Raw genomic sequence first — 55188 nt, 5'->3', positions numbered from 1 at the left:
CGAGCATCATGACCTTGTCCCAGGCCTTGACGAAGTCCGCCACGAAGCGGCGCTGGCCGTCGCTGCCCGCGTAGGCGTCGGCGATGGACCGGAGCTGCGCGTTCGACCCGAAGACGAGGTCGCTGCGGGTCGCCTCGAACTTCCTCTGCCCGCTCGCGCGGTCCTTGAGCGCGAAGGTCATCCCGTCCGCGTCCGCCTTCTCCCAGACCAGGTCGACGTCGGTCAGGTTGCGGAAGAAGTCGGTCGTCAGCACCCCGACCCGGTCGGTCAGGACGCCCCGGTTCGACCCGTCGTGGTTGGCGTTGAGCGCGCGCAGGCCGCCGGTCAGGACGGTCCATTCCGGGGCCGTCAGCGTCAGCAGGTTGGCCTTGTCGAGGAACATCTCCTCCGGCGACACGCTGCGCGTCATCTGCCCGAAGCCGTCGTCGACGTAGTTGCGGAACCCGTCCACCACCGGCTTCAGCCACTCGAACATCTCGAGGTCGGTGAGCGCCTGCGTCGTGTCCACCCGGCCCGGCGTGAACGGGACCGGCGTCTCGACCCCGGCGTCGCGGGCCGCCCTCTCCACGGCGACGCAGCCGCCCAGCACGATCAGGTCCGCCAGCGAGATCTTCTTCCCGTCGCTGCGCCCGTCGTTGAAAGTCGCCATCACGCCGCGCAGGGCCTCGACCACGGGCGCGGCCCGCCGGTTGACGGCCCAGTCCTTCTGCGGCGCGAGCGCGAGGCGGCCGCCGTTGGCGCCGCCGCGCTTGTCGCTGTCGCGGTAGGTCGAGGCCGCCGAGAAGGCCGTGAAGGCGAGATCGGAGACCGACAGGCCGGTCGCGGCGATCGCCTGCTTCAGCGCGGCGATCTCGGCCTCGCCGACGAGCGCGTAGTCCCGCTCGGGCAGCGGGTCCTGCCACAGGAGCCCGTCCTCGATCACCGCCTCCGGGCCGAGGTAGCGGTGCTTCGGACCCATGTCGCGGTGGGTCAGCTTGTACCACGCCTTGGAGAAGGCCTGGGTGAAGGCGTCGAAGTCGTTGAGGAACTTCTCGCAGACCTTCCGGTAGTCGGGGTCGACCTTCAGGGCGATGTCGGAGGTCATCATCATCAGCGGGTGCATCTGGCCCGCGACGTGGGCGTCCGGCGTCTTCGGCGCGTCGGGATCCTTGGGCGTCCACTGGAGGGCGCCCGCCGGGCTCCTGGTCTGCTCCCACTCGAACCTGAAGAGGTTCTCCAGGTAGGCGTTGTCCCACTTGGTCGGATCGGGCGTCCAGCTGCCCTCGATGCCGTTGGTCATCGTGTCCTTGCCGGCGCCGGACCCCTTCGGATTGTGCCAGCCGAGGCCCATCGCCTCCATCGGCGCCATCTCGGGGGGCGGACCGATCTCCTTGGCGGGGGTCATGCCGTGGCTCTTGCCGAAGGCGTGCCCGCCCGCGATCAGCGCCACCGTCTCCTCGTCGTTCATCGCCATGCGGGTGAAGGTGATCCGGATGTCGCGCGCGGAGGCCAGGGGGTCGCCGCTCGCGTAGGGGCCCTCCGGGTTCACGTAGATCAGCGCCTGGTGGGAGGCGGCCAGCGGGTTCTCCAGGTCGTAATCGGCGTCGCCGTTCTTGCCCCGCCAGCGCTTGTCGCGGTTCACCATGTCGTCGAAGCTCGAGACCGAGCCCATCTCGACCACCTCCGGACCCCAGTAGGTGGCGTTGTCCGCCTCCCAGGCGTCGAGGCGGCCGGCGGCGAAGCCGTAGGTCGGCAGGCCCATGATCTCGAGGGCGCAGTTGCCGGTGAGCACCATCAGGTCGGCCCACGACAGGGCGTTGCCGTACTTGTGCTTGATCGGCTGCAGGAGGCGCCGCGACTTGTCGGTGTTGCCGTTGTCCCACCAGCTGGAGATCGGGGCGAAGCGCTGCAGGCCGGTGCCGGCGCCGCCGCGCCCGTCGGCGATCCGGTAGGTGCCGGCCGAGTGCCAGGCCATCCGGATCATCTGCGGGCCGTAATTGCCGTAGTCGGACGGCCACCAGTCCACCGACGAGGTCAGGAACTGCTTGATGTCGCGCTTGAGCGCCTCGAAGTCGATCTTGGCGAACTCGGCCGCGTAGTCGAAATCCGGGCCGAGGGGATCGGCCGCCAGCCCGTTCTGGTGGAGCACCTCCACCCGCAGGCGATGGGGATACCAGTTCTCCAGCGTCGGCCGGTTGCCGAGGGCGCCGCCGATCCGGTCGCCGCCGAACGGGCATTTGCCTTCCATGTGAAACGTCGTCGTGTCCGTCTTGTCGATCGTCTCGCTCATCGAGTGGTCCCCCTTGGGTGTTGCGCGACGACCGGGCGCGCGGGGCTCGGACGTCGACGGCGTTGGGCGGTGCAGGCGGTCCGAACCCTCAGGCGCTTCCCGTCGCGCTCGAGCCTCGTGACGAAATGAGGCGGTTCCCGGCGGGATCAAGTTCGGGTCGCCGAAGTCTTGCCCGGGTGCCCGGTCGACGACCGCGCAATGATCGCGATGACGTTGTCGCGATCAGCCCTGTCGCCGGCATCGCCGAGCGACGGCGTCGACTCGACGTCGACGCGGGCCCGCGCCCGGGCATTACCCTTCGTCTTGGGGGCGTCGTCGAGCGTCATGAGGGACGTCTCGGCTCCCCTCGAAGGCCGGGCGAGGCCGCCGGTGCCCGTCGTCGTGGGTCAGGGCGCGGACCGCGGGCCGGACGGCGCGGCGCCCGCGCCGCTCCCGGAGCCGGTGACGGCCGTGCGGGCGGCGGCCTGGCTCTGGCTGGCGTAATCGGGCGGCGCGGTCTCACCCTGCCAGATCATCAGCCCGGCCAGGGCGGCGATCATGAGCCCCACGCTGACGAGCAGCACGACCAGCACCGGCCTGCCGCGCCGGCCCTGTCGGCTCTCCTGGGCCGTGTGACGTTCGACCATCCGCGCCTCGCTGGAGGTTGGTTCCGGGAAATCCCGGCGAGAACCCGCGACCCCGCGGATAGGTCCAGTCCTGCGACGCTGTGGACCGGCCCCTCGGGCACGCCGACACCGCTGTGCCACCCATTGGCGTCCGCCGGCGTTGGTCATACAGTCATACACATGACCGCAACGTCCGCGCCGCAGCCCGATCTCCGTCTGCCGCTCTATCAGCGCCTGCGGGACGAGATCGCCTTCCAGATCGCCCGCAACGTCTGGCGCTCGGGCGAGCCGATCCCCACGGAGGCGGAGCTGGCGGCGACCCACCGGGTCGCCATCGGCACCGTGCGCAAGGCGATCGACGTCCTCGTCGCCGACGGCCTCGTCGAGCGTCAGCAGGGCCGCGGCACCTTCGTGCGGCGGCCGCGCTTCGACCGGTCCCTGTTCCGGTTCTTCCGGCATCTCGGGCCGGACGGCACGCAGGCGGTGCCGGAGGGGCGGATCCTGTCGCGCGAGGCCCGTCCGGCCCCCGCGGCCGCACGCGAGGCCCTCGGTCTCGACGCGCGCGGCGCGGCGATCCGCCTGATCCGGACGCGCCACCTGCAGGGCCGCCCGATCCTGTCCGAGGCGATCTGGCTGCCGGCCGCACGGTTCGCACCGATCCTGACGGCCCCGCTGACGGAGATCGGCGACCTCCTCTACCCCGCCTACGAGCGCCTCTGCGGCGAGATCGTCGCCCGCGCCGAGGAGACCCTGACCGTCGGCATCGCCGACGCGACCGACGCCGAGCGCCTCGAGATCGCGGACGGAGACCCGGTCGTGGTCATCGAGCGCCTCGCCTTCGGCTTCGACGCCCGCCCGATCGAGTGGCGCGTGACCCGCGGTGCGGCCAAGGACTTCCGGTATCACGTCGACATCCGCTGAGAGGCCGGCGCCTTGACGCGCCGGCGCGCGCGTGCTCATTTATTCATATAAATGACTAGTCCTCTTCGGAGGGCGGAGGAAAGCCCGTGTTCCGCTGGTACCGCGACGTCGGTCCGGCCGAGCGTCGCACCTTCTGGGCCTGTCTGGGCGGGTGGTCGCTCGACGCCCTAGACGTGCAGATGTTCAGCCTCGCCATCCCCGCGCTGGTCGCGAGCTTCGGGCTCAGCCGCTCGGAGGCCGGCCTGATCGGCGCGGTCACGCTCGTCGCGGCGGCGCTCGGCGGCTGGCTCGGCGGCCTCGCGGCGGACCGGATCGGCCGCGTCCGGGCCCTTCAGATCACGGTGCTGTGGTTCGCGGTCGCGACCTTCCTGGCGGCCTTCGCGCAGAGCTTCGCCCAGCTGCTGACCCTGAAGGCGCTGCAGGGGATCGGCTTCGGCGCCGAGTGGGCGGCCGGCGCCGCGCTGATGGCGGAGGCGATCGGGCCCGAGCACCGCGGCCGGGCGCTGGGCGCCGTGCAGGGGGGCTGGGCCCTCGGCTGGGGGGCGGCCGTGCTCCTGGCCACCGCGGCCTTCTCGGTGCTGGATCAGGAGACCGCCTGGCGGGCCCTGTTCGCCTGCGGCCTCGCGCCCGCGCTCCTCCTGATCTACCTGCGCCGCTCGGTCCCGGAGCCGGCGCGGCCGGTCGGAAGGCCGGCCCGGCCGCCGGCCGGATCGCTCGCGATCTTCGCGCCCGGCCTGCGCCGGGTCACGGTGCTCGCGACGCTGCTCGGCCTGGGCGCCCACGGGGGCTTCCACGCCCTGTTCACGTGGCTGCCCACCTACCTGAGCGTCGAGCGCGGCGCCTCGGTCCTCGGCACCGGGCTCTACCTCGCGATCATCATCGCGGCCTTCGGCCTCGGCTGCCTCGTCGCCGGCGGGCTCGTGGACCGGCTCGGGCGGCGCCGGACGGTGGCGCTCTACGCGGCCGGCTGCATGGCGCTGGTCGTCCTCTACCTGCTGCTGCCGGTCGGCGGCACGGGCCTGCTCCTCCTCGGGGCCCCCCTCGGCTTCTGCACCGCCGGCATCCCCGCGAGCCTCGCGGCCCTGTTCAGCGAGCTCTTCCCGGACGGCCTGCGCGGGACCGGGATGGGCTTCTGCTACAACGCCGGCCGCCTCGCCTCCGGCCTGCTGCCCCTCGGCGTCGGCCTGCTCAGCGAGATCTGCGGGCTCGGCCCGGCGATCGGCCTGTCGGCCCTCGGTGCCTACGGGCTCGTCCTCCTCGCCGTCGCGCTCCTGCCGGATCGGCAGTCCGGCGGCGCGCTGATCCCCCAGACCGTGAGATGATCCGATGAACCGGCGCCGCTTCTGCCGCACCCTGCTCGCGGGCGGCGTCACGCTCGCGCTTCCGGCCCGCGGCCGCGCGGCCGGGCCCGGCTCCGCCGCCGACGGCGTGGCGGCGGTCGACACCCACGCCCACGTCTTCACCCGGTCCCTCACCCTCACGGGGGACCGCCGCTACGCCCCCGACTACGACGCGAGCATCGCCGACTACCGCGCCATGCTGGACCGGAACGGCATGGCCCGCGGCGTGCTGATCCAGCCGAGCTTCCTCGGTACCGACAACGGCTACATGGTCTCGGCCCTGCGGTCCGCGCCGGAGCGGCTGCGCGGCATCGCCGTGCTGGCCCCGGAGGCCGAGACCGCCGCGCTGCGCGACCTCGCCGGGCAGGGCGTCGTCGGCCTGCGCCTGAACCTGATCGGGCGGCCGGACCCGGACTTCGCCGGCCCGGTCTGGCGCGCCCACCTCGCGCGCGTGGCGGATCTCGGCTGGCAGATCGAGGTCCAGGCCGAGGCGCGGCGCCTCGCGCGGCTGCTGCCGCCGCTGGTCGAGGCGGGCGTCCCCGTCGTGGTCGACCATTTCGGCCGGATCGACCCGGCCCTCGGCATCGCCGATCCGGGCTTCGCCGACCTGCTCGGCTTCGGCCGCGGCGGCCGCGTCTGGGTCAAGCTGTCGGGCGCCTACCGCATCGGCAGCGGCGAGGCCGGCCGGCAGACGGCGCTGCAGGCCGCCGAGCGCCTGCGCGGCGCCTTCGGGGCGCGGCGCCTGCTCTGGGGCAGCGACTGGCCGCACACGCAGTTCGAGACCCAGGCCAGCCCCGCCGAGGCCCGGCGCGACCTCGACGCCTGGGTGCCGGACCCGGCCGAGCGCCGGATCGTCCTGGCCGAGACGCCCGCCGAACTCTTCCGCTTCGACCGCTAGGCCGGGGCGCGCCCGCCCGAATTCCAGCGAGGACAGGACCATGGCAACACCGACCACGCCACACGCGGCGGACGCGGCCGCCTTCGAGAGCCGAACGATGCGGAAGGTCGGCCTGCGCCTGATCCCCTTCCTCGTGCTCTGCTACTTCATCGCCTACGTCGACCGGGTCAATGTCGGCTTCGCGGCGCTGACCATGAACCACGATCTGGGCCTCTCCGCCGCGGCCTTCGGCCTGGGCGGCGGCCTGTTCTTCGTCGCCTACGTCCTGTTCGAGGTGCCGAGCAACCTCGCGATGGAGCGCGTCGGCGCGCGGATCTGGATCGCGCGGATCATGATCACCTGGGGGCTCGTCGGCATCGGCTCGGCCTTCGTCACCGGTCCGGTCAGCTTCGCCACCGCCCGCTTCCTGCTGGGCGCGGCCGAGGCCGGGTTCTTCCCGGGCGTGATCCTGTACCTGACCTACTGGTTCCCCAAGGCCTACCGGGCGCGGATCGTGGCGATGTTCATGGTCGCGATCCCGCTCTCCAGCTTCTTCGGCTCGCCGCTCTCGGCGGCGCTGCTCACCCTCGACGGCGCCGCGTCCCTGCGCGGCTGGCAGTGGCTGCTGATCATGGAGGCGGTCCCAGCCGTCATCCTCGGCGTCGCCGCCCTCGCGCTGCTGCCGAGCCGGCCGGCCGAGGCGACCTTCCTGAGCCCGGCGGAGCGCGGCTGGCTGACGGACCGGCTGGAGGCCGAGCGGCGCGCCGCCGAGGCGGGCGCCGGGCACCACGCCCACGGCCTCGCGGCGGTCTGGGCGGTGCTCGCGAGCCGGCAGGTCTGGCTGCTGGCCGTGATCTACGCGGGCAGCTCGGCCACCAGCAACACGCTGTCGCTGTGGATGCCGCAGATCCTCAAGGGGTTCGGCCTCAGCAACCTGCAGACCGGCCTGCTGAACATGATCCCGTTCGGCATCGCCTCGGTCTTCATGATCGTCTGGGGCCTGCGGGCGGACCGCAGCGGCGAGCGGATCTGGAGCACGGCCCTGCCGCTGGCGCTGACCTCGGTGAGCTTCGCCCTGACGCTGCTGACCGGCTCGCTCTGGATGACGCTGGTCCTGCTCTCGCTGGTCCTGCTCGGCAACTACGCGATCAAGGGCCCGTTCTTCGCCCTGGCGACCGAGACGCTGCCGCCGGCCCAGACGGCCGCCGGCATCGCGGCGATCAACACCCTGGCGCATCTCGGCACCGGGGCGATCACCTCGCTGATCGGGGTGCTGCGCGAGCAGACCGGCAGCTTCCCCGTCGCCCTGCTCCCGCTCTGCGCCCTCACCGGCGCCGGCTGCGCCCTGGTCTTCTGGATCGGCCGGCACCGGCCGCGGGCAGCGGCCGTCGGGGCGGCCCCGTCGGCGGCGCGGGGCTGACGCGGCGGCGACGCTCAGGCCGGCTGGCCGAGGATTCCCAGGATCTCCCGGCGCAGCCGCACGATCTCGGGATCGTCGCGGTGGCGCGGATAGGGCACCGCGACCGGCAGCGCGGCCCGGATCGCGGCCGGGCGGTCGGAGAGCACGATCACGCGCTCGGCCAGGACCAGCGCCTCCTCGACGTCGTGGGTGACGAGGAGCGCGGTGAAGCGCTTCTCCTGCCAGAGCCGCAGGATCTCGGCCTGCATGGCCAGCCGCGTCAGGGCGTCGAGCTTGCCGAGCGGCTCGTCGAGGAGCAGCAGGCGCGGCTCGTTGACGAGCGCCCGGGCGAGGGCCGCCCGCTGCGCCATGCCGCCGGAGAGCTGGTGCGGGTAGACATCCGCGAAGCCGGACAGGCCGACGAGCCCCAGCGCCCGGTCGACCCGGGCCGCCCGCGACCGCCCGACGCCGCGGGCCTCGAGCCCGAGGGCGACGTTGCCGCGCACGGTCCGCCACGGGTAGAGGGTCGGGTCCTGGAAGACGAGGAGCCGGGACGGGTCCGGGCCCTCGACCGGGTCGCCGTCGACCCGGATCGCGCCCTGGTCAGGCGGCTCCAGGCCGGCGACGAGCCGCAGCAGGGTGGACTTGCCGCAGCCCGAGGGGCCGAGCAGCGCGACGAAGCCGCCGGGCTCCACGTCGAGGCTCACCCGGTCGAGGACCAACAGGGGCGCGCCGCGGATCGCGAAGGCGTGGCTGACGGACTCGACCGTCAGGCGGGCGCCGGCCGCGCCGGCTTCGGGGCATTCGAGGGTCGCGGCGGCTACCATTGCACCAGCCCCTTCTGCCAGGCGAGCAGGCGGTCGCGCAGGCGGAACAGCAGCGTGATCAGGGACGAGCACATCAGCGCCATCACGATCAGCGCCGCGTACATGTTGGCGTAGGCGGCCCAGCCCTGCGCCCACTGGAGGTACCAGCCGAGGCCGGACTTCACGCCGAGCATCTCGGCGACGACCAGCACCGCGAAGGAGCCGCCGAGCCCCATGAACAGCCCGACGAAGACGTGCGGGAGCGCCGCCGGGATCGCGACCCGCAGGATCAGGAAGCCGCGCGAGGCGCCGAGCGTCCGCGCCACGTCGAAATAGGCCTTGTTGACGCCCGCCACCCCCGACCAGGTCAGCACCGTGACCGGGAAGCCGGTGGCCAGAGCCACCAGGAAGGTGCTGGCCGACCACGAGGACGGGAAGACGAAGAAGGCGAGGGGCAGCCACGCCGTGGCCGGCAGCGGCCCGACGAAGCGCAGCACCGGATGGGCCCAGTAGCCCACCGCCCGGAAGGTGCCGATGGCGACGCCCAGGACGAAGCCGGTCGCCGCCCCGATGGCGTAGCCGCCGGAGAGCAGGATCAGGGAGTTGAGGATGCTGCCGCCGAGCTTCGGCCAGTCATCGAGGAAGACCTCCAGGATCGCCTGGGGCGAGGGGAAGAACGGCATCGGCAGCAGGGCGAGCTTCGCCGTCACCGCCTCCCAGGCGATCAGCGCCAGGGCCAGCACCGCGAACCAGGGGCTCCCGTGCCGCAGCCGCACCCCGAGGGTGCCGAGGCGGCCGGCCGCGGGCGCGAAGACCAGGAGGGCGAGGCCGAGCGCCGCCGCCCCGGAGCCGAGGGCCGCGGTCTCGGGCAGGTCGTCCGCCTCGGGCAGGCCGAGGGTCACCCCGGCCAGGGCGAGCCAGGCGGCACCCGCGAGGACGATCCGCCAGGGCGGCCGCGGCAGCCTTCGGGACGGGGCGGCGGCCCGCGGGGCGACGCCGGCGGCGATGCTTCCGGACATGGCGCGCCTCAGCTCAGCACGTCGGCGTAGATCCGCTCGGCGAACTTCGCCGTGTCGGTGGACCGCCGCAGGACGTTCACCTGCTTCAACTCGTCCCCGTAGAGCGCGAGCTGCTGCTTGAGATCCCCGCCGACCGGGCTGTCGCCGTGCTGCTGGCTGCGCAGCATCGCGGCGAGATCCGCGATCGAGCCCTTGCCGCCGTAGCCGGAGAACGCCCGGGCCGCGGCCTCGGGATCCCGGTGGACGGCGTGGCCGCCCTCCAGGATCGCCCGGGTCAGCGCGCGCGCCACCGCGCGGTCGTTCCGGATCAGGCTGCCGCGGGCCGCCACGACGCAGCAGGTCCGGCTGGCGTATTCTCCGGACAGGTTGGTGGCGACCTCGGTGAAGCGCGGGTCCTTCAGCCAGATCCAGGTCCGCGGGTCGGAATCGGCCAGCGCCTGCGCCTCGCCCTTCTCCACCGCGAGGTTCAGCAGGTCGGCCGGGTACTGCCGCCACTCGACCCCGCTCTCCGGGTCGATCCCCGCCTTGGCGAGCAGCAGGCCGAAGAAGTTCTTGGCCGGGCTCGCCTGGTCGCTGATCGCGATGGTCTTGCCCTTCAGCCCGGCGATGTCGGCGATGCCGGAGGATTTGGCGCTGAGCAGCCGCAGGCAGCCGCCGTGCAGCCCCGCGGTGATCTTCACGTCGAAGCCCTGCTCCAGGGGCTTGAGCCAGCGCAGGGCCATGCCGATCCCGGCATCGGCCTTGCCCGTGGCGATCGCCTCCAGCAGGGCCTCGGTCGAGCCGCCGAAATTGACGAACTCCACGTCGAGGCCGTGCCGGGCGAAGATCCCCTGCTCCTTGGCGAGCGGCGCGGCCGCCGTGCAGATGGCCGTGGCGTTCCAGGCCAGCTTCACGGTCCGGAGCGGGCCCGCGGGCGCCTCCGCGGCGGCGGGCCGGCAGAGCGGGCCGGGATCGAACGGTGCCCCCGGTCCGGGCGCCCAGGCGCGGCCGGTGCCCATGCCGAGGCCGAGCGGCAGGGCCGCGGCCGCGGCGCCGACCTGCAGCAGGCGCCGACCTGCAGCAGGCGCCGCCGGGAGGGCGCGGGATCGGAGGAGGGGCTGCCCGGTCGGGAGGGCGCGTCGGTCATCTCGGGTCTCCGGGCCGCGCGACCGCGCGGCGGGAACGGCGCGCGTCACCGCCCCGGTCGCGCGACCGGGCGGATCTGGCGTCCTCGTCTTCGGGAATGATCCGTCGAGGGATCAGGGTGCCGAGTATTCGATCGCTGCGAGACCGAGTCAACGAAAGCGTTTCCTCTATTTTCGCGCGATCGGGTAAGATCATTCACGGATCGGCGCCGTCGCGCGGCGCTCGGGCGGCTCGGCTCATCGGCGCGAGGCATCGTTCGTCTGTCTCTCGATGATGGGATGCCGAACGATGACGGGAGAAGGTTCGATGCCGGCCCCCTGTGGGCGGAACCACGTTCTCCTTCGCCGTCCGACGACGCGGCAACATCCTCCTGCCGATCCATGAATATTGGGAACGGCATTCCGTTGACGCGAACCGGGTCCGGGCGGACCATCGCGGCTCCCGGGATGGCGCCGCGCGGCCGCCCGCCGATCACGTCGCCGAACACCCCATGACCGTCGCCGTCCCGCCCCCCGACATCGTCAGCAGCCTCGCCGGGCGGCTCGCCGCCCGCGCGGCCGACCACGACCGCGCGGGGACCTTCCCGCACGATTCCCTCGCGGCGCTCCGGGAGGCCGGGCTCCTGGCTCTCACCGTGCCGCGGCGTCTCGGCGGCGGCGGGGCGGGCCTCGCGCGGGCCGCCGCTCTGGTGCGGGCGCTCGGCGCCGCCGACCCGGCGACCGCCCTGGTCGTGGCGATGCAGTATCTCCAGCACGGGCTGATCCACCGGCCGGATACCCCGTGGCCGCGCGCGCTCGCCGACGCGGTCGGCGCGGCGGCGGTGGCGCGGGGGGCGCTGATCAACGCCCTGCGGGTCGAGCCCGAACTCGGCACGCCCGCGCGGGGCGGCCTGCCGGCCACGGTCGCCCGCCGCGACGGCGCGGGCTGGCGGATCTCCGGGCACAAGATCTACGCGACCGGCGCGCCGGGGCTCGCCTACGGCCTCGTCTTCGTCCGCACCGACGAGGCGGAGCCGCGCACCGGCAACGTCCTGGTGCCGTTCGACGCGCCGGGCATCCGCATCGCGGAGACCTGGGACCATCTCGGCCTGCGCGCCTCCGGCAGCCACGACGTCCACTTCACGGACGTGCCGATCCCCGGGGACCACGCCGTCGACCTGCGGCCGCCGGGCGGCTGGTCGGGGCCCGATCCCTGGCAGCAGGCCTGGAGCTGCACCCTGCTCGCCGCCCTCTACGACGGCGTGGCCCGGGCGGCGCAGGACTGGTTCACCGGCTTCCTGCGGGCGCGCCGGCCCGGCAGCCTCGGTGCGCCGCTGGCGAGCCTGCCGCGCTTCCACGAGGCGGTCGGCGAGAACGAGCGGCTGCTCGCCGTCAACGCGCGCCTCGTCGCCGGGCTCGCCGCCGAGGTCGACGCGGGACATCCCCCGCCGCCGCGCGAGTCCGGATTCGTGAAGCTCACGGCAACGGAGAACGCCGTCGCGGCGGTCCAGCGCGCCGCGGAGCTGTGCGGCAACGCCGCCCTGTCCCGGGTGAACCCGCTGGAGCGGCACCTGCGCGACGTCCTGTGCGCGCGCATCCACTGGCCGCAAGGGGACGCCGTCCGCGCCGCCGCCGGCAGGGCCGCCCTCGGCGCCTGAACCCGCCCTCGACCCGGAGATCGCCCCATGAGCCTGCTTCCCCCCGACGCCGTCGAGTTCATCGGCTTCGTCGCCCCCCGCCACACCTCCGAGATCCACCCGGCCGCGGGGCCGGCCATCGACCGCGACTACCTGAAGCTCCTGGCGCAGGCCCACGAATGGGGCGGGTTCGACCGGGTGCTGGTGGCCTTCCACGCGACCACGCCGGACGCGCTCCTGCTCGCAGGACAGGTCGCCGCCGTGACCGAGCGGCTGGGGCTGATGATCGCCCACCGCACCGGATTCACGGCACCGACCGTGGCGGCGCGGCAGTTCGCGACCCTCGACCAGCTCACCGGCGGCCGGGTCGCGATCCACGTGATCAGCGGCGGCGACGACCGGGAACTCGCCCAGGACGGCGACCACCTCACCAAGGACGCGCGCTACGCCCGCACCCGGGAGTTCCTCGACATCGTCCGGCAGAGCTGGACCGCCGCGGAGCCATTCGACTACGCGGGCGATCACTACCGGGTGGAGCGCGGCTTCTCCGAGGTGAAGCCGGTCAACGCGATCCCGGTCTATTTCGGCGGCGCCTCGCCGGCGGCGCTGGCGGTGGCCGGCCGCCACGCCGACACCTACGCCCTCTGGGGCGAGACGCACGCGCAGGTCGCCGAGCTGATCGGCCGGGTGCGGGCGGCGGCCGCGCCCCACGGGCGGGCGCCGCGCTTCAGCCTGTCGGTCCGGCCGATCCTGGCCGAGACGGAGGCGCGCGCCTGGGAGCGCGCCGAGGACATCCTGGCCCGGACGCGGGCGGTCCGGGCCGCCAGGGGGCTCGGCCCGGCCGCGACGCCGCAGAACGAGGGCTCCCGGCGGCTCCTCGCGGCCGCCGCCGCGGGGCCGCGCCACGACAAGCGCCTGTTCACCGCCATCGCGGCCGAGACCGGGGCGGCGGGCAACTCGACCGCCCTGGTCGGCACCCCCGAGCAGGTCGCCGACGCCCTGCTCGACTATCACGACCTGGGCGTGCGGACCTTCCTGATCCGCGGCTTCGACCCGCTGGAGGACGCGCTCCAGTACGGCCGGGCGCTGCTGCCCGCCTTCCGGGACGCCCTCGGGCGCCGCGGCGCCGCCGAGGCCGCCTGATGCGCGCCGTCATCCTCGCCCTGCTGGCGCTCCTGGCGGTCCGGCCGGCGCAGGCCCAGGACGTGCTGCGGGTCGGCGACCAGCGCGGCAATGCCCGCGCGCTGATGGAGGCGGCCGGCGTGCTCGACGGGCTGCCCTACCGGCTCGACTGGAGCGAGTTCCCGGCGGCCGCGCCCCTGCTCGAGGCGCTGAACGCCGGCGCGATCGACGCGGGCGGCGTCGGCGACGCGCCCTTCACGTTCGCGGCCGCCGCCGGGGTGCCGGTGAAGGCCTTCCTGGCCTTCCGCAACCGGCAGGACGGGTTGGCGATCCTGGTCCTGAAGGAATCGCCCCTCCGCACCGTGGCCGACCTGAAGGGCAAGCGCGTCGCGACGAACCGCGGCTCGATCGGCCATCAGGTGGTCCTGGCGGCGCTGGAGGAGGCGGGGCTGCCCGCCGACAGCGTGACCTTCAGCTTCCTGCCGCCGGCCGACGCCAAGATCGCGCTGGCTTCCGGGGCGGTCGACGCCTGGTCGACCTGGGAGCCCTACACCTCCACGGCGGAGCTCGCCGGCCTCGTCCGGGTGATCCGCGACGGCAACGGCATCACCCCGGGCCTGACCTTCGCGGTGGCGAGCGACGACGCGATCCGGACCAAGCGGGCGCTGCTCGCCGATTTCGGGGCGCGCCTCGCCCGCGCCCGGGCCTGGGCCCTGACGGATCCGAAGCCCTACGCGTCCGTCTGGTCGAAGCTCATCGGCCTGCCGGAGGCGGTGCCGCTGCGCTGGTTCGGCCGCGCCGCCTACCGGGCCGTCCCGATCGACGCGTCCGTGATCGCCGACGAGCAGCGCAGCATCGATCTCTACGTCCGCGCCGGGCTGATCCCGAAGGCCCGCGCGCCGCGGGCCGAGGCGATCCTCGACACGAGCGTCTCGCAAACCGCCGCCGCCGTGCAATGATGGCGCGGGAGGATCCGACATGCACGACAGCGGCGACGACCACGGCCACGCGCACGAACATGGCCACGCGCAGGACCACGCCCACGCCCACGACCACGGGGCGTCCGAGCGCTGGAAGCACGACGGCGTGCGGGTGATCCCCGGCGACCGGCTCGACGCCAACACCGCGCAGACGCCCGGCATGTACCGGCAGGCGGCGATCAACGCCGCCCGGGTCGGCGCCCAGAAGATCTGGGCCGGCACGGTGGCGATCCAGCCCGACGCCAAGACCGGCGTGCACCACCACGGCGAACTGGAGAGCGTGATCTACGTGGTCTCGGGCCGCGCCCGGATGCGCTGGGGCGACAGGCTCGAATACGTCGCCGAGGCCGGGCCGGGCGACTTCATCTTCGTGCCGCCCTTCGTGCCGCACCAGGAGATCAACGCCTCGACCGACGAGCCCCTGCACTGCGTGCTGGTGCGCTCCGACAACGAGGCGGTGGTGGTCAACCTGCCCGACGTCGAGGCCGCCGAGGCGCCCGAGACCGTGTACTGGGTCGACCCGATCCACAAGCATCCGTGAGAGACCGGAGCGGAGAGCGATGAGCCGGGACCGCCAGCTGCATCTCGGCGCCTTCATGCGCCCGGTCGGCATCCACACCGCGTGGTGGCGCTATCCGGGCGGCTATCCGGACGCGAACTTCAACTTCGGGCACCTGGCGCACTTCGCCCGGCGGCTGGAGGCCGCGAAGTTCGACGCGTTCTTCATGGCCGACCATCTGGCGGTGATGAACATGCCGGTGGCGGCGCTCCGCCGCTCGGCCACCGTGACGTCGTTCGACCCGCTGACCCTGCTGCCGGCGCTCGCCGTGCTCACCGAGCGGATCGGCCTGATCGCCACCGCGTCGACCACCTACAACGAGCCCTACCACGTGGCCCGCAAGTTCGCCTCCCTCGACCACATCTCGAAGGGGCGGGCCGGCTGGAACCTCGTCACCTCCGGCAACCCGGACGAGGCCCTGAACTTCGGCCGCGACGCGCATCTGGAGCACGCCACCCGCTACGCCCGCGCCCGCGAGTTCTTCGACGTGGTGACCGGCCTGTGGGATTCCTTCGCCGACGACGCCTTCACGATGGATCCGGAGAGCGGCCTGTTCCTCGATCCGGCGAAGATGCACGTCCTCGACCACCGCGGCGACTTCCTGAAGGTGAAGGGTCCGCTCAACGTCGCCCGGCCGGTGCAGGGCTGGCCGGTGATCGTCCAGGCCGGCGCCTCCGAGGCCGGCAAGCAGATCGCCGCCGAGACCGCCGAGATGGTGTTCGGCGCGGGCTCGACCCTGGAGGCGGCGCAAGCCTTCTACGCCGACGTGAAGGGTCGGATGCCGGCGGCGGGGCGCGACCCGGACCAGCTCAAGATCCTGCCCGGCTGCTTCGTCGTCCTGGGCCAGACGGAGGACGAGGCGCGGGCCAAGAAGGCGCGCCTCGACGACCTCGTCCATCCCGACAGCGGCCTCGCCAACCTCTCGGTCCGCCTCGGCGTCGACGCGACGGGCTTCGACCTCGACGCGCCGCTGCCGGAGCTCCCCGAGAGCAACGCCAGCAAGAGCGGGCAGGCCCAGATCGTCGACTACGCCCGGCGCACCGGCGCGACCGTGCGGGCGCTCGCCCGCAAGGTCGGCGGCTACGGCGGCCTGCAGATGGTCGGCACGCCCGCGCAGGTGGCCGACCGGATGGAGGAATGGCTGGAGACGCGCGCCTGCGACGGTTTCAACGTGATGTTCCCGTTCGTGCCCGAGGGGCTCGACGACGTGGTCGACCGGCTGGTGCCGGAGTTGCAGCGGCGCGGGCTGTTCCGCCGGGACTACGCGGGAACGACGCTGCGCGACCATCTCGGCCTCGCGCGACCGGCCAACCGCTTCTTCCCGCCCGGCGCCCCGCCACCCGCATGAGCGCGGCCGGGCGCCGAACAACGCCGAGAAGCGGGGGTTGAACCACAGGTGATCCCAAGCGTCTGAAGGGAACCTGTATGCGCCTGTTCAACCTGCTTCGCGGGGCCGCGGCCCTGACCGCCCTCACCACGATCCCGGCCGCCGCCCTCGCCCAGGAGGGCGGCCCCTGCACGGACGCCATCGCCCAGCTGAGGCGGGACATGGGCAACCAAGTCGGGATGGGGGCACCCACCTCCGAGCCCGATTACGGGCAGCGCAAGGGGCCGGAGAACGCCGCGAGCCGGCAGACGGCCGGCACGACCACGGGCACGACCACGGGCACCACCACGGGTAGCGCGGCCAAGCCGGTCGGCACGCCCGACACGGACCGCGCCCAGAAGGGCGGGGCCTCCCGCGAGAGCGGCGGCACGCCCGGCACCGTGGGCGGTGTGTCGGGACCGGTCGGGGCGGCGAGCGGCAAGGGGCAGGCCGACGACGTGGCGAGTGGCCGGGTCGCGACCTCGCCGGACGATGTCCGGCGCCAGTCCGAGAACCGGCCGACGGCGGCCGCCGCGGCCGCGCAGGGCGGCGACGCCAAGGCCGCGCCGGGCCTCGCGTCGGAGGACAAGGTCTCGCAGGCCAAAACCGCCCTCCAGCGCGCCGTCGACCTCAACGCGAAGGGCGACCAGGGCTGCCGGGACGCCGTGCAAGAGGCCCGCAACCTGCTGCCGAAATCGGATCGCTGAGACTTGCGGCGCGGGATCTGACACAGGTAAGTTCGCGCCGGCGCGACCGGTGACATGCTCGATCCGCCGACGGTTCGCCGTCGGTGTGGCCCCGCCCCGACGTTCCTCCGACACAGCCGGGTGGGGCCACGCTTTCGAGCGCGCGGCCGATCCTCTGGACGGGCGAACCTCCGGTGGTTGCGCGGGATCGCGGTTGAAGGTCGCGCAAGGACGGGAGGGGTCGTGCCCGAGGCTGTTCCCCCGCTCTCGGGGTGCCGCGTCCTCGTCGTCGAGGACGAGTATCTCATCGCCAGCGAGGTCAAACGCTGGTTGCGCAGCGCCGGGGCTGAGGTGATCGGTCCGGTCTCGCGCGCCGATCTCGCGCTGGATCTGATCGCGGAGCGGAAGCCCGACGCCGCGGTGCTCGACGTGAATCTGGGGGACGGGGACACCGTCTATCCGGTCGCCGACCGGCTGGGCGTCCTCGGCGTGCCGTACCTGTTCGCCACCGGCGACGTGCGGGTCTCCGGCGCCTCGGCCGGAGCCAGCCGGCCCATCCTCGAGAAGCCGTTCGTGGCGTCGGAGCTCGTCCGGGCGCTGACCAAGCTCGTCGCGGTCCCCTGAGGTCGCCGCGGCCTCAGAGGGGGCCCGGTCCCGGATGCGGGCCCATGCGCCGGCGGTCGTGCTCGATGGCGAAGACGTGGGCGTAGAGGTTCGCGACCCAGCCCCGCCCCTCGACCGTGAGGTCGAGGAACCGGATCGCGTCCCCGATCACGGGCTCGATCTTGCCCCAGAAGAACGACGGGTAGCGCTCCGCGAGGTCGGCCGGGCTGTCGTAGCCGAGTTCGGCGTTGACGCCGATCTCGGCGAATTCGTGGAACAGGGCGTTCAATTTGCGCGGGTAGAGCGGGTCTCCGAGCTGACCGATCAGGTCGGCCGCCCGCAACAGGCCGGCCTCGGTTCCGGTCTCGCGATGGGAATCGGCTTCCGGCACCGGGAAGCGGGTCAGCTCGATCGCCCGGATGACCCGGGCCGCGTCGACGAGATCGTGCGTGCCGAAGCGCTCCTGCACGGCGAGCTTCGAGCGCTCGACGTGGTAGGGCGCCAGCGCTGCGTCCGAGGCGCCCCGGGGCAGGCTGACGGTCGTGCCCTGCGCGTCGATGACGAAGGCCTGCAGCCGGTCCCCGGCGCAGACGCCGCGCACGTAGCCGATGTCGTGGTAGAGGGCGGCCAGGATCATGTGCAGCCAGTCCTCGGGCGTGATGCCCTGCTGCAGGAAGCGGCCGCGGAGGATGTCCTGGGCGACCAGGGTGACGAGGGCCGTGTGGTCGCCGTCGTGGTAGAGGGCGTCGCTCCCGACGAGCCGCTCGATCGTCAGGCGCGCCGCGGCCTCGATGATTTCGGCGTAGCGCGGCTCCCGGCTGCCGAAGGTCCGCTGGTAGGTGAGGGCGAGGTGCTCGCCGAGGGCGTCGGCGAGCATCTTCGTCGCGTCGAACATGGTATCCTCGCGGTCAGCTGCGGTGGGCGGCGGCGCGCCCGGCCGGGTCGATGGAGATCACGCGGATCGCTCCCCGCGATCGACGAGCCGCTCTTCGAGATAGGCCGCCGCGTCCGCGTAGAGTTCGTAGCGGCGCAGCAGCACCGCGCGCTTGTCGGCCTTCGTCGCCGCGTCGAGCTTGGCGTGGGCCTTGTCGGCGCGGGCGCGCAGCTTCCCGGCGAGCTTCTCGAAGGCGGCATCGATGCGCGCGCCGACCTTCTCGCCCTCGGCGCGCGCCGGATCCGGATCGTCCCGCCGACGCTTCGGCGCGGCCCTCGTCGCTTCTCCAGCCATGACGCATCTCCGGTCGCCCTGATCGGTGGCGGAACCGTATGACGGAACGATCACCGGCGCGACACGGGAACGGCCGCCGGCGGCGCGGCGCTTTCTCAGGCGTGTCACGGAACACTGCCCTGGCTCGATCCCGCGACGCGCAGGAGAACCGGCGATGCGGCCCGACGACAGTGCCGTCCTGGACGCCACCCCGGATGCCACCCCGGATGCCACCCCGGATGCCACCTTGGAGGCGATCCGGCGCGACCTCGCCGACAGCTGCGACGAGGAGCCGGGCCTTGGGCTCGAGGAGGAGCGCCGCGACCGGCTGGCGGCGGACCACGGCGGCGCACCGCCCGGTCGCCTCGACCGCAAGGTCCATTTCCGCGAACGGCTCCGGCTGCAGCACGAGCTGGTCCCCCGGCAGGACTGGGTGCAGGATCGGAAGCTGCGCGTGGTCGTGCTGCTCGAGGGCCGCGACTCGGGCGGCAAGGGCGGGGTGATCGAGCGGATCACGCAGAGCCTCAATCCCCGCGTCTGCCGCGTGGCCGCCTTGCCCGCCCCGAGCGAGCACGAGCGGACGCGATGGTATTTCCAGCGCTACGTCTCTCATCTGCCTCTTCCACCGCGATGGTCGGGCCGAGCGCGTCCTGACCGCGGCGCAGAGAGCGGCAGGGGAGTCGTGATCCTGTCGCGGTGGCGCGGCTATAGCGCCGCCATGGCGAAGCGCCCGATGACTCTCGACCTGTTCACGACCCTGGATATCGTCGATGACGACGTCTCGGCCGTCGTCGACGCCTATCTGGCCGATCCCACGCCCGGTTCGGTGGCGTTCGGGGACGGCTTCCGCATCGACCCCGCGGCGGCGGTGGCCTCGCATCCCTTCGCCCGGACGCTGATCGATCAGCCCTGGGCCGATGCCGGGCTGCGCCGGGCCGCCATCCGCGCCGCCATCCTGCTGGCGGAGCCGGAACGGGCCTGACCCGACCGGCCGTGTGTCACGCGACGGCCGCGCGACAAGTCACGCGCCTGTCATGCGGCTGTCATGGGCAGAATGGCAGGTCGCCGCCACGGCGAACCTCCCGACCCTATGCCGCCACTTCGCCCGCCCGGTCCTGCCGCGGCGGGCTTTTGTCTGCCCGCGGGACGGCCTTCGCGACGGAGCGCGTCGGATCGGTGCGGCATCCGATCCCGGTGTCGGGCGGCAGCGCTCCGCCGGTTCCTACGCCTAAAACGGTACGTGCGCGGCCCTCCGCCTGCACGACGCTCGGTTGTAGCCTCCGGCGGATACGGGGCGGATGAACGGCGTGCCGCCACGGTGAACGGTTGGTTTACCCAAACCGCACAATTGCGCCGACCGCCCCGATCCGGGCGCGATCGGCGGGCGTTCTACGGGCAGGTCCACCGGAGACGTGCTGTCATGCTGATCCTGAACCCGATGACCGGACAGATGGTCGAGGTGCGCGTGCCCCGGCCGAAGCCGAAAACCGCCTGACCGCACGCGTCCTCCGCCCCTTTCCCGCACGCCCGCGACCCGGACGGCGTGCTCTCCCAGCCCCGCGCGACCCATGATGCCGACCGACCTCGACAGGCCCGCCGAACTGACCCTCTGGCCGGGCTACGCGCCCGCCCGGGTGGCCGTGTCACACAGCTTCCCCACGCTGCGGGCAGCCCTCGCCGCCGCGATCGCGGCGATCGACGCCGAGGATGCCAATCCCTGGATCATCACCGAGGGCGGCGACATCCTCGCTCCGGGATGGATCCGCGCGAACACGGCGGGCGCCGTCCTGCAGTAGCGGATCGTCAGCCGACGAGTTCGGGCGCGCTCCGGTTGCGCCACCGGTACTCGCTCGGTGAGATCCCGTAGCTGTCCTTGAAACGTCGGCTGAAATGGCTCTGGGTGCAGAAGCCGCAGCTATAGGCCAGTTCCCCGACGGCGAGATGGGCGAAGCCGGGATCGGCCAGACGCTGCGCGGCGATCTCCAGGCGCCGCCGCCAGATCCAGTCGGCGATGTTCCGGTCCTGCTCGCGGAACAGGGCCTGGAGGTGGCGCAGCGACACGCCCACGGCCGCCGCGAGCCGGGCGGGGTCGAGGTTCAGGTCGCCGAGATGGGCCTCGATATGTGCCAGGGCGCGCTGGAAGATCAGGACGCCCTGGATGTTCTTGGGGGTGTCGTGCGCGAGGCGCTCCGCGATGCTCGCGACGATGAGATCGACGCCGACCGACGCCATGCGGTTCGACATGTCGGGCGTCAGCCGCCCGGCATTGCGGACCAGTTCCTGGAAGAAGGTCGTGACCATCGACGTGCCGACCTGATCCGCGCCGATCGTGAGGGACGTGAAGCGGCGCGTCGAGCCGAGGGCGCGCTCCAGCGACTCGCGCGGCAGCTCGACGAACAGCGTCTGCGTGTCGACGTCGGAGGCCATCGTGGCCGGCCGCCGGTCCATCACGACGATGTCGCCGGGATTCTGGATGGCGGTGCGGTCGTCCTGCGCGCTGTACACGCGGCCCTTCAGCGTGATCGCGACGTTCAGGGTCTCGTACTTGCCGTGCCGGCGGATCGTGTCCGGGGTCGCGACGGTGGTGACGGCGCTCTGCGTCACGCGCGTGATCAGCAGCGGTCCGACCTCGGCGGCCTCCAGGGTGCCGGCGAAGGCGTGTGCCGTCGCAGGGGTCAGCTCGACCGGCACGATGCGCTCGAAGATCGTTTCACGCCAGAGGCGGAAACTGTCTTTCGGCTTGAAATCCGCCGTCGAGAACAAAGTCCTCATCGCAACTTCTTGTATTCATGCTTCGCCGCGCGCGCTCGGGAAAACGGTAGCACGCTCTCAGGCAAGCGCAACGGCGCGGGCCAACTTATGAAGGTTCTTGACCTTCCCAGGAGCCTAGACCGTGTCCGATTCGACCCTCGTCAGCCCGCAAACCAATATCGAGCTGACGGCCGGGCTCGTCGCTGCCTACGTATCGAACAATCGGGTTTCCGCCGGGGATCTCCCGGCCCTCATCGCGCAGTGTCACGACGCGATCACCGCGCTGGCCGACCGCGGCGAGCCGTCGATCGCGGCGGCGGATCTGGACGCGCTGCGCGACCGGCCCAGCGCTGCGCAGATCCGCAACTCGATCCGGCCCGACGCCATCGTGAGCTTCATCGACGGGCGCCGCTACAAGACGCTCAAGCGCCACCTCACGGCCCACGGCCTGCACCCGCAGAGCTACCGCGAGCGCTACGGTCTGCCGGCGGACTACCCGATGGTCGCGCAGGAATATGCCGAGCGTCGGTCCGCGCTGGCGCGCTCCATCGGCCTCGGCGTCCCGAGCGAGCGCGCCGCCTGAGCCGACCGGCCCCGTCAGGTCGCCGCTGATTCGCGGCCCACGCCCGGTCGCCTCCGCGCCGGCCGGCGCTCCCCGCCTCAGGCGGCCGCGTGCCGCCCGTCGGGCCGCAGGTCCCGGCTGGCCTGCTCGATCCGCCTCAGCCAGTCCTCGGCCGCCGCCGCCCGCAGGGTCGCGGCTTCGGCGCGCGCCTCCGCCTCCCGGACGCGCCGGTCGGCCTCCGTCTCGCGTTCGTGGGCATGCCGCGCCGCCTGCGCCCGCGTCTCCTCCAGAAGCGCCCTCAGGGTCTGGATCTCCTGCTGGGCGGCCTCGAGATCCGCGGCCAGGGTCTCGCAGGTGGTCGATTGCCGGCGCAGGCGCTGATCCTGCGCCTGGGCCGCGACGGTCGCGGCCGAGAGCGTGTCGAGGATCTGGCTCCAGTCCGACACCGGCCGCGACGGGCGATCCGCGGCGGGTTCGGGGGGCGCTCCGGAAGGCGCCGCCGGGCTCAGCGCGTCGGCCGTCCCGGGGCCGTCGGCGAGCGCCGGGGCCGGCTCTGCCGGCTCATCGCGGGCGCGCGCGATGCGGGCATCGAGCTCGGCCCAGAACGCCGCGTTCATCGCCGCGGCGACCCCGCCGGACCCGCGCCCGTCACGAGGCCGCCCGCGTCGCGGAGGCCCGGGTGCGGGCGTCCTGGGTGCTGCCCGCCTGCCCGGCCGCCTGCCCGGCCGCCTGCCCGCCCGGCTGCATCACGAACTCCGCGTCGATCGTCTCGGCGATGCGCTGGAGCATCTGCTCCGCCGCCGCGGCCCGCTCCTCGGCGGCCGCGGCCCGGTCCTCGGCGGCCTGGATCAGCTTGATGGCCTGCGCGTGGACCTCGTGGGTCTCCCGCTCGGCCGCCAGCACCTGGGCGCGGGCCGCGTCCATGTCGGCGCGCACCTGCCGCAGCAGCTGCTGGACGTGCGACTCCTGCTCCTGCGCCCGGTCCTCGACGTCCCGGATGTAGCGCGCCGCGCCCTGCACCCGCTCCAGCAGGTCGGGCCAGCGCTCGACCGGCGACGGGTTCTGGTTGCGCCCCTGCGCCGAGACGCGCTCGTCCGCGGCGAGCAGGACGAGGTTGCCGGTGCGGATCCGGGTCGTCGGCTCGCGGGCCTCGCGCGCGACGGCGTCGATCTGGTCCAGCGCCTCGGCCTTGGGGTGCTTCGTCTGTTCCATCACGCGTCCTGCCGACAGGGTGCAGCGCAAGCCTTCGGTGAGGCATCGGGGTCCGTCTCACACCGACGGAAAATGGTTAACAACTCCTTAATGTTCGCGCTAGGGTTGCGTTGGTGCGGCGATGCCCGCGCGGGTGCCGCGCGGGACAGTCGGGGCGCGGCCCGTTTCACGGGTAGCGGACGGGCTGCGGGTCCTCCGGCAGCGGGATGAACTCGGCGTCGTTCGGCACGGTGTCGAACCGGCCCTGGCGCCAATCCTCCTTGGCCTGCGCGATCCGCTCGGGCCGGGACGAGACGAAGTTCCACCACAGGTGGCGCGGACCGTCCATCGGCTCGCCGCCCAGCACCATGAAGCGGGCCGAGTCCAGGGCGCGCACGCTGATGCGGTCGCCGGGCCGGAACACCAGCAGCTGGCCGGGGCCGAAGCCGTCTCCGGCGATCTCGATGGCGCCCGCGACCGTGTAGATCGCCCGCTCGTCGTAGGTCGGATCGAGGGGCAGGACCGCGCCGGCCTCGAGCGCCACGTCGGCGTAGACCATCGGGCTCGAGGTCCGGACCGGCGAGCGCGCCCCGAAGGCCTCGCCGGCGATCAGCCGGACGGTCTTGCCCTCGCCGGTGAGGACCGGCAGCGCGGCGGCGTCGTAGTGCTCGAACGCGGGGGCGTTCTCCTCGTCCCGGTCCGTCAGGGCGACCCAGCTCTGGATGCCGAACAGCCGGGAGCCGGTCTGACGCAGTGTCGGGGCGGTGCGCTCCGAGTGGGTGATGCCGCGGCCGGCGGTCATCCAGTTCAGCTCGCCCGGCCGGATCGGCAGCTCCGTGCCGAGGCTGTCGCGGTGCATGATCTCGCCGTCGAACAGGTAGGTGACGGTGGAGAGGCCGATATGCGGGTGCGGCCGCACGTCCATGCCCTGCCCGAGCAGGAACTCCGAGGGGCCCATCTGGTCGAAGAAGATGAAGGGGCCGACCATCCGGCACTCGGTGGAGGGGAGCGCCCGCCGCACCGCGAAGGAGCCGAGATCGCGCGAGCGGGGCACGATCAGGGTTCGGATCGCGTCGCAGCTGAAATGGTCGCCCGGGATCGGGTCCTCGGCACTGTGCCAGCTCATCGCCTTGCTCCTTCGCGCGGGGGGAGGGCCGGGCCGACGCCGTCGCGAGCCGGCCCGCCATCCGCAGGCATCCTGGACCGGGACCGAGTGAGTTGAAACAGAAACGATCGAAACGCATCGTTTCCGAGCGACGCCTGATCGTCCCGGCCGAGGCGGCGGTCTACCAGGGAGTCGGCTTGGGGTTGCGCTCGTCGAAGCCGCGCTGGTGCCAGTACGGGTAGATCGGCGTCTCCTGGCTCGCCGCGTCGAGGCGGGCGACCTGCTCGGCCGTCAGGGTCCAGCCCAGGGCGCCGAGGTTCTGCTTCAGCTGCTCCTCGTTGCGGGCGCCGACCACGATGTTGCAGACGGTCGGCCGGGTCAGCAGCCAGTTGAGCGCCACCTGCGCCACCGTCTTGCCGGTCTCGGCCGCCACGGCGTCGAGGGCGTCGACCACGCCGAACAGGTAGTCGTCGGAGACGGGCGGCCCGCCCTCGGCGCCGCCGGCGGCGATGCGACCGCTCTGGTTGGCCTGTCCGCGGCGGATCTTGCCGGTGAGGCGGCCCCAGCCCAGGGGGCTCCAGACCATCAGGCCGACGCCCTGGTCGAGGCCGAGCGGCATCAGCTCCCACTCGTAGTGCCGGCCGATCAGCGAGTAGTAGCCCTGGTAGGCGACGTAGCGGGCGAGCCCGTGGCGCTCGGACGTGGCGAGCGCCTTCATGAGCTGCCAGCCCGAGAAGTTCGAGGCGCCGATATAGCCGATCTTGCCCGCGCGGGTGAGGTCGTCCAGCGCCCGCAGCGTCTCGTCCACGGGCGTGAGCGCGTCGAAGCCGTGCATGAAGTAGACGTCGATATGGTCGGTGCCGAGCCGCTTCAGGCTGGCCTCGCAGGCGCGGATCAGGTGGTAGCGCGAGGAGCCGACCTGGTTCAGGTCGTCGTTGAACCGGAAGGTCGCCTTGGTGGAGATCAGTGCCCGGCCGCGCTTGCCCTTCAGGGCCTGGCCCAGGATCTCCTCCGAGGCGCCGCCGGAGTAGATGTCGGCCGTGTCGAAGAAATTGACCCCGGAATCGAGGCAGAGATCGACCATGCGGGTCGCCTCGGCGACGTCCGTCTGCCCCCAGCGCTGGAAGAATTCGTTCGTGCCGCCGAAGGTGCCGGTGCCGAAGCTGAGCACCGGCACGGTGAGGCCGGAGCGTCCGAACTGCCTGTAGTCCATCGGATCCTCGTCGCGATCGCGGGCGCCGCGCGTCGGCGCGCCTGCCGGTCTAACGCGGCGAGACGCCCCGGCTTTCCCGGACGGTGCGGCCCGACGCGGGCTCTCAGCGCCGCGATTCGACGACCGGCGCCCCGTCGCAGCGCCGGCCGGCGGCCGCGCCGGTGCGCCGGTCGGGCGGCAGGGCGTCCGGCGGTCCGGCCTTCTCGGCCAGGATCGCGACGTTCGCCGTCATCCCGGCCGCCAGCACGATCGGGCAGGGCACGTCGTCGAGCTCGACCCGGATCGGCACCCGCTGCGCCAGCCGGACCCAGGTGAAGATCGGGTTGACCGTCGGCAGCCCCTGGACGCCCGGGGCGGCGTCGGCGACGCTGATCCCGCGGCCGAGGCCGGTGACGCGGCCCCGGATCGGACGGTCCGGCCACGCCATCAGCGACACGCGCGCGGCGTCGCCCTCGCCGATGCGCGGGAGCTGCGTCTCCTCGAAATAGCCCTCGATCCAGAAGCTGTCGCCGTTGACCAGGGTCAGCGCCGGCTGCCCCGTGGCGGCGAACCCGCCCTCCTGCAGCAGCAGGTTGGTGACCCAGCCGTTCACGGTGGCCCGCAGGGTCGTGCGCTCCAGGTTGAGCCGCGCCTGCGCCAGGGCGCCCTCCGCCTGGACCACGCTGGCCTGGGCGGCTTGCGCCTGCCCGCTGGTCGTCTGCTTCTGCTCCGGCGTGGTGGCGAGATCGTCGAGATCGGCGGTGCGCCGCGCGATCCCCGCGAGGTATCCGGCCTGCGCCCGTGCGCTGGCGAGGGCGCCCTCGGCCTGGGTCACGGCGTTCCTGAACGTGCCGGGGTCGATCTCGAACAGCACGTCGCCCTTGCGGACGAACTGGTTGTCGCGGACCCGGACCGCCACCACCGTGCCCGAGACCTCGGGCGCCACCTGCACGGTGTAGACGCGCACGCGCCCGTCCCGGGTCCAGGGCGTGTAGGCGTAGTAGAGGAAGGCGAGGTAGGCGAGGCCCACGGCCGCCGCGAGCGCCAGCAGAGTGGCGGCGACGTTGTAGGCGGGCGGCGGCTGCCAGTCGCGCAGGGACGATCGCGGGTTCGCGGCCATGTCACGGACCCTGGACGCGCAGGGACAGGATCAGCAGCGCCGTCACGGCGGTCAGGAGGCTGAAGTCGAGCAGGGCGCGGTTCCAGACAAGGTGGTTGATGCCGATCCGGTCCAGGATCCAGCGCAGGCCCCAGGTGATCACCAGGGCGGCGAGCAGGCAGATCACCGCGGGCTCGACGTAGAGCCCCAGCACGTCGACCGCCCGCAACCCGACCACGCCGATCACGCCCGCCCTCCCGGATCGAGGTTGGGCCAGCCCGCGCGGTCGAGATCCGACACGAGGGCGGCCAGCGCCCCGATGCGCTCCGCCTGGAGCGGCAGGGTCGCCCGGTCGGCGAGATCGCGCAAGGGATCCGGCGCCGTCTCCGGCCCCGCCGGTCTGGGCGCGGCGAGCCGCGCCCAGACCGCCCGGCCGACGCGGCGGCCCTCCCGGTCGTCCGTCTCCCGCAGGGCGAGCAGCAGGAGCCCGATGACGAGCAGGCGCTCGCCGCTCCGGGCCGCCGCGTCGTCCGCGCCGATGAGGGCCAGCCGGCCGAAGCCCCGGGCGAGGTAGCGGTCGAGGGGCGGCAGCAGGGGCGCCGGGTCGAGGGCCGCGCCGCGCACCGACCGGACCAGCCGCCGGCGGGCCCGCATCCGCAGGGTCGCGGCGCTCACGGGCGGCGGCAGGGCGGCGAACGCGATCGCCGCCACCGCCATGCCGAGCAGCTCGGCCAGCACGGTGTTGAGCGAGTCGGCGAGGTCGTAGGTCATCGGGTTCTTGGGATCGAGCACGCCGAAGACGAAGAAGCCGAAGCCGATCCCGTAGATCGCGCGCTTGTCGGCGCGGCCGACCACCGCCAGCATCGCCACCGGCAGCAGCACCGCGGCCAGGAGCGCGAAGCTCCCGGTGGTCGTCAGCAGGGTGTAGCGCAGGGTCAGCCCGACCACGCCGGCGAGCAGCGCGCCGACCAGGAAGGCGCGGGATTCCGCCCGCGGGTCGGCATGGGCGGCGAGCAGGACGCAGACGAGGCTCGCCCAGGTCGCGGCGCCGGCCCCGTGCGACCAGCCGGTGACGTACCAGAAGCCGTTGACGAGCAGGACGGCGGCGGCGGTGCGCAGGCCGTTGTCGAAGGCGTGCCAGCCGTCCCAGTCCAGGTCGTTCCACAGGAGCAGGTGCGGGCGGAACGGCACCCGCCGCCGGCCCACGCGGCCCCCGGCCCGCAGGAGCCGGGCCGAGACGCGGACGCGCCCGATCTGCCGGACGGCGATCGCCCCGCCGGCCCCGATCAGGTCGGTCGAGCGCGATCCCGGCCGGTCCGGCAGCAGCGCCCGCAGCAGGCCCGCGGCGAGCACCCGCCGCAGCCGGGGCGCGGCGTTGCGGATGCCGCGGCCGCCGGAGCGGAGGGAGGGCTGCTCGGTGAACGCGTCGGTGACCTCCTCGCCCAGGGTCATGACGGCGGCGATCGGCATCGGGCCGGGCCGCTCGCCCCGCCGCAGGGCGGCCATCCAGGCATCGCAGGCCGCGGCGGCCGCCTCGAGCCGCCCCGCCAGGGCGCGGCTGACGGCGGGGACGCCCGGCGCCACGAACACGTTCGACGCGTAGGCGCAGCCGATCCCCAGGAGGATCGTCGAGCAGCGGTCGACGCCGATCTGGAACACGGCCTCGGGGTTCTGCACGTCGGCCAGCGCGATGATCGGCACGGTGAAGCCCATCGAGGCGAAGCCGTAGGCGCGCTGGCCGCTCTCGACGCTGGAGGCCGCGGTGAGCAGGCCCATCCACAGGGCCAGCGCGAGGTCGAAGGCCAGGGTTGCCTGGGCGAAATTGGCCACCAGCACCATCGCGACGGTGACGCCCACCAGCGTGCTGCCGGCCCGCCACAGGCTCTTGCGCAGGGAGGCCGCGCGGGTGGCGAGCGTCACCGAGATGACCGTCCAGCCGGCCCAGTGCGGCAGCGCCAGCTCGAGCCACATGGCGAGCCAGACCGCCGCGATGGCGGTGAGCGCGATGCGCACGGCCTCGGCCGCCTCGCGCGGCCACCACGCGGCGGCGCGCTGCAGGAGGCCGGGCGCGTCGTCGGGGAGCGCGACCTCACCGGCCACGGCGCGGCCTCACCGGCCGGGGCGGGTCCGGGTGTCCGGTCGCGGGCTCAGTCATAATGCTCGGCGACGTCGACCTTCCCCTTGAACACCCGGTAGACCACCAGGGTGTAGATCAGGGTGATCGGCAGGACCACGACGCCTGCCCCCCAGAACATGAAGGACAGGCTCGCCTCCGGCGCCGCCGCCTCGGTCACCGTCACGCTGAACGGCACCATGTAGGGCAGGAACGAGGCGGCGAGCGTCGCGAAGGCGGCGGCGAAGATCAGCGCCACCAGCGGGAAGGGCAGGGCGTCGTTCCGGCGCCGCGCCGCGTAGAGGAGCCCGGCGCAGGCCGCGGCCCCCACGAGGGGCAGGACCAGCATCTCGGGCCGCTCGAGCCAGCGGTGCAGCACCCGCAGGTTCATCGCCAGCGCGTACGCGAAGGCCGCGCCGAGGAAGACCAGCACCCCGAGCAGGAGCCGCGGCAGCAGCCGGAAGCCGAGGTCGCGCACGTCGGTCTCGGTCTTGCCGCACAGCCACGCGGCGCCGAGCAGCGCGTAGCCGAGGCACAGGCCGAGACCGCAGAGCAGCGAGAAGGGCGTGAGCCACGTGAACGCCCCGCCGGCGTAGAGCCCGTCGCGCACCGGCAGCTCCTGCACCAGCGCCCCGACCGTCACGCCCTGCACGAAGGCCGCGCAGGCGGAGCCGCCGACGAAGCCCGCGTCCCAGACCCGCCGCAGCCGCCGGGACTTGTAGCGGAACTCGAAGGCGACGCCGCGCAGGATCAGGGCCGCGAGCATCAGGAGGAGCGGCAGGTAGAAGGCCGAGAGCAGCAGCGCGTAGACCGTGGGGAAGGCGCCGAACAGGATCGTGGCGGCGAGCACCAGCCAGGTCTCGTTGCCGTCCCAGACGGGGGCGATCGCCTGCATCATGTGCCGGCGCGCGGTCTCGTCCGGGGCGATCCCGAACAGCATGCCGACGCCGAGGTCGAACCCGTCGAGCAGCACGTAGAGCATCAGGGTGAGGGCGAGGGCGGCGGCCCAGAATTCGATCACGGCCGCTCACTCCGCCGGATTGCTGCTGGGGGTGCCGGGACTGTTGCCCGGCACGGCGAGCGGCCGCTTGGGGTTGGCGGCGCTCCCCACATGGGCCGGCGTCGGCAGGATGCCGGCCCTGAGCATGCGGTAGATGTAGACGGTGCCGGCCGCGAAGATCAGCGCGTAGACCGCGCCGAACACGGCGAGCGAGGTCGCCACCTGCGGGGAGGTCAGGAACGGCGTCGCCGCGTCGGCGGTGCGCAGCTGGCCGTAGACCGTCCAGGGCTGGCGCCCGACCTCGGCGGTGAACCAGCCGGTCAGCGTCGCGACGAAGCCCAAGGGGAACGACAGGAAGATCGCCCATTGCAGCCAGCGCGCCCGCTCCAGCCGCCCGGTGGCGTAGAAGGCGATCCCGCCCCAGGCCAGGGCCAGCATCAGCAGCCCGCAGCCGACCATGATGCGGAAGGCGAAGAACGGGATCAGCACCGGCGGCCGGTCGGCCTTGGGGATGTCCTTGATGCCGATCACCTTGCCGGTGAGGGTGCCGTCGTCGATCAGGCTGCCGGCGGGCGCCGGCAGGGCGATGACGAAGTGGTTCTTCTCCTGCGCCTCGTCGGGCCACGCGAACAGGATCTCGCCGGCCGGCGCCCGGCTCTCCCAGTGGCCCTCGATCGCGGCGATCTTCGAGGGCTGGTGCTTGACCACGTAGTCGCCGGTGAGGTGGCCGAAGAACAGCTGCAGCGGCACCAGGACCGCGGCGAGGCCGAGCCCCATCCGGACCATGGCGCGGGCCTCGGCGCGGTCCCGACCGCGCAGCATCGACCACGCGCCCGTCGCCGCCACGCAGAAGCTGGTGGTGACGTAGGCGGCCAGGACCATGTGGGGGAAGCGGACCCAGACGACCCCGTTGAAGATGATCGCCCACCAGTCGGTCGGCACGAACACGCCGTCCGGCCGGAGGGCGAAGCCGGTCGGGTACTGCATCCACGAGTTGTTCACGAGGATCCAGAACGACGACAGGCTGGTGCCGAGGCAGACCATCAGGCAGGCGAACAGGTAGAACCAGCGCGGCACCCGCCTGCGGCCGAACATCAGCACCCCGAAGAACGAGGCCTCCAGCGCGAAGGCCGTGAAGCTCTCGTAGCCGAGGAGCGGCCCCTGGATCGGGCCGGTGCGGCGGGCGAGCTCGCTCCAGTTGGTCCCGAACTGGAACGCCATGACGATGCCGGAGACGACGCCGAGCCCGAAGGCGACCGCGAAGATCTTGAGCCAGAAGTCGAACAGGCGGTCGTAGACCGGCTCGCCCGAGATCATCGCCCGCGCCTGGAGGAAGGCGAGCCAGGCCGCCAGGCCGACCGTGAAGGCCGGGAAGATGATGTGGAACGAGACCGTGAAGGCGAACTGGATGCGCGACAGCATCAGGGCGGAGATGTCCATCGGTCCTCCCTCCGGCCGAAGCTCGCCGGTCCGCCGCCCCGGAGCGGGCGCGTCGCCCCCTCAGATGTCCGCCGGCGGGGCGCGGGGAACCGCGCCTCGCGGAACTGTCAGACGTTGTCGATCCGCAGGACCGGCGCGGTCTCGGCCCGGCTGCGCCGGCAGGCCTCGGCGTCCTGCTTGAGGTCGATGCCGTAGGTCGGGATCACGGCCTTGAGGCGGGGCAGCCAGGCGTCCGGCGTCAGCCGGTCGGCGAAGCACTTCTCCAGGACCTCGACCGCGATGTAGGCCGCCGTCGAGGCGCCGGGCGAGGCGCCGAGCAGCGCGCAGATCGAGTTGTCGGCCGCGGCCACCAGCTCGGTGCCGAATTCGAGGTAGCCCTCCTCCAGCGGGTTCGACCGGCCGGTCGGCTTGATCGTCTGCACCCGCTGGCCGGCGACCGCCGACGTCCAGTCCTGCTTCAGCGCCTTGGGGAAGAACTGCTTCAGGGTCGCGAACTGGTGGTCGGAGCTCTGGAGCACCTGCCCCACGAGGTACTCGGTGAGCGCGACGTTGTCCTTGGCGACGTCGAGCAGCGGCACGACGTTGTGCGGCGTCAGCGCGGTGAACAGGTCGGTGAGCGACCCGTGCTTGAGGAACCGCGACGAGAAGCCCGCGTACGGCCCGAACAGCAGCGAGCGCTTGCCGCCGATGATGCGGGTGTCGAGGTGGGGCACCGACATCGGCGGCGAGCCGGAGGCCGCCTTGCCGTAGACCTTGGCGTGGTGGCGCGCGCTGACCGCGTCGACGTCGCAGCGCAGCCAGATGCCCGAGACCGGGAAGCCGCCGTAGCCGCGCCCCTCCGGGATCTTCGAGGCCTGCAGCAGCGGCAGCGAGCCGCCGCCCGCGCCGATGAACACGAACTTGGCCGTGACGGTCCGGCGCGTGGCGTCGTAGGTGTCCTCGACGGTCACCGCCCAGCGGCCGTCGTCGACCCGGTCGAGGGCGACGACCTTGCGGTTGTAGTGCACGGCGAAGCCCTGCTGCGCGGCGAGCTGCCCGACCAGCAGGTGCGTGAGGGCGCCGTAATCGACGTCCGTCCCGGTGACGATGCGGGTGGCGGCGATCGGCTCGCCGGGGGCGCGGCCCTCGATGATCAGCGGCGCCCAGCCGGCGATGACCTGCGGGTCCTCGCTGTACTCCATGCCGTGATAGCAGTGGTGCGACGACATCGCGGCGTAGCGCGCCTTGAGGAAGGCGACGTTCTCGGCCCCCCAGACGAAGCTCATGTGCGGGCAGGGATGGATGAAGGCGCGGGGGTCTGGGATCGCGCCCTTGCGCACGAGGTGCGCCCAGAGCTGACGCGAGATGTCGAACTCGGTGTTGACCTCCAGGGCCTTGGCGATGTCGACGCTGCCGTCGGGGCGCTGGGGCGTGTAGTTCAGCTCGCAATTGGCCGCGTGGCCGGTGCCGGCGTTGTTCCAGCCCTCCGAGCTCTCCTGCGCGCAGTCGTGCAGCGTCTCGAACATCGCGATCCTGAGCGAGGGCTCCAGCTCCTTCAGGACCGTGCCGAAGGTCGCGCTCATGATCCCGGCGCCGATCAGCACCACGTCGAGATTGTCGTCGTCGCTCGTGTCGGCCATCGGGCCCCTCCTCAGGCGGTCTTGTTCGGGACGAAGGGGAGCCGGGCCTCGGCGCCGGGGGCGAGGATCACGTAGGCCCGGCACCAGGGCTCGTCGTCGACGAGGCGCCAGGAATGGCCGGAGCCGGCCGTGTCCTCGGCGATGAGGATGTCCCCCGGCCGGATCGTGAAATGCGCCCCGGCCTTCGTCTGGAAGTCGAGGGTGCCGCGCAGGGTGATGACGAACTGCCGGGTGGGGGCCGGGTGCCACGCGTAGGTGCCGCCGGCCTGGGTCTCGCGGAAGGAGATCGAGACCACGTCGGTCGTGCCGCTGAGGATGTCGCCGCGCTCGCCGTGGGGCAGGTCGATGACACCTTCCGCGAAGTAGGAATTGTCGTCGTCACCGGTCCAGATGCGTACGCAGCGGATCATCGGGCAGAGCTCCGGCTTCGGAAGGGCGCCTCAGCGCCAGAGGTTGGTCTTGGCGAGGTCGATGATCTCGGTGCCGCGCCCGTCGATCACCGCCTTGGCGAGCCACATCCCGAAGCCCGTCGCCTGCTCGAGGCCGATCTTCGGCGGCATCGACAGTTCCTGGCGGGCCGAGACGACGTCGAGGAGCGCCGGGCCGTCGTGGTCCAGCATCGCGCGCATCGCGTCCGGCAGCGCGGCCGGATCCTCCACGCGCCGGGCGAAGATGCCGGCCCCGCTCGCCATGGCGGCGAAGTCCGGGTTCACCAGCGCGACGCCGGTCTCGAGGAAGCCCGCGGCCTTCATCTCCATCTCGACGAAGCCCAGCGTGCCGTTGTTCAGCACCACGATCTTCACCGGCAGCCTGTGCTGGTTGAGGGTCAGCAGGTCGCCCATCAGCATGGCGAAGCCGCCGTCGCCCGAGAACGAGATGATCTGCCGCCCGGGATAGGCCGCCTGCGCGCCGATCGCCTGCGGCAGGGCGTTGGCCATGGAGCCGTGGTTGAGCGAGCCGATCAGCCGGCGCTTGCCGTTCATGGCGAGGTAGCGCGCCGCCCAGATCGTCGGCGTGCCGACGTCGAAGGTGAAGACCGCGTCCTCGGAGGCCGCCTCGCTGAGCGTCCGGGCGACGTATTGCGGGTGGATCTTGCCGCCGGGCTTGCCCACCGCCAGCGCGTCGAGCCCGGCGCGGGCCTTGCGGTAATGGGCGAGGCTGTCGTCGAGATGCGCCCGATCGGTCTTCGCCTGCAGCCGCGGCAGCAGCGCCGTGATGGTCGCGCCGACGTCGCCGATCAGGCCGAGGTCGATCCGGCAGTGGCGCCCGAGGCTCCCGGCCCGCAGGTCGACCTGCGCGACCTTGGCGTCCTCCGGGTAGAACTGGCGGTAGGGGAAGCCGGTGCCGAGCAGCAGCAGGGTGTCGCAGTCGAGCATCGCCCGGTAGCCCGACGAGAATCCGATCAGGCCGGTCATGCCGACGTCGTAGGGATTGTCCCACTCGACGTGCTCCTTGCCGCCGAGCGCGTGGACGACCGGGGCCTTCAGCGCCTCGGCGAGCTGCAGCAGCTCCGCGTGGGCGCCGGCGCAGCCGCGGCCGCAGAACAGGGTCACGCGCCCGGCCGCGTTGAGCATCCCGGCGAGGGCGTCCAGCTCGGCGTCGCGCGGGCGCACCACGGGCGGGGGCGGCACCAGGGCGGCCGAGAGGTCGGGCGCCCCGCCCGGCATGGCCATGAGGCCGACATCGCCGGGGATCACCACCACGGCGACCCCGCGCTCGGCGACGGCGACGCGGATCGCGGTCTCGATCACGCCGGGCAGCTGGGCCGGCGAGGAGACCAACTCGCAGTAGTGGCTGCATTCCTGGAACAGGTTCTGCGGGTGCGTCTCCTGGAAGTAGGCGCGGCCGATCTCCGCCGAGGGGATCTGGGCCGCGATGGCCAGCACGGGCACGCGGGAGCGGTGCGCGTCGAACAGGCCGTTGATCAGGTGCAGGTTGCCGGGCCCGCAGGAACCGGCGCAGACCGCGAGCGCGCCGGTCAGGTGCGCCTCGGCGCCGGCCGCGAAGGCGGCGCTCTCCTCGTGGCGGGTGTGGATCCAGGCGATCGAGCCGTCCTGGCGCAGGGCCTCGGTCAGGCCGTTGAGGCTGTCGCCGACCACGCCGTAGATGCGCTTCACGCCGGCCTGCGCCAGCGCCCGGACGAACAGATCGGCGACCTTCGTGCTCATGGTGTCTCGCTCAGCTGAGGGGGCAGGACGGACGGTCCCGGCGGGTCAGGCGCCGGCCAGCCCGTGGCCGATCATGGTCTTGGGATCGCACACCGCGTCGAAGCGCTCGGCCGGAACGCCCTCGGCCAGAGCGGCCGCGCGCAGCGTCGTGCCCTCGTCGTTGGCGCGGTGGGCGATCTTCGAGGCGAGGTCGTAGCCGATCACCGGCGACAGGGCCGTGACCAGCATCAGGGACTGGTTCACGGTCTCGTCGATCCGCTTCCGGTTGAGCTCCGTGCCCGCGACCGAGTAGGTCCGGAACTTCTCGCAGGCATCGCCCAGCACGCGGATCGCGTGCAGCGTGTTGTTGATGATGATCGGGCGCATCGCGTTCAGCTCGAAATTGCCCTGCGCCCCCGCGAAGGCGACCGCGTTGTCCTCGCCGATCACCTGGATGCAGACCATCACCATGGCCTCGCACTGGGTCGGGTTGACCTTGCCGGGCATGATCGAGGAGCCCGGCTCGTTGGCCGGCAGCAGCAGCTCGCCGAGCCCGCAGCGCGGCCCCGAGGCGAGCCAGCGCATGTCGTTGGCGATCTTCATCAGCGCGACGGCGAGCCCGCGCACCGCCGCCATGGCGGCGACCATGGCGTCCAGCGACCCCTGCGCGGCGAACTTGTTCGGCGCCGTGACGAACGGCCTGCCGGTGAGGTCGGCGATCTTGGCGGCGATCTCGGCGCTGAAGCCCTCCGGGGCGTTGAGGCCGGTGCCGACCGCCGTGCCGCCGGCCGCGAGCTTGTACAGCCCGGCGCGCGACGCCTCGACCAGGGCCAGCGCGTCGCGCATCTGCTCCACGTAGCCCGACCATTCCTGGCCGACCGTGAGGGGCGTCGCGTCCTGGAGGTGGGTCCTTCCGGTCTTGACCACGTCCATCCAGGCCCGCGCCTTGGCGTCGATCGCGTCGGCCAGCGCCCGCGCCTGCGGGAGCAGGACCTCGTCGAGTTCGAGCACCGTGGCGATGTGCATCGCCGTCGGGAAGGTGTCGTTCGACGACTGGCCCATGTTGACGTGGTCGTTCGGATGGACCGGGCTCTTGGAGCCGAGTTCACCGCCGAGGAGCTGGATCGCGCGGTTCGACAGCACCTCGTTGACGTTCATGTTGGACTGGGTGCCGGAACCGGTCTGCCAGACGTAGAGCGGGAAGTTCGCGTCGAGCTTCCCCGCGATCGCCTCGTCGGCGGCCTGGACGATGGCCTGCGCGCGCCAATCCTCCAGCCGCCCGGCGGCGGCGTTGACCAGGGCGGCGGCCTTCTTGACGTAGCCGTAGGCGTGGTAGACCCGCTTCGGCATGCGATCGTTGCCGATCGAGAAATGCTGGAGCGAGCGCTGGGTCTGCGCGCCCCAGTAGCGGTCCGCCGGAACGTCGATCCCGCCCATCGAATCCGTCTCCCGCCGCATCCCCGTGGCGGAGATGCCGATCGGGACATCGCGCAGGACGGGATGGTCCGGGACGGGCGCGTTCATCGTCATCCTTCTCGGCATCGAACCGTGTGGCACAGTGCAAGACGGGGTCGGCGAACCGGGTGCGCTTTGACGTAAACGGTGGCGGTTTTCTCTGCTTTCTGCGGATCTGAATCGTGTTTATGAAAATTGGATGCTTATCGATAGATCAAAGTCAATATTTAAAGCGGCTACAGATCGGATTTCAAATCATGAATGCGGATTGCCAGATAACATAGATCGGTGTCAAGCGTTCGCCGGCGCGGCGGCTGCAAAAACATTCCCAGGATTGGTCAATTTCTAGCGCTTCTGCTCCCCGAGATGGCGGATCGAGCCGGACAATCGTGCGCTATCGAACGTCCGGACTTGCGCCGCGTCCGTCGCGCCGAGTGGGCCGGCCGGGTGATCCCAGCGCAGAGGCGCGCCGCCGATCCGCACCGGGGGGTGCAGCCGCAGGGCCGGTCCCCACGCCGTGTGCTCCATCTGCGGGGCGTAATCGCAGTCGCGATATCCGCCGAAGGCGGGCCCCGGCGCGCTGCCGGGATGATCCGTGAGCAGGCACGCGGTCCGGGCCAGGGAGAGCCGGGCGGTGACGGCGCGCCCCTCGCTCCGCCGGGCGATCAGGCCGCGGATGGAGGCCGCCGCCATCAGGTAGCCGGTGGCGTGGTCGAGCGCCTGGACGGGCAGCGGCACCGGCCGCTCGGCCCGCATCCACCGCTGCCCGGCCGCCGCGATGCCCGCCGCCATCTGGACGAGGCTGTCGAAGCCGCGCCGTCCGGCCCAGGGCCCGGCCCAGCCGTAGGCGCAGAGCGCGACGTCGATCAGGTCCGGGTTGAGCGTCCGCCGCCGCGCCGCGCCGTAGCCGAGCCGCTCCAGGGCGTCCGGGCGGTACCCGTGCACGAGGATGTCGGCCTCGGCGAGCAGGGTCTCGAAGTGCCGGCGGTCGGCGGCCTGCCGGAGGTCGAGCCGCGTGCAGACCTTGCCCAGGGTGACGTCGGGCGCCAGGGACGGCTCGTCCCAGCCGGGCGGGTCGATCCGCAGGACGTCGGCGCCCAGGCCGGCCAGGAAGCGCGTGGCCACCGGTCCCGCCAGGATGCGGGTCAGGTCGAGGACCCGGATCCCCGCGAGGGGCCGGTCCGGGTCCGGGCGCCAGGGCGCGCGGTGCTGGACGGGCCGGTCCGCGACCGCGACGAGCGGTTCGCCCCGGACCGCCCGGCCCTGGTCGAGCCTCGGCCACTCGTCGGGACCGCGCATCGCCGCGGCGCAGCCCCCCGCGCGCAGGATCGCGGATTCCAGGCCTTCGGCCGCCGCCCGGGCGACCGCCGACGCGACCGCCTCCCGCTGGCCCGGACAGTCGAGCACCGCGAGGGCGGCCGCGCGGTGACGGGGTGCGTTGGTGTGCAGGCGGATCCAGCCATCCGCCGTCCGGTAGTCGCCGGCGATCGGGTCCCAGGCGGCCGGCAGCGTCCAGCCCTGCGGCCGCACCGAGGTGCCGAACCACGCCGAGGCCAGGTGCCGGTCGACCGTGACGGCGGGCGCACGTCCGGACAGGCCGAGGAGTTCGGAGACGGCGAGGCCGGCGGCCGCGATCGACGCCGTCGCCAGCGCCGTGACCGGGAAGCAGGAGGGCAGGCTCCCGGTGCCGGTCACCGTCAGCCGGTTCCCGGCCTCGGGCGGGAGCGCCAGGGCCGCCAGCGCCTCGGCGAGGATCGGCGGCAGGGCGTCGTGGTCGGCATGTCGTTCGCGCATGGTCGCGGCCCTCGGGTGGTTCGCGCACGCTGCCGGCCGTCGACGGACCGATCAATCTTGATACATCTGATCAACATGACGGACTGGCTGGACCGCGCCGAAGCCCTCGACGCCCTCGGGATCCGGGCCCAGACGCTCTACGCCTATGTCAGCCGCGGGCTGATCGAGGCGCGGCGCGCCCCGGGCGGGCGCCGCAGCCAGTACCGGGCCGCCGACGTCGCGGCGCTCGCCGACCGGCGCGGCCGGAGCCGCGCCAGCGCGGCGATCGCCGCGGGGGCGATGGCCTGGGGCGAGCCGTCGGTCGTCACCGCGATCAGCACCGTCCACCGGGGCAGCCTGATCTATCGCGGCCGCGACGCCGTGGCCTTCGCCCGCGACGCGAGCCTGGAGGCGACGGCGGACCTGCTGTGGGACAGCCCGGAGCCGACCCTCTTCGATGTGCCGGCCGGCGCCGCCGCGACGCCGTTCCTGGCGCTGGCCGGCCTCCTGCAGGACGCCGAGGCCGCGCTCGGCCGCGGGCATCACCGCCTGTGCCGCGACGCGCGCCGCGCCGTCGCGCATCTCGCTGGCGCCTGCGGGATCCCCGAAGGCCGGGCGCCCCTGCATCAGGGCCTCGCGCGGCTCTGGTCCCTCGACGCCGCGACCGCCGACCGGGTCCGCCAGGCGCTGGTGCTGCTGGCCGACCACGAGCTGAACGCCTCGACCTTCGCGACCCGCGTCGCCGCCTCCACCGGCGCGCCGATCGCGGCCTGCCTCATGGCCGGGCTGAGCGCCCTGTCGGGCCCGCGCCACGGCGGCGCCGCCGCGGCGGTGCTGCGGCTCGTCGACGAGGCCGCCGCGACGGGCCCCCGGGCGGCCGTCCGCGCCTGCCTGGACCGGGGCGGCGCGCTGCCGGGCTTCGGCCACCCGCTCTACCCGGAGGGCGACGTCCGCGCCGCGGCCCTCGGCGCGGTCCTGCCCGCCGACCCCCTGCTGGACGCCGTCCGGGACTGCGCCGCGGAGGCGACGGGGGCGCGGCCGAACATCGACTTCGCGCTGACGGCGCTCGTGCGGACGGCGGGCCTGCCGCGGAGCGCGCCGTTCACGATCTTCCTGCTCGGCCGGAGCCTGGGCTGGGCGGCGCACGCCATGGAGCAGGGCCGCCAGGGCAGCCTGATCCGGCCGCGGGCCCGGTACGAGGGGCGGCGGGGGCCGGCGGATCGCGCCGGCCCCTAGCGGGAGGGCCGGCCCGCTCGGGTCGTTCCTGGTCTCAGGCGAACATGTCGGGCTGGGTCTCGGCGATGTGGTTGTACAGCGTCTGGAAGTGCAGCCAGCCGATATAGTCGCTGCCGACGTGCTCGCGGCTGTAGCGGGCGGTCTTCTCCGAGAGGAGCTGCGGCTTGATGCCGGACGCCTCGACCAGGAGCTGCTGCTGGCAGGCCCGCTCCAGGGCGATGAACCAGAAGGCGGCGTCGTCGATGCTGTGCTGCGAGCAGGTCAGCAGGCCGTGGTTCTGGTGCAGCACGCCGCGGTTGCGGCCGATCTGCTGGGCGACCGACAGGCCGCTCTCCTTCTCGACCGCCACGGCGCCCGCCGAGGCGCCGATCACCGCGTGGCTGTTGTAGAAGGCCGCCGCGTCCTGGCTGATCATGTCCAGCGGCCGGCCGGTGGCGCACCACGCGGTGCCGTAGGTCGTGTGCGCGTGGCACATCGCCATGACCTCCGGGTATTCCTCGTGCACGGCGGCGTGGAGGACGAAGCCCGCGCGGTTGATGGCGTGGCGCCCCTCGACCACCCGGCCCTTGTGGTCGGCCAGGATCAGGTTCGACATCCGCACCTGCGAGAAGTGCACGCACATCGGGTTGGTCCAGTACAGCTCCGGGCGCTCGGGATCGCGGATCGTCAGGTGGCCGGCGAAGCCGTAGTCGAAGCCGTGCAGCGCGAAGGCGCGGCAGGCGGCGACGAGGTGCTGCTTGCGGTAGGCGCGCTCCTCGGCGTGGTCGGCGAAGTCCGGGATTTCCGGGAAGATCAGGCCGGCCTGCTCGGGCTGGTAGATCGAGGTCCGCCTGCGGCCGGCATCGTCGTTCGGCAGGTCGAGGGCGACGGCCGCGTCGTGGGCGTGATCGTCGAGCATGGCGTATCCTCCCGTCGGGGCGCCCGTCCGGCGGCCGAGCGCGCAGTCGCCGGTACTCTCTTGCGCACCCGTTCCGTTGACAAACGACGATTTCTCACGCTTTTCGTGAATTCAATTCACGGATCGCCGATGCGCCGGATCCCGAGTTTCCCCGCCCTGCGGGCCTTCGAGGCGGCCGCGCGCCTCGGCAGCTTCGCGCGGGCGAGCGAGGAGCTGCACCTCACCCCCTCGGCGGTGAGCCACCAGATCCGCGCCCTGGAGCGGTGGTTCGGGCGCGCCCTGTTCCGGCGGGCGAACCGGCAGGCGACGCTAACGCCGGACGGGGGGCGCCTGCTCGCGGGGCTGACGGGCGCCTTCGACGCGATCGAGGCGATCTGCGCGGAGCTCGGCCCGCCGCCCGCGGCCCTCGCCGCGGCGCTCGCTGTCCACTGCACGCCGAGCTTCGCGGCGAAGTGGCTCGGGCCGCGGCTTCCCGCCTTCGTGGAGGCGCATCCCGGCATCGCCATCCACCTGTCGACCAGCGCCGACCCGGTGGATCTCGGCCGGCACGCGGAGATCGACATCCTGATCGCCTACGGCCGCCCGCCGCGCGGGCCCGGGCTGACCGTCGAGTCCCTCGGACCGGAGGAGATCGCCGCCCTGTGCACGCCGGCGGTCGCCCGGGCCGCGCAGCCGGACGCGGCCGGGCCGATCGGGCCCTTCGCGCGGCTCGACTCGTCCTTCAGTCCCGTCCGCTGGCCCGACTGGTTCGCCCGGAACGGCCTGCCGATGCCGACCGGGGCGGCGGGCGCGGCCTTCGACCGGGGCTCGCTGGTGATCTCGGCGGCCGCTCAGGGGCTCGGCGTGGCGCTCGAGACCCTGCGGTTCGCCCGGGACGAGCTCGCCGCCGGGCAGCTGGTGCGCCTCGGCGGCGATCGGGCCGCGAGCCTGACCCGCGACCTCCACTTCATCTGCTACCGCGAGCGCGACGGGGCCCTGGAGAAGATCCGGGCCTTCCGGCGCTGGCTCCTGGACGTGGAGGCGGAGAGCCGGGCGGGGGCGGCCCGAGACGCAGAGACCTGATCCCTCGCCCCGACCCTCGCCGGCACCGGCGAGGGCGCGCGTCGTCCGTACCGACGGCCAGACTTGTCAGGCCGCGGCCCTCAACGCCCTCGGGAACCGCACTAGGTCCCTGTCCAACAACGCGGCGAACGCGGCGGGGCTGGGTCCCGACCGCCCCGCCCAGGGAGAGAACGCCCCATGTCCCTCTTCGCGAAGCTGCGGCGACGCGCCGACGAGGGCCGGCCTGTCCGGGTCGGCCTGATCGGCGCCGGCAAGTTCGGCTCGATGTACCTGTCGCAGGCGCCGCGCACGCCCGGCATCCACCTCGTCGCGGTGGCCGACCTGTCGCCGGACCGGGCGCGCGAAGCGCTGCGCCGGGTCGGCTGGGACGACGCCCGGTTCGCCGCGCGCGCGCTGGAGGCGGCCGCGCGCGGCGGCACGACCCTCGTGACCGAGGATGCCGAAGCGATGATCGCGAGCCCGTTCGTGGACATCGTCATCGACGCCACCGGCAGCCCGGCCGCCGGCATCCGCCACGCGCTCCAGGCCTTCGCGGCGGCCAAGCACATCGTCATGGTCAACGTCGAGGCCGACGTGCTGGCCGGGCCGCTGCTGGCGCGCCGGGCGGCGGAGGCCGGGGTGATCTACTCGATGGCCTCGGGCGACCAGCCGGCGCTCATCGCCGAGCTGGTCGACTGGGCCCGCACCATCGGGCTGGAGGTGATCTGCGCCGGGAAGGGCACCAAGTACCTCCCGGCCTACCACGCCTCCACGCCCGACACGGTCTGGGGCCATTACGGCTTCAGCGAGAGCCAGGTCGCGGGCGGCGACTTCAACCCGCAGATGTTCAACTCCTTCCTCGACGGCACCAAGTCGGCGCTGGAGATGGCCGCCGTGGCCAACGCCTGCGGGCTCACCCCGCCGCGCGACGGCCTCGCCTTCCCGCCCTGCGGCGTCGACGACCTGCCGGGCATCCTCAAGCCGGCGGCCGACGGCGGCCTCCTCACCGAGCGCGGCACCGTCGAGGTGGTCTCGTCGGTGGAGCGGGACGGGCGGCCGGTCTTCCGGGACCTGCGCTGGGGCGTCTACGCGGTGTTCGAGGCGCCGAGCCCCTACGTGCGCGACTGCTTCGCCCAGTACGGCCTCAAGACCGATTCGAGCGGCCGGTTCGCCGCGACCTACAAGCCCTATCACCTGATCGGCCTCGAGCTCGGCATCTCGGTCGCATCCATCGCGGTCCGCGGCGAGGCGACGGGGGCGACGGGCGAGTGGCGCGGCGACGTCGCCGCCACGGCCAAGCGCGCGCTGCGGGCCGGCGAGCGGCTCGACGGCGAGGGCGGGTTCACCGTCTACGGCAAGCTGATGCCGGCGGCCGAGTCCCTGGCGCAGGACGCCCTGCCGATCGGGCTCGCCCACAACATGGTCCTCAAGACCGACGTGCCCGCGGGCCGGGCCGTGCGCTGGAGCGACGTCGCCTACGACGCCGGTCAGGAGGCGATCCGCGTCCGTCGCGAGATGGAGGACCTGTTCCGCGGGGCGACGGGGCGGCCGGCCGGGTAGAGCCGTTCCCGACCGCGATGAGTCGGACGCGATTGCCGAGCCCGCGCCGCACGAGGCGCGGGTCCCCTCTCCCGTTGCGGGAGAGGGGTTCGTGGCGCGGCCGTCCGAACCGGAGATGCCCGTGTTCCAGACCGTTGCCTGAGCGACCGTGAGCGGCTCCAGAGCCTCAGGCGCGCCGGCCCGCCGTGCGCCCGGTCGGCGAGCGCCCGACGAGCTTCCGGAACGTGCGGCTCATGGCGCCGGCGCTCGTGAAGCCCGATCGCGCGGCGACCTCCGCCATCGATCCCGCGCCGGAGCGGATCAGGGCCTCGGCCCGGCCGACGCGCTCGCGCATGATGTACTGGTAGGGCGTGACCCCGGTGGTCTGGCGGAAGGCCCGGATGAAGTAGCCCTCGCTGAGCCCGACGATGCCGGCCAGGGCAGAGACGGTGATCTCCCGGTCCAGGTGCTCCCGGATATACGCGCAGGCCCGTCCGGCCTGCGACGCCGAGAGGTCGGGCGCCGCCGACCGGCCCGGCGCGCGCGCGGCGACGACCGAGCGCAGGACGGCCAGATGGAGACTCTCGATGAGCAGCGGGTCGGGCGACGGGTCGTCCCGGTGCGCGCAAGCCAGCGCGTCGAGGATGTGACAGGTGCTGCGGCAGGCGCGGAGATCGCGCCCGTCCGCGGCGAAGGCGATCTTGCCGACCGGCGCTTCGGCGAGCCGCTCGACGGCCGCGGCCGAGAAGGAGAGGACCCGGCCGGCATACGGACCCACCCACCGGGTCGTGCCGGTCAGGCCCGGCCGCCGGACCAGCAGGCCCTCGCGCTCGCTCAGCCGCGCCGCGATCTCGTAATCGACCGCGTGGTGCGCCCCGGCGGGCTGCGTGCTGGCCGCGACCTCGAGGCCGGTGACCGCGTGCGTGCTCCACCCGCCGACGGGGAAGCGGAAATCGATGAAGGTGATCTCCGGGAGGCCGCGGTCGCTCGGCGCGTAGCAGGTCAGCTCGGGACGGCCGGAGAGATGCCCGGTGCTGCCGCTCGTGGCGTACGCGAACGTCCCGTCGGTGGTCGCGGCCGAATTCTCGGGCGAACTCTCGGCTGTGTCGTCCATGCGGGCCCATCGATCCCGGTATCGTCGCGGTCTTCCCCACGACGGAGGAGGGCGGCCCCGCGGCCGCCCTCCCGGTGTCAGACCGTCAGCGCAGGGATCCGGTCACGCCGCCGACGACACCGCCGACCGCGCCGAGCACGCTGCCCACCAGGCCGCTCACCAGACCGCCGACCTGGCCCACGACCCCCGAGACCGCACCGAGCTCCTGGCTCGCGTCGACCCCGAGGCCGACGGTGAGGCCGACCCCGAGGCCGCCGCCGACCTGGTCCAGCTCGGCAGCGCTCAGCTCGCGGACGGTATCGATGCTGTCCTGCATGATCGTTCTCCAGATTGGAATTCAGGAAGAAGGTTATTTGCTTCGATCTATTGCCTGATCGTAGCGTCGAGGCGCCTTGGACGTCGGCGCCTGCCCTTAGGATTACAGAGATGTGCTTCGTGTCAATCGGTCTGGAACGGCCGATGCCGTTCGCGGACGACCGATATCGGCGACTGCGCAAAAACTGACAGGGCTTGCCATTCGCGGACGCTGCTCCAGGCGTCGCAGGACTCGACGGCCTGCGCGCTGCGGAACGGCGGATTCCTGCGCGGCCCCTCCCGCGGGATCTTCGCGGTGCAGCATCAGATATCGCAAAAACTGACCCGATTTTGCGACGCAAACTCGGCGATGCCGAATTTCTGAGTAAGTCCCTGATTGTGTTTGAGATTTATGGCTGACCGCGACGTTCTGACGCACCATAAAGTATTCAAAATTCGTTGTGGCAACAAGTGTTGACACACAGATCACGTGATGCGACCGAGTATGGCGGCGCATGCTGAGCGCATAGTCCTCGAATACGGCTGTCTCTTTCAGGAAGGTTGCTTTCTCCGGGTGCCAAGTCCGCTCTTTCGACTTGAGGTTATCGAGGCGCGACGCAACGCGTGGCTGGGCGAGGCGCAGATCATCCAGCCTCTGCCGGTCCGCATCGTGGCCCTGGCCTGCGTGGTCATGGTGGCGGCGTTCGGCCTCTATGCCTGGCAGGGCACCTACACGCGCCGCATCCACGCCGTCGGCCTGCTCGCGCCCGATATCGGGCTGATCAGCCTCGCCAGCCCGGTGGCGGGGCGCGTCGGCTCGACCGGCGTCCGCGAGGGCGACAAGGTCGCCCGCGGGCAGCTCCTGTACACGATCGACCTCGATGCCGTGTCGGCGAGCGGCCCCACGCAGGAGCGCGTGATCGCCGAGCTGGAGCGGCAGCGCCAGAGCGTGGAGCGGCAGCGGGCCGCCCGGGCCGATCTCGCCGGCACGGAGCGGCAGGCGCTGCGCGAGCAGGTGGCAAATCTGAGCGAGCAGTCGGCCCAGCTCGCCAAGCAGATCGACCTGCAGGACAAGCTGGTTCCGCCGCTCCGGGCGCGGGTCGAGGAACTCGCCGACGCCGTGGCGCGCGGCTACGCCCGCGCCGCCGACTTCCAGAGCCAGAACTACCTCTACATGCAGGCGAGCGCGCAGCTCGCCCAGTTCCAGCAGAGCCGCCTCCAGATCGACGGCAAGCTCGCCGACACGCGATCCCAGCTCGCCGCCTACGACGACCGGCTGGCCCGCGACCTCGCCGACCTCGACCGGACCGCCGCCCAGCTGGCGCAGCAGAAGGCCGAGAGCGAGGCGCGCCGCGCCATCGAGGTCCGGGCGCCGGAGGCCGGGACCCTGACGTCGATCCGCGCGCAGGTCGGCCAGACCGTGGCGGCCGGGGCGACGCTGCTGACCCTGCTGCCGAGCGCCGGGCGCCTCCAGGCCAACCTGTTCGTGGATTCGTCGGCCATCGGCTTCGCCGAGGCCGGCGCGCCGGTGATGCTGCGCTACGCCGCCTTCCCGTTCCAGCGCTTCGGCCTGCACCGCGGCGTCGTCACCGAGGTGACGCGGGCGCCGCTGGGAAGCGACGACGCGCCCGATTTCGCGCGGCGCGCGGCCGCCCGGGGCGAGGGGACCGACCTCTACCGCATCGTGGTCCGGCCCGATTCCGACACCGTGCTGGCCTACGGCGAGCGGCGCAGCCTCGAGGCGGGCATGCGGGTCGAGGCCGACATCGCCCTGGAGAAGCGGTCGCTGTACCGCTGGCTGCTCGATCCCGTGGCGCATGTCCGGGAGAGCCTCGCCCTCGTCACGCGCGGCGGCCTCGACGCCCTGCCGGTCCGGAAGGCCGCGCCGTGACGGCGCCGTCCCGCGCCGCCCGGCTGGATTTCGGGCTCCGCCGCCGGGTGCCGGTCGTCCTCCAGGCCGAGGCCGCCGAGTGCGGCATGGCCTGCCTCGCCATGGTCCTGGCCTATCACGGGCGCCAGATCGACCTCGCGACGCTGCGGCGGCGCCATCCCCTGTCCCTCAAGGGCATGACCCTGCGCAACCTGATCGACCTGTGCGGCGCGCAGGGCCTGACCGCCCGCGCCCTGCGGGTCGAGCTCACGGATCTGCCCCGGCTCCGGCTGCCCTGCATCCTGCACTGGGGCCTCAACCACTTCGTGGTGCTGACCCGGGTCGAGCGCGGCGGCCTCGTCATCAACGATCCGGGCCGCGGCCGGCGCCGGGTCAGCCTCGCGGAGGCGTCGCGGGAATTCACCGGGGTCGCCCTGGAGGCGGTGCCCAACCCGGGCTTCCGGCGCGAGCGGGCCGCCCCGGGCCTGCGGCTGCGCGACCTGTTCCGCAACATGGCCGGCATCCGCGCCGCCCTGGCCCAGGTCCTGGCCCTGTCGCTGGGGATCGAGCTCGTCGCCCTCCTGATGCCCATCGCCTCGCAGGTCGTGATCGACGAGGTGATCGTGAATGCCGACCACGACCTGCTCCTCGTGGTGGCGATCGGCCTCGCGCTGCTGCTGCTGCTCCAGCTCGGCCTCAGCATCGCCCGCACCTGGGCGATCATGCTGGCCGGGACCCGGCTGAACTACCAGTGGTCGGCCGGCCTGTTCGACCACCTGTCGCGGCTGCCCCTCGACTATTTCGAGAAGCGCCACGTCGGCGACGTGATCTCGCGGTTCGGCTCCCTGGCCACCATCCAGAAGGGCCTGACGACCGACCTCGTCCAGGCCATGCTCGACGGTCTCATGGCGGTCGGCATGCTGGTGATGCTGACGGTCTACGGCGGCTGGCTGGTCGCCGTGGTCCTGGCCTCGACGGCGCTCAACGCGATCCTGCGGGTCTTCGCCTACGGCGCCTACCGGGAGGGCAGCGAGGAGGCCCTCGTGGCCGAGGCCCGCCAGCAGACGCACTTCATCGAGACGGTCCGCGGCATGGCGAGCGTCAAGCTCCTCGACCTGCGCGAGCGGCGCGGCAACGCCTGGATGAACCACTTCGTCACGGCCCTGAACGCCCGGCTGCGGCTGCAGCGCCTCGACCTCGTGTTCGGCCGCGCGAACGAGTTCCTGTTCGGCCTCGACCGCCTGATCCTGCTGGTGCTCGGCGCCCGCGCGGTCATCGGCGGGTCCCTGTCGCTCGGCATGCTGGTGGCGTTCCTGGCCTACCGCGACCAGTTCGCCACCCGGATCGGCAGCCTGATCGACGCGTGGTTCAAGCTGCGCATGCTCGACGTGCAGACCGACCGGCTCGCCGACATCGTGCTGTGCGAGCCCGAGGAGCAGGATCTCGCCGCCGGCGCGCAGCCGGGGGCGCCCCCGGTCGCCGCCATCGGGGCCGGCGCGCTCGCCGGCGCGGGCCTGGCGCTGCGCTACGGCGCCGACGAGCCCTGGATCTTCCGCGGGGTCTCGCTGTCGGTCCGGGCCGGCGCCTGCTTCGCGATCACCGGCCCCTCGGGATGCGGCAAGACCTCGCTCATGAAGGTGATGATGGGGCTGACGCCGCCCAGCGAGGGGATCGTCGCCGCCGACGGCCAGGACATCCGCACCGCGGCCGGGTCCTACCGGCGCCGGATCGCCGGCGTGATGCAGGGCGACGGCCTGTTCGCCGGCTCGATCGCCGAGAACATCGCGGCCTTCGACGAGCATCCGGACGCGGGCTGGATCGCCGAGTGCGCCGCTCGGGCGGCGATCCTGGACGACATCCGCCGCATGCCGATGGGCTTCGAGAGCCTCGTCGGCGACATGGGCTCGACCCTGTCGGGCGGCCAGAAGCAGCGCATCGTGCTGGCGCGCGCCCTGTACCGGCGGCCCGAGATCCTGTTCCTCGACGAGGCCACGAGCCATCTCGACGAGGCCACCGAGGCGGTGATCGCCCGGGCCCTGCGGGACCTGCGGATGACGCGGGTCATCGTCGCCCATCGCCCGGCGACGATCGCGCACGCGGACGCGGTGTTCGATTTCCCCGCCGAGGTCCGGGGCCGGGCGGATCTCGCCGCCGCCGGCTGACGCGCCGCGCCTAGGGGAGCGTGGGCCGGAGGTCGCCCGGGGCCAGGCCGAAGCGCTTGCGGAAGCCGCGGTTGAAGGTCGGCACGTCGGTGAAGCCGCACGCGTAGGCGATCGAGGCGATCCGGACCTTGTCGTCGCGGCGGGCCTCGAGGCGCCGGCGCGCGAGGTCGAGGCGCGCGTCGCGGATCGCCGCCGCGATGCCGCCGGTCTCCGCGAAGGCGCGGTACAGGCTGGTCCGGGAGAGGCCCAGCGCGCGCTGGATGTCCTGCGGGTTCAGGTCGGGATCGTGCATCCGCCGCGCGATATGGGCGCGGGCGAGGGAGACGACGGCCGCCTGCGAGACCGCCTCCGGGTCGCCGCGCCGGGCGGCGCCGTCGACGAGGTGGCCGAGGAGATGGAGCACGCCCTCGACGGCCGCCTGCGCCTCGTCCGCGGACATCCAGGCGATCGAGCCGGCCACGCCGCGCAGCCGAGCCCGGACCTCCGCCCCGGCCGGGTGCGGGCCGAGGCTGCCGCCCGCGAAGGCGTCGGCGGCGCCGATCCAGGCCTCGAACATCTCGCGCGGGACGGCGAGGCGGATCTCTTCGTAGGCGCTCTGGGTGCCGGCCACGAAGGGCCGGTTCCGCGTCAGGAAGCTGATGTCGCCCGGGTTCAGCTGGGCGCCCCGTCCGTGCTGCTCGTGATAGCCGACGCCGTCGAGCCCGAGGCCGATCACCACCATGGCGCGGGCGTTGCGGTCGACGTGGCGGGACCGGAACTCCAGCTCGACCGGGCTGCTCACCGTGTGGGTCAGCGACCAGCCGGCCGAGGCCACGCTCAGGCGCTTGGCCGAGAACCGCTCCCGGGGGTGCCGCCGGCCGATATCGCCGAACCTGGCCAGGGCCGTGCAGCGCCAGAACTCGAAGGCCCGTTTGGGGTCGACGTGGCTGGTCGTCTCGACGAGGCTCGGGACGAGCTCCGGGCTAGACACGTGCGGCACTCCCGGCGCGCCCTTTCGGCCGCCTGCGCGACCCTATCGTGTGAATCGTGCCGGATCGGCAACCGGCGCCATCCGCCCCGGTCCCGCCTGCGGGAGGCCCGCGCCGCCTCTGGCGCTCCCTACGCAACGGCCCGCCCCGACAGGCCGCGCGGTCCGGAGAGGAGCAGGGCCGCGCTCGCCGCGAGGACGACCGTGATCACCGCGAACATCGCGTGCGGCCCGTAGGCCGAGAGGACCGGCAGGAGGATGATCGGCGCCAGCGCGGCGGCGACCCGGCCGCCGGCCCAGGCGCAGGTCATGGCCGAGGCCCGCAGCGGCGTCGGGAGCAGCTCCGTCGCGTAGACGGCGAGGATGCTGCCGTAGGTCGCCGCGGCGGTGTTGAACGCGATGCCGACGAGGACCAGCGTCAGGAACGTGCCGCTCGCAGCGAAGGCCGTGCCGAGGGCCGCCATCGCCGCCGCCAGGGCCGTCAGGCAGGCGCGCCGCTCGAGCCGGTCGATCACCAGCGCGGTCAGCAGGGTACCCAGCGGCGGCCCGAGCATCGACAGGGCAGCGAAGACCAGGGATTGGTCGACCTTGAACCCCTTCTCCACCATCACGACGGCGCTGAGCAGCGGGAAGGCGATCGTCGCCAGGGGGGCGAGGGTGTAGAGCCCGACGAACAGCGCCGTCCGGCGCAGCTGGCGCGGCCCGGCGAACAGGCCGCGGAACCCCGCCGGCCCGGCCGCGGCCGGCGCCGGGTCCGGGCCGGCGGGGGCGGCGACCCGGACCCGGCCGGCCGCCCGCTCGAACCGGCGGCAGGCGGCGTCGGCCTCGGCGGAGCGCCCGACCGAGGCGAGCCACCGCGGCGATTCCGGCAGCCGCGCGAACAGGAGGCCGCCGAGCGCCGCCAGGGCGCCCCCGAGGATCAGCGCCCAGCGCCACGGCTCGATCCCCAGCGGCGCGCCCGGTGCGAGCATCTGGACCAGGCCGATGGCGGCCAGGCCGCCGAGGAGCCCGAGGCCGGCGCAGACCAGCAGCGTCGCGCCGCGGTGGCGCGCGGGCGTCACCTCGGCGAGGTAGGTGGCGACCAGGGGCGGGAACCCGCCGATCGCGAAGCCCGAGACCGTGCGGGCGATCGTCAGCGCCGTGAGCCCCTGGCTCGCGGCCGCGGCCAGCGATCCGGCGGCCATCAGCGCGAGGGAGGCCTGGAGCGCGCGCCCGCGGCCGAGGCGATCCCCCAGCATCCCGAAGACGGGCGCGCCCACGGCCCCGCCGGCGAAGACGGAGGCGAGGAGCAGGGAGAGGCTGCCCCGCGGCATGCTGTGGGGCGGCGCGAGGAAGATGGCCGCCAGGGCGTTGCTCAGGGCGACCTCGGCGATGTCGGTGAACAGGCCCAGCGTGCAGACGGCGAGCGCCGCCGCGTGGAGCCGCGTGATCGGCAGGGAATCGAGCCGCCGCGTGACGGCCGCGACCGACCCGTCCACCGGCGCGAGAGGGTCGGAGAGGCGCGCGGCCTGGATTCGGGCGTCGACCAAGCGTGTGGATCCTCTGCGACCGGAGCGTGCGCGCACCCGGTGACGCACCGCCATAGCGGCGTGTTCCGCACCGGGGAACGCGATGGCGTTCACAAATGCACCGAGCGCGCCACGGTCGCGGGTCGCGCGGAGGCCGGGGCGGCCCGGTCCGGCGATCCGCGGATCGCGCGGATCCGCCGACGAGCCCTCCGCCGGGAGCCTCGGCGCGGGCCGGCACCGCCATCACGCGCCTTGCTGATCGTCGGTCGGGAGGACATCCTGCGCGGGGGATGTCGGGGCGGATGGTCGGGGCACGATGTTCGAGGTCGCGCAGGACGATCTGTCCGATGGTCAGACACGGGCGCTGCTGGCGCTCCATCTCGCCGGGATGCACGCATCCTCGCCGCCGGGCAGCGTGTTCGCTCTCGACCTGTCAGGCCTGCGAGCACCGGGCGTGACCGTCTGGACGGCGCGGCGCGGCGGGCGGGTGGCGAGCGTCGGGGCGCTCAGGATGGCGACGGACGGCTGGGCGGAGGTGAAGTCCATGCGGACGCATCCGGACTTCCTCCGTCAGGGAGCCGGCGCGGCGATCCTCGACACCATCATCGCGGCCGCCGCCGCCCGCGGCGCGCGGCGCCTGAGCCTCGAGACCGGATGCGGACCCGCATTCGCGCCCGCGCTCGCACTCTATCGGCGTCGAGGCTTCGTGAACGGCCCCGCGTTCGGGACCTACCTGCCGAGTGAATTCAACCAGTTCCTCCATCTCGCGATCGCCTGACCGAGCGGGGGGCCACATCGCGCCGCCGTTCCCGGAGCGTCGCGCGGCCGCGATCCGTGCGACCGGCCGCAGCGGCGGACGGGGTCGAGGCGGGCCATCCAGGTTGTGGGGCGGGGTATCTGCCCGTGCGTGGCTGTCGCCGTGTTGCGCGCGCGGCGGACGTCACGCGCGTGAGCGGCTGTCCACGGCGGTCACGGCCCGTCCAGGAAGGCGAGAAGCGCTGCATTGAAGAGCGCCGGATCCTGCAGGAACGCGAAGTGGCTGGCGTTCGGCAGGATCAGCAGGCCCGCCCCGGGGATCGTGGCGGCGAGGTACTCGGTGTGCGCGCGCTTGATCCCCTCGTCGTGGTCGCCGTCCGCGATGAGGACCGGCGCGCGGATCCGCTTCAGATCGGCTTCGGTCCAGCGCGGCTGCCCGCTCCACATCCGGCCCACGGCGTCGACGAAGGCGGCGTAGTCCTTCGGGGTCGGCGAGAGGGCCTCGTACTCCTTGCCGGCCCGGTCGATGAAGGCGGCGAAGGTCGGGTTCTTCTCCACACCCTCGATCAGGCCCGACGGATCGGCGTTGGCGCCGAACGCGAACACCTTGCCGACGCGGTCGGGGTGGCGCATCGCCATGTCGAGACCGAGGATCGCGCCGTCGCTCCACCCGACGATGTCGGCGCGCGGGATCTTCAGCACGTCGAGCAGGCCGACCACGTCGTCGGTCATGAGGTCGTAGCCGAACGGCCGATCGTCCCGGGTGCTGCGGCCGTGCCCGCGGCTGTCCACGAGGATGACCGTGCGGCGGGCGGCGAGCGCGGCGACCTGATGGCCCCAGTAATCGGAGTTCGACAGGCCGCCGTGCAGCAGGACGACCGGCGGACCGCTGCCGATCGTGGCGTAATACAGCCGGATGCCGTTGATGGCGGCCCGGCCCGGGGTCGTGCCGGCGACCGGCGCGGGGGTCGGCGGCAAGTCCTGCCAGCGCGCCCCGGCCCAGGCCGGTGCGCCGGCCAGCAGAAGTGTCAGGACGATCACAATCCGAAGCATCGAGCGCCTGTCCGTCATGGGCGGGACCGGGCTGCCGGAGCGATCCGGTCCTCCTCGACCCGCCGCGACCGCGATCCGCGGTCGATATGCGCGCGGACCGTGACCGGCCCGGATTACACGACGATTTCAGACCGCGGCCCGCGCGGACGCGGAAACGCGATGTCCGCCGTGCGGCGCGGTCCCGAGCGCCGAAGGCCGGTGCCCGGCCCCGCCGCGGAGGATCGGGCTTCTAGAAGCGCGGGTTCGTGCGGCGGGGCTGGTCCGGCCGCGGCGCGGGGGTGACCGGGGCGTGCCGATGGCCGACCACGTCGCCGTTGCGATAGGCCTCCCGGATGTTGTGTCGCGCGGCCCGACCCGCCGTCCCGCCGGGCTGGGTCACGGCCGAATCGCCGGACGGGGCCAGGACGGTCTGCGCCGAGGCCGGCCCCGCGCAGACGAGAAGAAGCGTGACGCAGCCCGACAGAACCTTCATGGCCCGATACCTCCCGCCCGAGCGCGTTGCCGCGACGGGCGAACCCTCGGTGAAGGCGCCCGCGCGCCGCCCCGTCCCGCGTATCTCCGTCCGTGCGGGCGATCGGCTCACGGGGGGGCTCGGCGGACGGGGACGTCGGTCAGGCGGCCTTGCCGAGCCGGATCGCCTTGGCGATCTCCGAGCGGCGCTCGGCGTAGCCGGGCGCGGTCATCGGGTAATCGTCCGGGAGCCCGTAGCGCGCGCGGTACCGCTCCGGCGTGAGCCCGTGCGCGGTGAGGTGCCGCTTCATGGTTTTGTACGACCGGCCGTCGATGAAGCTGACGATGCCGTCCGGGCGGACCGAGCCGCGGATCCGCGCGGCGTCGGGCTGCTCGGGCGGCGCCTCGGTGACCGCCGGCCGGACGGCGAGCGCGGAGAACGCGCCGTGCACGGTGACCAGAAGCGGCGGTATGCCGGTGTGCGGCAGCGCGTTGTTCGACAGGTAGGCGGTCACGACGCGCAGGGCCACGTCGCTGATCGTCCGTTCGAGATGATCCTGATTCTTGCGCAACTCGATCGGCCCCTTCTTCGATCTCCGCGATACCTGATATAGACCATGAATACTCGGACATTACCCGATGTCAATGAAGAATGACGGGATCGGCAAGTAACGAATTTTGAATGCAGAATTATTGCGACGTGATCTGCTTCCTCTGGCCGATCATCCGCCCGTCGTCATGTCTGAGGTTTCGAGGGTAGCCGTCGAATTTCTCGACGCGCGCGCGACGTGCGGCACCGGCCGGGCTCCGACGCTTCCGATTCGCGGATCTTCGTGGTCCAATACGGTTCGAGCGCATCGCGAAATCTCTCCATGGTCGCCACACGCCGCCCGCCCGCGCCGAGATCGAAGGTCCGGACGTTCCGCGCCGCGCCCGGAGCCGGCCGTGTATGCGCGGTGCTGGCGGCGCTTCTCGGTGGCCTGCTCGCGGCCCCGTTCGCCCACGGGCAGGGCGCGGACGATCCCGAGGCCGAGATGCGGGCGCGGGTCGCCGCGGCCTTCCCGGATGCCGGCCTCGTGCTGTTCCGCAAGATCCGGCCGATCCCCGCCGAGGCGGGGCCGACGGTGGCGTTCTGCGGTCAGGTCAGCACCGGTCCCGCCGAGCGGGGACGGGCGGATTACCACCTGTTCCTGTACGATCGGACCGACACGGCCGAGACCGTCCGCATCCTCGGATCGGAATCCCTCAACGGCTATCGCGTCGGCCGGAAGCTGATCGGCGCCCTGCGGCGGGTCGGCTGCCTGTGAGGCGGAGGGCGCGGGCGTTCCGTCTCACACGTGACGAAAATGTGGCAGAAGCTTGACTATTCTGCCGTGATCGGTTTATAGCTTGACCGTGGCGTTGCAGTTACACCCCCGAGTCCCGTGGAGGTTCGGATGTGCGCGCGGAAGACCTTCTACATTTTCGTCTCGGCCTCGGACGGTGAGCAGTTCTGCGCCGTCCGGCAGGATCAGCCGATCCCGTCGCTCCTCGACGGCGTGCGCTGGACGTATGTCGGCTGCATCGACATCACCCGGGACAGGCCGTACGGGTTCGACGCGGACGCCGCGCACGCGGCGATGCGGAGCCGCGGCGTCTACTTCTACCGGCGCGAACTGATGTTCCGCCGGGCCAACTTCCTCCTCGAAGCCGCCTGATGCGCCTTCGCCCCGGAGCGATCCTGGGCGGCGCACTGGCCGGCGCGCTGGTCGTCGGCGGTCTCGGGTTCGCGCCCGCCGCCGAGGCGCAGATGCCGACGCGGGTCGGCACCTGTGCGGCGACAACCATCGCGCGGATCGGGACGCGGTTCAGCGACACGCTCGCGAGGCCGAAGGGCGACGGGATCGACGAGGGGACGAGCGTCGATCTGAAGAACGGCGTCTACGGCGTGTCCTACGCGTATGTCGACGCGGTCGCGCGCTCGCGGGTCGGCGACCCGGTGATGACCTGCCTCGTTCTCCTGCCGACCGGCTGCCCCAGGGGCGACGATCGCGGCAAGATGTACACGACGACCAACCTGCGCACGCTGGATTCCTGGACATTGCCCGACTCGCAGCACATGTGCGGCGGGGCCTGAACGGGCCTCCGTGAACCCGCCGCTCGGACGAGCGCGCGGCCTCCCGGGGCCGGATTCCGGGCGCCGGTGAAGAGGAGAGGGATCCGTGTCGGTCAGGAACGGTCTTGCCGCCCTCGTGCTGGCGGCGGCGGGCGCGGCGCCGGCCCCCGCCTGGGCGTGGGGCGTCCCCGGATGCACCAACCTTCCCGAGTACAACCGCGCCCTGGGCGCCCTGCAGGGCATGACGAGCGCCTGCGAC

General features: G+C 72.9%; 54 protein-coding genes (1 of these 54 only partly in view). 23 read left to right on the top strand and 31 right to left on the bottom strand.

The annotated features are described in order from the left end of the window. The 3 genes from katG to ME121_RS18430 all read right to left on the bottom strand — a co-directional run. Positions 1-2269, bottom strand: the 5' portion of a protein-coding gene (gene katG / locus ME121_RS18440) for a catalase/peroxidase HPI (RefSeq protein ID WP_059409408.1). 50 nt of this gene lie to the left of the window's left edge; 2269 of the gene's 2319 nt are visible here — the first part of the coding sequence; it begins with the start codon at positions 2267-2269; the stop codon falls past the left edge of the window. A 146-nt stretch (positions 2270-2415) separates the two neighbouring features. Continuing rightward, on the bottom strand, positions 2416-2595 hold the full coding sequence (locus ME121_RS18435; protein WP_012321742.1) for a hypothetical protein: 180 nt from the start codon (positions 2593-2595) through the stop codon (positions 2416-2418). A 60-nt stretch (positions 2596-2655) separates the two neighbouring features. Further along, positions 2656-2895 carry a hypothetical protein gene (locus ME121_RS18430; RefSeq protein ID WP_012321743.1) on the bottom strand — a complete coding sequence of 80 codons (240 nt, stop codon included), beginning with the start codon at positions 2893-2895 and terminating at the stop codon, positions 2656-2658. Positions 2896-3054: 159 nt separating this feature from the next. On the opposite strand from ME121_RS18430, the gene ME121_RS18425 reads away from it, so the two are divergent. The 4 genes from ME121_RS18425 (at position 3055) to ME121_RS18410 (ending at position 7432) form a co-directional block, all read left to right on the top strand. Further along, positions 3055-3795 (top strand): GntR family transcriptional regulator, encoded by a 741-nt coding sequence (locus ME121_RS18425; RefSeq protein ID WP_024828552.1) that lies wholly within the window; start codon positions 3055-3057, stop codon positions 3793-3795. A gap of 86 nt (positions 3796-3881) precedes the next feature. Beyond that, complete coding sequence (locus ME121_RS18420) at positions 3882-5117, top strand: MFS transporter (RefSeq protein ID WP_059409407.1); 1236 nt, start codon at positions 3882-3884, stop codon at positions 5115-5117. Positions 5118-5121: 4 nt separating this feature from the next. After that, entirely contained in the window at positions 5122-6033 is a 912-nt protein-coding gene (locus tag ME121_RS18415; RefSeq protein ID WP_012321746.1) for an amidohydrolase family protein, read from the top strand. A gap of 40 nt (positions 6034-6073) precedes the next feature. Continuing rightward, a complete protein-coding gene (locus tag ME121_RS18410) occupies positions 6074-7432 on the top strand; it encodes an MFS transporter (protein ID WP_024828549.1) in 1359 nt (452 codons plus the stop codon). Positions 7433-7446: 14 nt separating this feature from the next. On the opposite strand, the gene ME121_RS18405 is transcribed toward ME121_RS18410, so the two are convergent. Genes ME121_RS18405 through ME121_RS18395 form a run of 3 tightly spaced genes read right to left on the bottom strand, consistent with a single transcriptional unit; the run spans position 7447 to position 10411 of the window. Further along, a complete protein-coding gene (locus tag ME121_RS18405) occupies positions 7447-8238 on the bottom strand; it encodes an ABC transporter ATP-binding protein (RefSeq protein ID WP_059409406.1) in 792 nt (263 codons plus the stop codon). Further along, positions 8232-9236, bottom strand: a complete 1005-nt coding sequence (locus tag ME121_RS18400) for an ABC transporter permease (RefSeq protein ID WP_029359528.1) — start codon at positions 9234-9236, stop codon at positions 8232-8234. Before ME121_RS18400 ends, ME121_RS18405 begins: the two co-directional genes overlap by 7 nt. 8 nt (positions 9237-9244) lie before the next feature. After that, positions 9245-10411 (bottom strand): ABC transporter substrate-binding protein, encoded by a 1167-nt coding sequence (locus tag ME121_RS18395; RefSeq protein WP_408902470.1) that lies wholly within the window; start codon positions 10409-10411, stop codon positions 9245-9247. A gap of 440 nt (positions 10412-10851) precedes the next feature. Here ME121_RS18395 and ME121_RS18390 point away from each other — a divergent pair, with 440 nt between their 5' ends. The 7 genes from ME121_RS18390 to ME121_RS18360 all read left to right on the top strand — a co-directional run bounded on the left by ME121_RS18390 (position 10852) and on the right by ME121_RS18360 (position 17313). Further along, on the top strand, positions 10852-11997 hold the full coding sequence (locus ME121_RS18390) for an acyl-CoA dehydrogenase family protein (protein ID WP_059409414.1): 1146 nt from the start codon (positions 10852-10854) through the stop codon (positions 11995-11997). Positions 11998-12024: 27 nt separating this feature from the next. Next, positions 12025-13119, top strand: a complete 1095-nt coding sequence (locus ME121_RS18385; RefSeq protein ID WP_012321752.1) for an LLM class flavin-dependent oxidoreductase — start codon at positions 12025-12027, stop codon at positions 13117-13119. Next, positions 13119-14057: an ABC transporter substrate-binding protein gene (locus tag ME121_RS18380; protein ID WP_024828544.1), complete on the top strand. Its 939-nt coding sequence runs from the start codon at positions 13119-13121 to the stop codon at positions 14055-14057. Before ME121_RS18385 ends, ME121_RS18380 begins: the two co-directional genes overlap by 1 nt. Before the next feature lie 19 nt (positions 14058-14076). Then, the gene (locus tag ME121_RS18375; protein ID WP_024828543.1) at positions 14077-14619 is read left to right on the top strand and encodes a cupin domain-containing protein; all 543 of its coding nucleotides are present in this window, start codon (positions 14077-14079) and stop codon (positions 14617-14619) included. A gap of 19 nt (positions 14620-14638) precedes the next feature. Next, on the top strand, positions 14639-15985 hold the full coding sequence (locus ME121_RS18370; protein ID WP_059409405.1) for an LLM class flavin-dependent oxidoreductase: 1347 nt from the start codon (positions 14639-14641) through the stop codon (positions 15983-15985). A gap of 77 nt (positions 15986-16062) precedes the next feature. Beyond that, positions 16063-16710 carry a hypothetical protein gene (locus ME121_RS18365; protein WP_012321756.1) on the top strand — a complete coding sequence of 216 codons (648 nt, stop codon included), beginning with the start codon at positions 16063-16065 and terminating at the stop codon, positions 16708-16710. 222 nt (positions 16711-16932) lie between these two features. Further along, on the top strand, positions 16933-17313 hold the full coding sequence (locus ME121_RS18360) for a response regulator (RefSeq protein ID WP_012321757.1): 381 nt from the start codon (positions 16933-16935) through the stop codon (positions 17311-17313). Positions 17314-17326: 13 nt separating this feature from the next. Here the strand turns inward: ME121_RS18360 and ME121_RS18355 are convergent, their stop codons facing one another. Together ME121_RS18355 and ME121_RS18350 are read right to left on the bottom strand one after the other, a co-directional pair. Continuing rightward, positions 17327-18187, bottom strand: a complete 861-nt coding sequence (locus tag ME121_RS18355; protein ID WP_012321758.1) for a hypothetical protein — start codon at positions 18185-18187, stop codon at positions 17327-17329. A gap of 57 nt (positions 18188-18244) precedes the next feature. Then, a complete protein-coding gene (locus tag ME121_RS18350) occupies positions 18245-18520 on the bottom strand; it encodes a hypothetical protein (protein ID WP_012321759.1) in 276 nt (91 codons plus the stop codon). Positions 18521-18674: 154 nt separating this feature from the next. Between ME121_RS18350 and ME121_RS33790 the strand changes: the two genes are divergently transcribed. Continuing rightward, on the top strand, positions 18675-19481 hold the full coding sequence (locus tag ME121_RS33790) for a polyphosphate kinase 2 family protein (RefSeq protein ID WP_245337854.1): 807 nt from the start codon (positions 18675-18677) through the stop codon (positions 19479-19481). 586 nt (positions 19482-20067) lie between these two features. After that, positions 20068-20295 (top strand): hypothetical protein, encoded by a 228-nt coding sequence (locus ME121_RS18340; RefSeq protein WP_024828541.1) that lies wholly within the window; start codon positions 20068-20070, stop codon positions 20293-20295. A 7-nt stretch (positions 20296-20302) separates the two neighbouring features. Here ME121_RS18340 and ME121_RS18335 read toward each other — a convergent pair whose 3' ends face one another. Then, the gene (locus ME121_RS18335; protein WP_012321762.1) at positions 20303-21271 is read right to left on the bottom strand and encodes a helix-turn-helix domain-containing protein; all 969 of its coding nucleotides are present in this window, start codon (positions 21269-21271) and stop codon (positions 20303-20305) included. 121 nt (positions 21272-21392) lie between these two features. Here ME121_RS18335 and ME121_RS18330 point away from each other — a divergent pair, with 121 nt between their 5' ends. After that, entirely contained in the window at positions 21393-21833 is a 441-nt protein-coding gene (locus tag ME121_RS18330; RefSeq protein ID WP_024828540.1) for a Ros/MucR family transcriptional regulator, read from the top strand. A 77-nt stretch (positions 21834-21910) separates the two neighbouring features. Here ME121_RS18330 and ME121_RS18325 read toward each other — a convergent pair whose 3' ends face one another. The 14 genes from ME121_RS18325 to ME121_RS18260 all read right to left on the bottom strand — a co-directional run bounded on the left by ME121_RS18325 (position 21911) and on the right by ME121_RS18260 (position 37967). Next, a complete protein-coding gene (locus ME121_RS18325) occupies positions 21911-22429 on the bottom strand; it encodes a prolipoprotein diacylglyceryl transferase (protein WP_059409404.1) in 519 nt (172 codons plus the stop codon). Between the two features lie 31 nt (positions 22430-22460). Continuing rightward, positions 22461-23024, bottom strand: a complete 564-nt coding sequence (locus ME121_RS18320) for a hypothetical protein (RefSeq protein ID WP_012321765.1) — start codon at positions 23022-23024, stop codon at positions 22461-22463. Between the two features lie 166 nt (positions 23025-23190). Then, on the bottom strand, positions 23191-24129 hold the full coding sequence (locus tag ME121_RS18315; protein WP_024828537.1) for a pirin family protein: 939 nt from the start codon (positions 24127-24129) through the stop codon (positions 23191-23193). Between the two features lie 160 nt (positions 24130-24289). After that, positions 24290-25321 carry an aldo/keto reductase gene (locus ME121_RS18310; RefSeq protein WP_012321767.1) on the bottom strand — a complete coding sequence of 344 codons (1032 nt, stop codon included), beginning with the start codon at positions 25319-25321 and terminating at the stop codon, positions 24290-24292. Between the two features lie 103 nt (positions 25322-25424). Then, positions 25425-26420 (bottom strand): HlyD family secretion protein, encoded by a 996-nt coding sequence (locus ME121_RS18305; RefSeq protein ID WP_012321768.1) that lies wholly within the window; start codon positions 26418-26420, stop codon positions 25425-25427. A 1-nt stretch (position 26421) separates the two neighbouring features. Then, positions 26422-26646: a DUF1656 domain-containing protein gene (locus ME121_RS18300; protein ID WP_012321769.1), complete on the bottom strand. Its 225-nt coding sequence runs from the start codon at positions 26644-26646 to the stop codon at positions 26422-26424. Then, positions 26643-28499, bottom strand: coding sequence for an FUSC family protein (locus ME121_RS18295; RefSeq protein WP_029359516.1), 1857 nt, complete (start codon positions 28497-28499; stop codon positions 26643-26645). Before ME121_RS18295 ends, ME121_RS18300 begins: the two co-directional genes overlap by 4 nt. Before the next feature lie 47 nt (positions 28500-28546). Then, complete coding sequence (cydB, locus tag ME121_RS18290; protein ID WP_012321771.1) at positions 28547-29533, bottom strand: cytochrome d ubiquinol oxidase subunit II; 987 nt, start codon at positions 29531-29533, stop codon at positions 28547-28549. 6 nt (positions 29534-29539) lie between these two features. Beyond that, complete coding sequence (locus ME121_RS18285; RefSeq protein WP_012321772.1) at positions 29540-30952, bottom strand: cytochrome ubiquinol oxidase subunit I; 1413 nt, start codon at positions 30950-30952, stop codon at positions 29540-29542. A gap of 107 nt (positions 30953-31059) precedes the next feature. Further along, positions 31060-32571, bottom strand: coding sequence for a malate dehydrogenase (quinone) (mqo, locus tag ME121_RS18280; RefSeq protein WP_059409403.1), 1512 nt, complete (start codon positions 32569-32571; stop codon positions 31060-31062). Positions 32572-32582: 11 nt separating this feature from the next. Next, the gene (locus ME121_RS18275; protein ID WP_012321774.1) at positions 32583-32981 is read right to left on the bottom strand and encodes a cupin domain-containing protein; all 399 of its coding nucleotides are present in this window, start codon (positions 32979-32981) and stop codon (positions 32583-32585) included. 30 nt (positions 32982-33011) lie between these two features. Then, positions 33012-34739, bottom strand: coding sequence for a ubiquinone-dependent pyruvate dehydrogenase (gene poxB / locus ME121_RS18270; protein ID WP_059409402.1), 1728 nt, complete (start codon positions 34737-34739; stop codon positions 33012-33014). Positions 34740-34784: 45 nt separating this feature from the next. Continuing rightward, positions 34785-36242 carry a class II fumarate hydratase gene (fumC, locus tag ME121_RS18265; RefSeq protein WP_012321776.1) on the bottom strand — a complete coding sequence of 486 codons (1458 nt, stop codon included), beginning with the start codon at positions 36240-36242 and terminating at the stop codon, positions 34785-34787. A 276-nt stretch (positions 36243-36518) separates the two neighbouring features. Next, a complete protein-coding gene (locus ME121_RS18260) occupies positions 36519-37967 on the bottom strand; it encodes a CoA transferase (RefSeq protein ID WP_059409401.1) in 1449 nt (482 codons plus the stop codon). A gap of 75 nt (positions 37968-38042) precedes the next feature. Between ME121_RS18260 and ME121_RS18255 the strand changes: the two genes are divergently transcribed. Beyond that, positions 38043-39182 (top strand): citrate synthase family protein, encoded by a 1140-nt coding sequence (locus tag ME121_RS18255; protein ID WP_024828531.1) that lies wholly within the window; start codon positions 38043-38045, stop codon positions 39180-39182. A 34-nt stretch (positions 39183-39216) separates the two neighbouring features. Here the strand turns inward: ME121_RS18255 and ME121_RS18250 are convergent, their stop codons facing one another. Beyond that, complete coding sequence (locus ME121_RS18250; protein WP_012321779.1) at positions 39217-40080, bottom strand: class II aldolase/adducin family protein; 864 nt, start codon at positions 40078-40080, stop codon at positions 39217-39219. Between the two features lie 129 nt (positions 40081-40209). Here ME121_RS18250 and ME121_RS18245 point away from each other — a divergent pair, with 129 nt between their 5' ends. Both ME121_RS18245 and ME121_RS18240 read left to right on the top strand, forming a co-directional pair. Continuing rightward, on the top strand, positions 40210-41142 hold the full coding sequence (locus ME121_RS18245) for a LysR substrate-binding domain-containing protein (RefSeq protein WP_012321780.1): 933 nt from the start codon (positions 40210-40212) through the stop codon (positions 41140-41142). 177 nt (positions 41143-41319) lie between these two features. Further along, a complete protein-coding gene (locus ME121_RS18240) occupies positions 41320-42681 on the top strand; it encodes an NAD(P)H-dependent oxidoreductase (protein ID WP_012321781.1) in 1362 nt (453 codons plus the stop codon). Positions 42682-42847: 166 nt separating this feature from the next. Here ME121_RS18240 and ME121_RS18235 read toward each other — a convergent pair whose 3' ends face one another. Next, on the bottom strand, positions 42848-43774 hold the full coding sequence (locus ME121_RS18235) for a helix-turn-helix domain-containing protein (protein ID WP_024828528.1): 927 nt from the start codon (positions 43772-43774) through the stop codon (positions 42848-42850). Positions 43775-43859: 85 nt separating this feature from the next. Continuing rightward, complete coding sequence (locus tag ME121_RS18230) at positions 43860-44090, bottom strand: hypothetical protein (RefSeq protein WP_012321783.1); 231 nt, start codon at positions 44088-44090, stop codon at positions 43860-43862. Positions 44091-44642: 552 nt separating this feature from the next. On the opposite strand from ME121_RS18230, the gene ME121_RS18225 reads away from it, so the two are divergent. Further along, a complete protein-coding gene (locus ME121_RS18225) occupies positions 44643-45959 on the top strand; it encodes an HlyD family secretion protein (RefSeq protein ID WP_041372407.1) in 1317 nt (438 codons plus the stop codon). Beyond that, positions 45956-48100 carry a peptidase domain-containing ABC transporter gene (locus ME121_RS18220; protein WP_029361432.1) on the top strand — a complete coding sequence of 715 codons (2145 nt, stop codon included), beginning with the start codon at positions 45956-45958 and terminating at the stop codon, positions 48098-48100. Before ME121_RS18225 ends, ME121_RS18220 begins: the two co-directional genes overlap by 4 nt. Before the next feature lie 10 nt (positions 48101-48110). On the opposite strand, the gene ME121_RS18215 is transcribed toward ME121_RS18220, so the two are convergent. After that, entirely contained in the window at positions 48111-49070 is a 960-nt protein-coding gene (locus tag ME121_RS18215; RefSeq protein WP_029361433.1) for a helix-turn-helix domain-containing protein, read from the bottom strand. 128 nt (positions 49071-49198) lie between these two features. After that, positions 49199-50596 (bottom strand): MFS transporter, encoded by a 1398-nt coding sequence (locus ME121_RS18210; RefSeq protein ID WP_012321787.1) that lies wholly within the window; start codon positions 50594-50596, stop codon positions 49199-49201. A gap of 295 nt (positions 50597-50891) precedes the next feature. Here ME121_RS18210 and ME121_RS18205 point away from each other — a divergent pair, with 295 nt between their 5' ends. After that, the gene (locus ME121_RS18205) at positions 50892-51353 is read left to right on the top strand and encodes a GNAT family N-acetyltransferase (RefSeq protein WP_012321788.1); all 462 of its coding nucleotides are present in this window, start codon (positions 50892-50894) and stop codon (positions 51351-51353) included. A gap of 191 nt (positions 51354-51544) precedes the next feature. On the opposite strand, the gene ME121_RS18200 is transcribed toward ME121_RS18205, so the two are convergent. The 3 genes from ME121_RS18200 to ME121_RS18190 form a co-directional block, all read right to left on the bottom strand. Beyond that, the gene (locus tag ME121_RS18200; RefSeq protein ID WP_012321789.1) at positions 51545-52384 is read right to left on the bottom strand and encodes an alpha/beta fold hydrolase; all 840 of its coding nucleotides are present in this window, start codon (positions 52382-52384) and stop codon (positions 51545-51547) included. 229 nt (positions 52385-52613) lie between these two features. Continuing rightward, a complete protein-coding gene (locus ME121_RS18195) occupies positions 52614-52856 on the bottom strand; it encodes a carbohydrate-binding protein (protein ID WP_012321790.1) in 243 nt (80 codons plus the stop codon). Positions 52857-52995: 139 nt separating this feature from the next. Next, positions 52996-53406 carry a Ros/MucR family transcriptional regulator gene (locus tag ME121_RS18190; RefSeq protein WP_012321791.1) on the bottom strand — a complete coding sequence of 137 codons (411 nt, stop codon included), beginning with the start codon at positions 53404-53406 and terminating at the stop codon, positions 52996-52998. 300 nt (positions 53407-53706) lie between these two features. Here ME121_RS18190 and ME121_RS18185 point away from each other — a divergent pair, with 300 nt between their 5' ends. The 3 genes from ME121_RS18185 (at position 53707) to ME121_RS18175 (ending at position 54950) form a co-directional block, all read left to right on the top strand. Further along, positions 53707-54141: a hypothetical protein gene (locus ME121_RS18185; RefSeq protein ID WP_012321792.1), complete on the top strand. Its 435-nt coding sequence runs from the start codon at positions 53707-53709 to the stop codon at positions 54139-54141. Positions 54142-54270: 129 nt separating this feature from the next. Further along, positions 54271-54531 carry a hypothetical protein gene (locus ME121_RS18180; RefSeq protein ID WP_012321793.1) on the top strand — a complete coding sequence of 87 codons (261 nt, stop codon included), beginning with the start codon at positions 54271-54273 and terminating at the stop codon, positions 54529-54531. After that, positions 54531-54950, top strand: a complete 420-nt coding sequence (locus ME121_RS18175) for a hypothetical protein (protein ID WP_059409400.1) — start codon at positions 54531-54533, stop codon at positions 54948-54950. The genes ME121_RS18180 and ME121_RS18175 overlap by 1 nt, the downstream gene beginning before the upstream one ends. The last annotated feature ends 238 nt before the right edge of the window (positions 54951-55188 follow it).

This window comes from Methylobacterium sp. ME121 (genome assembly GCF_000974725.1).
Lineage (GTDB): Bacteria > Pseudomonadota > Alphaproteobacteria > Rhizobiales > Beijerinckiaceae > Methylobacterium > Methylobacterium radiotolerans.
The sequence above is the reverse complement of the archived record's forward strand: the minus strand, read 5'-3'. Positions and strand labels throughout refer to the sequence as shown.

Coding starts and splice junctions, on each gene's coding strand:
- ME121_RS18260 (WP_059409401.1), bottom strand. CDS start 37,967: ATGCGCGAACGACATGCCGACCACGACGCCCTGCCGCCGATCCTCGCC.
- ME121_RS18365 (WP_012321756.1), top strand. CDS start 16,063: ATGCGCCTGTTCAACCTGCTTCGCGGGGCCGCGGCCCTGACCGCCCTC.
- ME121_RS33790 (WP_245337854.1), top strand. CDS start 18,675: ATGCGGCCCGACGACAGTGCCGTCCTGGACGCCACCCCGGATGCCACC.
- ME121_RS18350 (WP_012321759.1), bottom strand. CDS start 18,520: ATGGCTGGAGAAGCGACGAGGGCCGCGCCGAAGCGTCGGCGGGACGAT.
- ME121_RS18255 (WP_024828531.1), top strand. CDS start 38,043: ATGACGGACTGGCTGGACCGCGCCGAAGCCCTCGACGCCCTCGGGATC.
- ME121_RS18410 (WP_024828549.1), top strand. CDS start 6,074: ATGGCAACACCGACCACGCCACACGCGGCGGACGCGGCCGCCTTCGAG.
- ME121_RS18285 (WP_012321772.1), bottom strand. CDS start 30,952: ATGGACATCTCCGCCCTGATGCTGTCGCGCATCCAGTTCGCCTTCACG.
- ME121_RS18335 (WP_012321762.1), bottom strand. CDS start 21,271: ATGAGGACTTTGTTCTCGACGGCGGATTTCAAGCCGAAAGACAGTTTC.
- ME121_RS18390 (WP_059409414.1), top strand. CDS start 10,852: ATGACCGTCGCCGTCCCGCCCCCCGACATCGTCAGCAGCCTCGCCGGG.
- ME121_RS18195 (WP_012321790.1), bottom strand. CDS start 52,856: ATGAAGGTTCTGTCGGGCTGCGTCACGCTTCTTCTCGTCTGCGCGGGG.
- ME121_RS18355 (WP_012321758.1), bottom strand. CDS start 18,187: ATGTTCGACGCGACGAAGATGCTCGCCGACGCCCTCGGCGAGCACCTC.
- ME121_RS18305 (WP_012321768.1), bottom strand. CDS start 26,420: ATGGCCGCGAACCCGCGATCGTCCCTGCGCGACTGGCAGCCGCCGCCC.
- ME121_RS18235 (WP_024828528.1), bottom strand. CDS start 43,774: ATGGACGACACAGCCGAGAGTTCGCCCGAGAATTCGGCCGCGACCACC.
- ME121_RS18310 (WP_012321767.1), bottom strand. CDS start 25,321: ATGGACTACAGGCAGTTCGGACGCTCCGGCCTCACCGTGCCGGTGCTC.
- ME121_RS18320 (WP_012321765.1), bottom strand. CDS start 23,024: ATGGAACAGACGAAGCACCCCAAGGCCGAGGCGCTGGACCAGATCGAC.
- ME121_RS18185 (WP_012321792.1), top strand. CDS start 53,707: ATGGTCGCCACACGCCGCCCGCCCGCGCCGAGATCGAAGGTCCGGACG.
- ME121_RS18325 (WP_059409404.1), bottom strand. CDS start 22,429: ATGAACGCGGCGTTCTGGGCCGAGCTCGATGCCCGCATCGCGCGCGCC.
- ME121_RS18385 (WP_012321752.1), top strand. CDS start 12,025: ATGAGCCTGCTTCCCCCCGACGCCGTCGAGTTCATCGGCTTCGTCGCC.
- ME121_RS18205 (WP_012321788.1), top strand. CDS start 50,892: ATGTTCGAGGTCGCGCAGGACGATCTGTCCGATGGTCAGACACGGGCG.
- ME121_RS18400 (WP_029359528.1), bottom strand. CDS start 9,236: ATGTCCGGAAGCATCGCCGCCGGCGTCGCCCCGCGGGCCGCCGCCCCG.
- ME121_RS18405 (WP_059409406.1), bottom strand. CDS start 8,238: ATGGTAGCCGCCGCGACCCTCGAATGCCCCGAAGCCGGCGCGGCCGGC.
- ME121_RS18245 (WP_012321780.1), top strand. CDS start 40,210: ATGCGCCGGATCCCGAGTTTCCCCGCCCTGCGGGCCTTCGAGGCGGCC.
- ME121_RS18415 (WP_012321746.1), top strand. CDS start 5,122: ATGAACCGGCGCCGCTTCTGCCGCACCCTGCTCGCGGGCGGCGTCACG.
- ME121_RS18315 (WP_024828537.1), bottom strand. CDS start 24,129: ATGAGCTGGCACAGTGCCGAGGACCCGATCCCGGGCGACCATTTCAGC.
- ME121_RS18370 (WP_059409405.1), top strand. CDS start 14,639: ATGAGCCGGGACCGCCAGCTGCATCTCGGCGCCTTCATGCGCCCGGTC.
- poxB (WP_059409402.1), bottom strand. CDS start 34,739: ATGAGCACGAAGGTCGCCGATCTGTTCGTCCGGGCGCTGGCGCAGGCC.
- ME121_RS18380 (WP_024828544.1), top strand. CDS start 13,119: ATGCGCGCCGTCATCCTCGCCCTGCTGGCGCTCCTGGCGGTCCGGCCG.
- mqo (WP_059409403.1), bottom strand. CDS start 32,571: ATGGCCGACACGAGCGACGACGACAATCTCGACGTGGTGCTGATCGGC.
- ME121_RS18230 (WP_012321783.1), bottom strand. CDS start 44,090: ATGCAGGACAGCATCGATACCGTCCGCGAGCTGAGCGCTGCCGAGCTG.
- ME121_RS18275 (WP_012321774.1), bottom strand. CDS start 32,981: ATGATCCGCTGCGTACGCATCTGGACCGGTGACGACGACAATTCCTAC.
- fumC (WP_012321776.1), bottom strand. CDS start 36,242: ATGAACGCGCCCGTCCCGGACCATCCCGTCCTGCGCGATGTCCCGATC.
- ME121_RS18175 (WP_059409400.1), top strand. CDS start 54,531: ATGCGCCTTCGCCCCGGAGCGATCCTGGGCGGCGCACTGGCCGGCGCG.
- ME121_RS18435 (WP_012321742.1), bottom strand. CDS start 2,595: ATGACGCTCGACGACGCCCCCAAGACGAAGGGTAATGCCCGGGCGCGG.
- ME121_RS18425 (WP_024828552.1), top strand. CDS start 3,055: ATGACCGCAACGTCCGCGCCGCAGCCCGATCTCCGTCTGCCGCTCTAT.
- ME121_RS18180 (WP_012321793.1), top strand. CDS start 54,271: ATGTGCGCGCGGAAGACCTTCTACATTTTCGTCTCGGCCTCGGACGGT.
- ME121_RS18375 (WP_024828543.1), top strand. CDS start 14,077: ATGCACGACAGCGGCGACGACCACGGCCACGCGCACGAACATGGCCAC.
- ME121_RS18340 (WP_024828541.1), top strand. CDS start 20,068: ATGATGCCGACCGACCTCGACAGGCCCGCCGAACTGACCCTCTGGCCG.
- ME121_RS18200 (WP_012321789.1), bottom strand. CDS start 52,384: ATGCTTCGGATTGTGATCGTCCTGACACTTCTGCTGGCCGGCGCACCG.
- ME121_RS18240 (WP_012321781.1), top strand. CDS start 41,320: ATGTCCCTCTTCGCGAAGCTGCGGCGACGCGCCGACGAGGGCCGGCCT.
- ME121_RS18430 (WP_012321743.1), bottom strand. CDS start 2,895: ATGGTCGAACGTCACACGGCCCAGGAGAGCCGACAGGGCCGGCGCGGC.
- ME121_RS18250 (WP_012321779.1), bottom strand. CDS start 40,080: ATGCTCGACGATCACGCCCACGACGCGGCCGTCGCCCTCGACCTGCCG.